39 protein-coding genes (1 of these 39 only partly in view) are annotated in these 57,671 nt (G+C 65.0%); 18 read left to right on the top strand and 21 right to left on the bottom strand.

From position 1 onward, the window contains the following. Both nhaC and pdxB read right to left on the bottom strand, forming a co-directional pair. Nucleotides 1-983, bottom strand: partial view of a Na+/H+ antiporter NhaC gene (gene nhaC, locus R2R70_RS15270; RefSeq protein ID WP_064503312.1) — the 5' portion only. 574 nt of this gene lie to the left of the window's left edge; only the first 983 of its 1,557 coding nucleotides appear in the window; the start codon lies at nucleotides 981-983; its stop codon lies beyond the left edge, outside the window. A 303-nt stretch (nucleotides 984-1,286) separates the two neighbouring features. Then, entirely contained in the window at nucleotides 1,287-2,465 is a 1,179-nt protein-coding gene (pdxB, locus tag R2R70_RS15265; protein ID WP_303570706.1) for a 4-phosphoerythronate dehydrogenase PdxB, read from the bottom strand. A 211-nt stretch (nucleotides 2,466-2,676) separates the two neighbouring features. On the opposite strand from pdxB, the gene R2R70_RS15260 reads away from it, so the two are divergent. Further along, nucleotides 2,677-2,955: a WGR domain-containing protein gene (locus tag R2R70_RS15260; protein WP_043334304.1), complete on the top strand. Its 279-nt coding sequence runs from the start codon at nucleotides 2,677-2,679 to the stop codon at nucleotides 2,953-2,955. 93 nt (nucleotides 2,956-3,048) lie between these two features. Here R2R70_RS15260 and R2R70_RS15255 read toward each other — a convergent pair whose 3' ends face one another. Further along, nucleotides 3,049-3,399 (bottom strand): glutaredoxin family protein, encoded by a 351-nt coding sequence (locus R2R70_RS15255; RefSeq protein WP_410978444.1) that lies wholly within the window; start codon nucleotides 3,397-3,399, stop codon nucleotides 3,049-3,051. 3 nt (nucleotides 3,400-3,402) lie between these two features. Continuing rightward, entirely contained in the window at nucleotides 3,403-5,619 is a 2,217-nt protein-coding gene (rlmKL, locus tag R2R70_RS15250) for a bifunctional 23S rRNA (guanine(2069)-N(7))-methyltransferase RlmK/23S rRNA (guanine(2445)-N(2))-methyltransferase RlmL (RefSeq protein ID WP_410978443.1), read from the bottom strand. A 487-nt stretch (nucleotides 5,620-6,106) separates the two neighbouring features. On the opposite strand from rlmKL, the gene rmf reads away from it, so the two are divergent. After that, the gene (rmf, locus tag R2R70_RS15245; RefSeq protein WP_043334308.1) at nucleotides 6,107-6,316 is read left to right on the top strand and encodes a ribosome modulation factor; all 210 of its coding nucleotides are present in this window, start codon (nucleotides 6,107-6,109) and stop codon (nucleotides 6,314-6,316) included. A gap of 833 nt (nucleotides 6,317-7,149) precedes the next feature. Here rmf and R2R70_RS15240 read toward each other — a convergent pair. The 9 genes from R2R70_RS15240 to doeA all read right to left on the bottom strand — a co-directional run bounded on the left by R2R70_RS15240 (nucleotide 7,150) and on the right by doeA (nucleotide 21,487). Continuing rightward, the gene (locus R2R70_RS15240; RefSeq protein ID WP_284727236.1) at nucleotides 7,150-8,193 is read right to left on the bottom strand and encodes a quinone-dependent dihydroorotate dehydrogenase; all 1,044 of its coding nucleotides are present in this window, start codon (nucleotides 8,191-8,193) and stop codon (nucleotides 7,150-7,152) included. A gap of 231 nt (nucleotides 8,194-8,424) precedes the next feature. Continuing rightward, nucleotides 8,425-9,570: a hypothetical protein gene (locus tag R2R70_RS15235; RefSeq protein ID WP_410978442.1), complete on the bottom strand. Its 1,146-nt coding sequence runs from the start codon at nucleotides 9,568-9,570 to the stop codon at nucleotides 8,425-8,427. 338 nt (nucleotides 9,571-9,908) lie between these two features. Then, entirely contained in the window at nucleotides 9,909-14,747 is a 4,839-nt protein-coding gene (locus R2R70_RS15230) for an NAD-glutamate dehydrogenase (protein WP_410978441.1), read from the bottom strand. A 357-nt stretch (nucleotides 14,748-15,104) separates the two neighbouring features. Next, the gene (gene trmA / locus R2R70_RS15225; RefSeq protein WP_248380820.1) at nucleotides 15,105-16,235 is read right to left on the bottom strand and encodes a tRNA (uridine(54)-C5)-methyltransferase TrmA; all 1,131 of its coding nucleotides are present in this window, start codon (nucleotides 16,233-16,235) and stop codon (nucleotides 15,105-15,107) included. 207 nt (nucleotides 16,236-16,442) lie between these two features. Next, on the bottom strand, nucleotides 16,443-17,351 hold the full coding sequence (gene murI, locus R2R70_RS15220; RefSeq protein WP_410978440.1) for a glutamate racemase: 909 nt from the start codon (nucleotides 17,349-17,351) through the stop codon (nucleotides 16,443-16,445). 73 nt (nucleotides 17,352-17,424) lie between these two features. After that, on the bottom strand, nucleotides 17,425-18,438 hold the full coding sequence (locus tag R2R70_RS15215; RefSeq protein ID WP_410978439.1) for a LysR family transcriptional regulator: 1,014 nt from the start codon (nucleotides 18,436-18,438) through the stop codon (nucleotides 17,425-17,427). 107 nt (nucleotides 18,439-18,545) lie between these two features. Then, on the bottom strand, nucleotides 18,546-19,049 hold the full coding sequence (locus tag R2R70_RS15210) for an Lrp/AsnC family transcriptional regulator (RefSeq protein ID WP_410978438.1): 504 nt from the start codon (nucleotides 19,047-19,049) through the stop codon (nucleotides 18,546-18,548). Then, entirely contained in the window at nucleotides 19,046-20,131 is a 1,086-nt protein-coding gene (doeB, locus tag R2R70_RS15205; protein WP_410978437.1) for a N(2)-acetyl-L-2,4-diaminobutanoate deacetylase DoeB, read from the bottom strand. The genes R2R70_RS15210 and doeB overlap by 4 nt, the downstream gene beginning before the upstream one ends. A 45-nt stretch (nucleotides 20,132-20,176) precedes the next feature. Next, complete coding sequence (gene doeA / locus R2R70_RS15200) at nucleotides 20,177-21,487, bottom strand: ectoine hydrolase DoeA (protein WP_279839616.1); 1,311 nt, start codon at nucleotides 21,485-21,487, stop codon at nucleotides 20,177-20,179. A gap of 457 nt (nucleotides 21,488-21,944) precedes the next feature. On the opposite strand from doeA, the gene R2R70_RS15195 reads away from it, so the two are divergent. Further along, complete coding sequence (locus R2R70_RS15195; RefSeq protein ID WP_410978436.1) at nucleotides 21,945-22,949, top strand: 2-hydroxyacid dehydrogenase; 1,005 nt, start codon at nucleotides 21,945-21,947, stop codon at nucleotides 22,947-22,949. A gap of 54 nt (nucleotides 22,950-23,003) precedes the next feature. Here the strand turns inward: R2R70_RS15195 and R2R70_RS15190 are convergent, their stop codons facing one another. Further along, entirely contained in the window at nucleotides 23,004-23,459 is a 456-nt protein-coding gene (locus R2R70_RS15190) for an Lrp/AsnC family transcriptional regulator (protein ID WP_043334316.1), read from the bottom strand. Between the two features lie 132 nt (nucleotides 23,460-23,591). On the opposite strand from R2R70_RS15190, the gene R2R70_RS15185 reads away from it, so the two are divergent. After that, a complete protein-coding gene (locus R2R70_RS15185) occupies nucleotides 23,592-24,755 on the top strand; it encodes a PLP-dependent cysteine synthase family protein (RefSeq protein WP_410978435.1) in 1,164 nt (387 codons plus the stop codon). 105 nt (nucleotides 24,756-24,860) lie between these two features. Here R2R70_RS15185 and R2R70_RS15180 read toward each other — a convergent pair whose 3' ends face one another. Further along, the gene (locus R2R70_RS15180) at nucleotides 24,861-25,421 is read right to left on the bottom strand and encodes a DJ-1/PfpI family protein (RefSeq protein ID WP_410978434.1); all 561 of its coding nucleotides are present in this window, start codon (nucleotides 25,419-25,421) and stop codon (nucleotides 24,861-24,863) included. Nucleotides 25,422-25,679: 258 nt separating this feature from the next. On the opposite strand from R2R70_RS15180, the gene R2R70_RS15175 reads away from it, so the two are divergent. The 3 genes from R2R70_RS15175 (at nucleotide 25,680) to R2R70_RS15165 (ending at nucleotide 28,779) form a co-directional block, all read left to right on the top strand. Then, the gene (locus tag R2R70_RS15175; RefSeq protein ID WP_410978433.1) at nucleotides 25,680-26,543 is read left to right on the top strand and encodes a hypothetical protein; all 864 of its coding nucleotides are present in this window, start codon (nucleotides 25,680-25,682) and stop codon (nucleotides 26,541-26,543) included. A gap of 195 nt (nucleotides 26,544-26,738) precedes the next feature. Further along, entirely contained in the window at nucleotides 26,739-27,665 is a 927-nt protein-coding gene (locus R2R70_RS15170; RefSeq protein WP_410978432.1) for a lysine exporter LysO family protein, read from the top strand. Nucleotides 27,666-27,741: 76 nt separating this feature from the next. Continuing rightward, nucleotides 27,742-28,779 carry a LacI family DNA-binding transcriptional regulator gene (locus tag R2R70_RS15165; RefSeq protein ID WP_107336079.1) on the top strand — a complete coding sequence of 346 codons (1,038 nt, stop codon included), beginning with the start codon at nucleotides 27,742-27,744 and terminating at the stop codon, nucleotides 28,777-28,779. A 42-nt stretch (nucleotides 28,780-28,821) separates the two neighbouring features. Here R2R70_RS15165 and R2R70_RS15160 read toward each other — a convergent pair whose 3' ends face one another. Continuing rightward, nucleotides 28,822-29,412: a gluconokinase gene (locus R2R70_RS15160; protein WP_410978431.1), complete on the bottom strand. Its 591-nt coding sequence runs from the start codon at nucleotides 29,410-29,412 to the stop codon at nucleotides 28,822-28,824. A gap of 293 nt (nucleotides 29,413-29,705) precedes the next feature. On the opposite strand from R2R70_RS15160, the gene R2R70_RS15155 reads away from it, so the two are divergent. The 8 genes from R2R70_RS15155 (at nucleotide 29,706) to betT (ending at nucleotide 43,120) form a co-directional block, all read left to right on the top strand. After that, nucleotides 29,706-31,064 (top strand): gluconate:H+ symporter, encoded by a 1,359-nt coding sequence (locus tag R2R70_RS15155; protein WP_043334321.1) that lies wholly within the window; start codon nucleotides 29,706-29,708, stop codon nucleotides 31,062-31,064. A 359-nt stretch (nucleotides 31,065-31,423) separates the two neighbouring features. Continuing rightward, the gene (locus R2R70_RS15150; protein ID WP_410978430.1) at nucleotides 31,424-32,806 is read left to right on the top strand and encodes an efflux RND transporter periplasmic adaptor subunit; all 1,383 of its coding nucleotides are present in this window, start codon (nucleotides 31,424-31,426) and stop codon (nucleotides 32,804-32,806) included. Next, nucleotides 32,803-35,928, top strand: coding sequence for an efflux RND transporter permease subunit (locus tag R2R70_RS15145; RefSeq protein WP_410978429.1), 3,126 nt, complete (start codon nucleotides 32,803-32,805; stop codon nucleotides 35,926-35,928). The genes R2R70_RS15150 and R2R70_RS15145 overlap by 4 nt, the downstream gene beginning before the upstream one ends. Then, on the top strand, nucleotides 35,925-37,343 hold the full coding sequence (locus tag R2R70_RS15140) for an ATP-binding protein (RefSeq protein ID WP_410978428.1): 1,419 nt from the start codon (nucleotides 35,925-35,927) through the stop codon (nucleotides 37,341-37,343). The genes R2R70_RS15145 and R2R70_RS15140 overlap by 4 nt, the downstream gene beginning before the upstream one ends. A 33-nt stretch (nucleotides 37,344-37,376) precedes the next feature. Then, the gene (locus R2R70_RS15135; protein ID WP_410978427.1) at nucleotides 37,377-38,120 is read left to right on the top strand and encodes a response regulator; all 744 of its coding nucleotides are present in this window, start codon (nucleotides 37,377-37,379) and stop codon (nucleotides 38,118-38,120) included. Nucleotides 38,121-38,319: 199 nt separating this feature from the next. Next, a complete protein-coding gene (locus R2R70_RS15130) occupies nucleotides 38,320-38,715 on the top strand; it encodes a hypothetical protein (RefSeq protein ID WP_410978426.1) in 396 nt (131 codons plus the stop codon). Between the two features lie 243 nt (nucleotides 38,716-38,958). Continuing rightward, nucleotides 38,959-40,104, top strand: a complete 1,146-nt coding sequence (locus tag R2R70_RS15125) for a Spy/CpxP family protein refolding chaperone (RefSeq protein WP_404325320.1) — start codon at nucleotides 38,959-38,961, stop codon at nucleotides 40,102-40,104. Between the two features lie 976 nt (nucleotides 40,105-41,080). Then, a complete protein-coding gene (gene betT, locus R2R70_RS15120; RefSeq protein WP_043334330.1) occupies nucleotides 41,081-43,120 on the top strand; it encodes a choline BCCT transporter BetT in 2,040 nt (679 codons plus the stop codon). A gap of 183 nt (nucleotides 43,121-43,303) precedes the next feature. Here betT and R2R70_RS15115 read toward each other — a convergent pair whose 3' ends face one another. Genes R2R70_RS15115 through ptsP form a run of 3 tightly spaced genes read right to left on the bottom strand, consistent with a single transcriptional unit; the run spans nucleotide 43,304 to nucleotide 49,211 of the window. Then, nucleotides 43,304-45,091 carry a PTS fructose-like transporter subunit IIB gene (locus R2R70_RS15115; protein WP_410978425.1) on the bottom strand — a complete coding sequence of 596 codons (1,788 nt, stop codon included), beginning with the start codon at nucleotides 45,089-45,091 and terminating at the stop codon, nucleotides 43,304-43,306. After that, nucleotides 45,088-46,131: a 1-phosphofructokinase family hexose kinase gene (locus R2R70_RS15110; RefSeq protein ID WP_410978424.1), complete on the bottom strand. Its 1,044-nt coding sequence runs from the start codon at nucleotides 46,129-46,131 to the stop codon at nucleotides 45,088-45,090. Before R2R70_RS15110 ends, R2R70_RS15115 begins: the two co-directional genes overlap by 4 nt. Continuing rightward, nucleotides 46,131-49,211 carry a phosphoenolpyruvate--protein phosphotransferase gene (ptsP, locus tag R2R70_RS15105; RefSeq protein WP_410978423.1) on the bottom strand — a complete coding sequence of 1,027 codons (3,081 nt, stop codon included), beginning with the start codon at nucleotides 49,209-49,211 and terminating at the stop codon, nucleotides 46,131-46,133. The genes R2R70_RS15110 and ptsP overlap by 1 nt, the downstream gene beginning before the upstream one ends. A gap of 387 nt (nucleotides 49,212-49,598) precedes the next feature. Here ptsP and cra point away from each other — a divergent pair, with 387 nt between their 5' ends. Continuing rightward, nucleotides 49,599-50,606 (top strand): catabolite repressor/activator, encoded by a 1,008-nt coding sequence (gene cra / locus R2R70_RS15100; protein ID WP_410978422.1) that lies wholly within the window; start codon nucleotides 49,599-49,601, stop codon nucleotides 50,604-50,606. Between the two features lie 73 nt (nucleotides 50,607-50,679). Here cra and R2R70_RS15095 read toward each other — a convergent pair whose 3' ends face one another. Beyond that, nucleotides 50,680-53,406: an ATP-binding protein gene (locus R2R70_RS15095; RefSeq protein WP_410978421.1), complete on the bottom strand. Its 2,727-nt coding sequence runs from the start codon at nucleotides 53,404-53,406 to the stop codon at nucleotides 50,680-50,682. Between the two features lie 51 nt (nucleotides 53,407-53,457). Next, complete coding sequence (locus R2R70_RS15090; protein WP_240548627.1) at nucleotides 53,458-54,138, bottom strand: oxidoreductase; 681 nt, start codon at nucleotides 54,136-54,138, stop codon at nucleotides 53,458-53,460. A 260-nt stretch (nucleotides 54,139-54,398) separates the two neighbouring features. Here R2R70_RS15090 and R2R70_RS15085 point away from each other — a divergent pair, with 260 nt between their 5' ends. Beyond that, the gene (locus tag R2R70_RS15085) at nucleotides 54,399-56,588 is read left to right on the top strand and encodes an alkaline phosphatase family protein (RefSeq protein ID WP_410978420.1); all 2,190 of its coding nucleotides are present in this window, start codon (nucleotides 54,399-54,401) and stop codon (nucleotides 56,586-56,588) included. Next, on the top strand, nucleotides 56,572-57,546 hold the full coding sequence (locus tag R2R70_RS15080; RefSeq protein WP_286173933.1) for a histone deacetylase: 975 nt from the start codon (nucleotides 56,572-56,574) through the stop codon (nucleotides 57,544-57,546). The genes R2R70_RS15085 and R2R70_RS15080 overlap by 17 nt, the downstream gene beginning before the upstream one ends. Nucleotides 57,547-57,671: the final 125 nt, after the last annotated feature.

Here is a 57,671-nt window from a genome sequence, read left to right as displayed (position 1 = left end):
TCACCGCTGTGGGAGACATAGCCATCGAACATCGACATCCACACGCCCTTGAGCAGCGCCATGGCGGTGGACATGTCCGTGACGCTTGCCAGCCCTACCACCGCCTGCGGCTGGAAGATGACCGCGAAGACGGCGCCCAACGCCGCGCCGATGAAGATCGCCGGGAAGGCGGGCATCTGACGCACGGCCATCACCAGCAGCACCAGGAGCGGAATCAGCAGGTGCAGGCCGATGTTGAACTGCTCGCCCAGCTGGGCACGCAGATTGGCGACCTGCTCCGGCGTCTGCAGGCTGGAGACGGAGTCGTGGCCGAGCCACAGAAAGCCTGCCAGCGCGAGCAGGATGCTGGGCACGGTTGTCCACAGCATGTGACGAATATGCGCGAACAGCGTGGTGCCGGCCGCTGCCGGCGCCAGATTGGTGGTATCGGACAGCGGCGAGAGCTTGTCACCGAAGTAGGCCCCGGAAATCACCGCGCCGGCGGTGATAGCCTCGGACAGCCCCAGGCCATCGGCGATGCCGATCAGGCCGATGCCGATGGTACCGGCGACCGTCCACGAGCTGCCCACCGACAGCGCCACCAGCGCGCACAGCAGACAGGCGGAGGCATAGAAGTACTGCGGTGCGATCACGTCCAGACCGTAGTAGATCATCGCCGGCACGGTGCCGCCGAGAATCCAGGTGCCGATCATCGCGCCGACCGCCAGCAGGATCAGGATCGCGCCCAGCGAGATCTGGATGCCCTTGTTGATCCCCTCTTCGATATCGCTCCAGCGATAGCCGTTCTTGAGACCGATCAGACCCGCGATCATCGCGCCGGACAGCAGCGCGACCTGATTGGGCCCCCAGGAGGCATCGGCACCGAACAGCACCACCGCCAGCACCAGCATGGCGATGACCAGCACGATGGGAATCAGGGCATCCAGCAGAGAAGGCGGACGATAGCCGCTGTCCTCAGCAGAGTTATCAGGGTGTTGTTGCATTCAAGACACCATCTTCAAGAAATGAGGACGCCGACACGCCGCGTGGTGACGGGCATGGCAGAAGACACGGAGAATGGGGAGCGGCGCCGCAGCGTCAGGCGGGGCATGCCGTCAAGGCCACCCCCTGCGCGTGTCGCCAGGCGATCTGGGGCGCATTATATCGACCAAGGTCGAAGACCGAAACGGTCAGGGTTTCAGGCATGCGGCAAGGTCCTCATCCATCAGGCGACCTCCACAACGCGAACGCCCCCGCCAGCAGGGCTGACAGGGGCGTTCCAGGGCGGCTTGCGAATCACGCCGTGATCATTTGCTGACCAGCTTGACGCGGGAGAAGCCGAAGCCCTCGAGTACCTCACGCAGTTCGCGGGCATTCTTCTTGAGCTCGACGCGCAGCGTGGAGAACTCGCGACGCAGCGGATATTCCCGTCGATAACGCACGAAGCCCTCGGCATTGCCGAACCGACGCTGATAGCGACGCAGGCCCAGCGCATCGCGACGCACGTCATAGCAGGCGCGTACGCAGAGCCCCAGCGCCTCTTCCGGCGGCGCCCACCCCGTCAGCACCAGCTTGCGCAGCCACGGGTCCGGCTTGAGCTGACCCAGCTTGCGGCGCGCCGGCAGCCCGAAGTGACGACAGGCCTGTTGATAGATGATCTCGGTGCCCTGCATCTTGCCATCCAGGCTATGCCCGGCGATGTGCGGCGTGGCGATGTCCACCAGCGCGGCCAGCTCGGCATCGATATCCGGCTCGTTTTCCCACACATCCAGCACGGTCAGCAGATCAGCCTGCTCCTTGAGGCGCTGCTTGAGCGCCGCGGTATCGACACAGCCTCCGCGGCCGGCACTCAGCAGCACGCTGCCGGGCTTCATGGCGCGGATACGCTCGGCATTGATCAGATGATGGGTCGGGTGCTCGCCACCGGTGACCATCGGGGTGTGCACGCAGATGACATCACACTCGGCGACCAGCTCGTCGAGGTCCACGAAGCGGGACTTCTCGGGGCGCTCATCGCTCTGGCCCTCAAGCGCGGCGCGCGGCGGGTCACAGACCAGCACCTCGGCACCCAGCGACTCGAGACGCTTGACCAGCCGTGACCCGACCTGACCGGCCCCGACCACGCCGAAGCGGCGGTCCAGCTGCAGGTCCAGCCCTTCCTGCTCGGCCAGATGCCACAGCGACGACAGCACGTAATCCACCACCGAGTCGGCATTGCAGCCCGGCGCGTTGGTGAAGTGGATATCGTTGGCCGCGAGCCATTCGAGATCGGCATGGTCGGTGCCGATGATCGGCGAGCCGACGAAGCGCACCCGCGTTCCTTCCAACAGCGCCTGATCCACGCGCAAGGTAGAGCGACAGATCAGCATGTCGACGTCCTTGAGGACGGCATTGTTGATCTCGCGAGTCGGCATGCAGGTCACCTCTCCCAGTTCGGAGAAGAATTCCTCTGCCAGAGGGACGTTATCGTCCACGATGATGTGCATCTGTTGCCTTTCCTTGCTGTGGCAATGAGTGTCGCTGCGGGTTCACGGGCCAGCATGAGCGCCTGAGTGACTTCACACCTTGCCGCAAGGCACGTGAAGATTACAATGGTATGCTTGCTTGCCCGCCGCCGTGCCATCTTAGGCGCACGCAACGGGCGTCACAAGCTCATGATTGAGTCCAGCCACCATCGTTTCGCCTCGGGAGTCACGCGTGATCATCCGCTGGGAAAGCCACCACGATTACGTTCTGGTCCATGTGCATCAGGACATGTTCGGCGACTGGATCGTCAGCCGCTCATGGGGCCAGATCGGCACCCAGTTCGGCGGATTGAAGCACGATCTCGCCGAAAGCCACGAGCAGGCCATGACCTGGGTCAGCGACCTCGCCCACATCCAGGCCTCACGCGGCTACACCAAGGTGCTGGAGGCCACGGCCGATAGCCCGGAAGCCGAAGACGCCATGCGCCAGATGTCGCTGCTGGAGAGCTAGTACGCAGCACGGTGCCGGACACGAAAAGACCGCCGCTACCCTGAGGTAGCGGCGGTCTTTTTGCACCAGCGTCAAGCGACACGTCTGCGCCTCTCAGCGCAGAAAGCGACGCCCGTTGCGCAGGGTGGGCCCCTGTGGCTCATTAACTGAGTCGTGCTCGGCTGGGGGCGTCATTTCGACACCCTGCTCGAGGCGCTGCTCGACGCCCTGCGCGCGCAACCACTCCGGCAACACCTCTTCGCCATCGGCCAGCGAATACTCCGCACCCGAGGCGCTCGCCAGTACAGGGATGCGCGTCGCGTAACGCTCGCTCAACTGCGTGTCGAAGGCGATCTCGACCCGAGTGAGCGTGACATCCGCCCCCAGCGCCTGCAGCGTGGTTTCCAGCCGAGCGCACAGATGACAGCCCGCCGTGGTGTAGAGCCACAACGGGACACTGGCCATCGCTCAGCCCTTCACATCGCTGGCGCGACGGATGCGGAAGACGTGGTGGATATCCGGACGACGCTTGAAGTCCGGGTCCAGCAGCTTGCGCGACAGGTCTTCCACCACATGATGCTGGCTGACGCTGTCATCCATCACGAAGCGACGATGGTTGTTGGAGAAGATCAGCGTGCCGCCCGGTGCCAGACTGGCCATCGCCAGGTCGATCAGGCGCGCGTGATCACGCTGGATATCCAGGGTGCCTTCCATCTTCTTGGAATTGGAGAAGGTCGGCGGGTCGAGGAAGATCAGGTCGAACTCCTCGCGGGAGCGCTCCAGCCACTTCAGGCAGTCGGCACGCACCAGCTGATGGCGTTTCTCGCTGATGCCGTTGAGCTTGAAGTTCTCGCGCCCCCAGTCCAGATAGGTATTGGACATGTCGACGCTGACGCTCTCGCTGGCACCGCCTAGCACCGCATGCACGGTGGCCGTCGCGGTGTAGCAGAACAGGTTGAGCACCCGCTTGCCGTCCGCTTCCTTGCCCAGCAGCTTGCGCACCGGACGGTGATCCAGGAACAGGCCGGTATCCAGGTAGTCCTTGAGATTCACCCACAGCCTGGCATCGCCTTCCTGCACCTCGATACGCTGACCGGAGCTGTCCTGGCGCGTGTACTGCGCCTTGCCCGCCTGACGCGTGCGTTGCTTGATATGGATATCGTTGGGCGAGCAGCCCAGTACCTGCGGAATCGCCGCCAGTGCATCCATCAGGCGGCGCTGCGCCTGACTGGCATCCACGGACTTGGGCGGCGTGTATTCCTGCACGTGCACGTGACGGCCATAGATATCGATGGCCAGCGCATACTCCGGCATGTCGGCATCGTAGAGGCGATAACAGGTGGTGCCGCTCTGCTTGAGCCAGCGCGCCAGGGACTTCTGGTTCTTCTTGAGGCGATTGGCGAACATCTGGCCGCCCTCGCTCAGCGCGGGCTGACTGCGGGCATCTTCGGCCACGCTGTCTTCATCGACCGCACGCTGACGCGCCGCCACATCGATCATCAACAGCTTGCAGTCGAGCTGACCGTTGCGGAAGGCGTACTGGCGATGTGCACGCAGGCCGAGGCGGTGGCCGAGATCCGGATTGCCGGTGAACATGCCCAGCGTCCAGCCGCCGAAGTGACGCTTCATGCGCTCACCGAGGCTTGCGTAGAGCGGCACCAGTGCCGGCAGCTCGCCCAGACGCTCACCGTAGGGCGGGTTGGTCATCACCAGGCCAGTGGTGGCGCCCTCGGGACAGGTCAGCTCGGCGACGGAGGCACCTTCCAGCTCGATCAGCGCCGGAATGCCGGCACGCATGGCGTTGGAGCGCGCGGCAGAAATCGCCTGCGGGCTGTGATCGCGACCGAACAGACGCGCGGTGACCTTGCGGCGTCCGGCAATGGCACGCTGCTCCATCTCTTCCCACAGGCCCTTCCAGATGCGCTCGTCATGGCGCCCCCAGTGGCGGCAGGCGAAGTCCTGGTTCAGCGATTGCGGCGCGATATCCGCCGCCATCAAGGCTGCTTCGATCAACAGCGTGCCGGAGCCACACATCGGGTCGACCAGGCTCTCGCCACGCGCCGCACGCGCCGGCCAGTCGGCCCGCATCAGCAGGGCCGCCGCCAGGTTTTCCTTCAGCGGCGCATGGGCGAGATCAGGACGGTAGCCACGCTGATGCAGACTGCGACCCACGAGGTCGATACCCAGGGTGATGTAGCCATTGTGCAGGTGCGCGTAGATGCGCAGATCTGCATTCTTGCCATCGACGGTCGGCTTGTTGCGGCCTTCCTCGAACATCGCCTCGACGATGCCGTCCTTGACGGTCTGGGCACCGAAGAAGGTGTGACGAATATCTTTCCATGTTCCGTGGAAATCGACGGCGATGGACGCACGATCCGGCAATTCCATCGCCCAATCGACACCCGCACTCGCCTTGCGCAGTTGCTCGCCGGTGTCGACGCCACCCACGCGAGTGAGCAGACGAATGATGCGGTTGGCCAGTCGCGACCACAGGATGGTGCGGTAGGCGGTTTCCTGGCTACCGTTGAAGTGTACGCCAGCGACGGTCGTGCCAGTCACCTCGGCACCCAGAGCCGTCAGCTCATCGGCCAGCAGCGTTTCGATGCCACGCGGGCAGGTCGCAAACCAGGTAGAGAGCGAGTTGCTGGGCGCGCGGGGTGTAGTCGCAGAGGTCGTATCAGTCATGAATCTCTCACCGGCAGGTGCCGGACTTATTCCTGTGAGTTGGCTTCTGGCACTAGCGATATTCCTATACGGCTGTCGACAAGCCAGAGGCAGTGTTCTAAAAACTATAGGTGTAGCTGCAATTCGGAAAGGTGACACGCCATGCGAAATCGAGGATCAAGGGACACGAGCCTCATTCGGGCAGCCTACCTGTGCCGCTCAGGAGATCGGACTTCCGGCACAGCAAGACAGTCGCTTTTTCACCATCACGCTCGAGCATATACAGGCAAGACCTTCCATCATCTCACACTCGTGACCTTTTCCGACAAGAATGGCCAACGACGCGAGGTGATGATGCACGAGGCCGGCAGTGCCCGACAGGGCATCGGCCAACTCTCTCACTCGGCATGTCCAATGGCAGGACAACCGCGGCCAGACAAGGTCTCGCCGGGTACGTCTCGCCATCACTGACACACAGTGCCGATGGGTTCTCACTTAGAGGTCATCCATGAAGAGACAGAAACGTGATCGCTTTCAGCGTGCCTATGTTCACGGCTACAAGGCTGGTGTCACCGGCCGTTCCCGTGATGATTGTCCCAGTATCGATGTCAATCTACGTGAATTCTGGATGAGCGGCTGGCGTGAAGGCCGCGGGGACCAATGGTCGGGAATGACCGGCGTCTCCGGCATCCACAAGAACCCCATGGTGCTCAGCTGAGCACCGCATGACGCCAAGGTTCATCATCCGCGACCAGGAGGTCATCCCATTTCAGGAAAGCGGCACGTCACGGAATGACACTGGCAATACGGCGCCTGGCGCCTTTCACCCCGCCGACGCAGCCTGATGCGCTGCCCAAGCGGATTCTCCGGCATCACGCCACCGGCTTCTGACATGTTACAGGGTCGGCTGGCACGTACAGAGAGGACTCGAGGTGTTCACGGTGAGTCGGTTTAGCGACATCACCCGGAAAATCCCACGGAAGTCGCCCAGCGACACGTCAAATCACCAGGGAGGTAACGCCTTATTTCTATCTTGATGACGCGCGGCACTGACAGGCAAGAGACGCAGTAGGCAATGGGGCCGACTCGCTTCACTTCCTGAAAGGCCGAGATGTTGGCGCTCGTGTCGTTTCAATCGTGGTATGGCTCCAGAAGAGGAGGCGCAGCAGGCGACGGCCTGCGAGGACGACGGTCCAGCGCGGAGCACGACACGGGCAAACGTTCACCTTGACTGCATCAGCAGGTTCTTTCCAGGCCTGCTTCAACCATCCACGCACCCGATGAGCTCAAGGGGCCAACCCCCAACCGCCGTTTCTGACGGCAAAAGCGCTTCGCATCGTGCACGCTGGCTGGACATGGCAGCCAACACGACAACGGCAGATCACGCATCACTTCCCTGCCGTTGTCATATCATCATTCACGCCGGTACCGAGGCCGCCTTCTGATGTCAGAAGGCGGCTTTTCTGTGTCTGCCCTTCCCCACTCGCCCCTCTCTTGAAGCGCCGTGAGTGGGAGATACCAGCATCACGCTGCGACGGAGCCCAGGCCGGATCACACCTTGATCAGGGTATCGGCCTTCTCCAGTGCACGCGCGCACTCACCGATCAATGCCGGGCCACGATAGATCAGCCCGGAATACAGCTGCACCAGATCCGCCCCCGCGGCGATCTTCTCACGCGCACTCTCGCCATCGGTGATACCGCCCACACCGATGATCGGCATGTTCGGCAGCGCTTCACGCAGGCCACGAATCACCCGCGTCGACGATTCACGCACCGGGGCGCCGGAAAGTCCGCCCGCCTCCTGCGCATGCGGACTACCCGCGACCGCCGTGCGCTCGATGGTGGTGTTGGTGGCGATGACGCCATCGATGCCGTTGTCCGCCAGCGCCCGCGCCACGAACAGGATTTCCTCGCTGTCCATGTCGGGCGCGATCTTGATCACCAGCGGCACCTTCCTGCCGCGCTCGGCATCGAGCTGATCGCAACGCTGGCGAAGCCCGGCCAGCAGCTGGCTGAGATGATCACCGAACTGAAGATTGCGCAGCCCCGGGGTATTGGGCGACGAGATATTGGCGGTGATGTAGTCGGCATGCGCATGCACGGCATCGAGGCAGACCAGATAGTCGCTCAGTGCATCATCCACCGCCGTGGTCAGGTTCTTGCCGATGTTGATCCCCAACACGACACCAAAGGCAGCACGCGCCTGACTGGCCTTGACCTTCGCGACCAGATGCTCGACCCCGGCATTGTTGAAGCCCATGCGGTTGATGATCGCCTGATGCTCCGGCAACCGGAACAGACGCGGCTTGGGATTGCCGTCCTGCCCTTTCGGCGTCACCGTGCCGACCTCCACGAAGCCGAAGCCCAGAGCGGCGAGCGCATCGAGGTGATCGGCATTCTTGTCGAGACCTGCCGCCAGGCCAACGCGATTGGGGAACTCGAGCCCCATCAGCGAGACCGGATCACGCGGCGCTTCACCGCCCAGACCGCGCGCCATGCCGAGGCGATGTGCCATGTCCAGCGCACTCAGCGTCACACCATGAGCTGTTTCCGGGTCGAGCTTGAAGAGAAGCGAGCGAGCAAACGAGTACATGATGATCTCCAGACAGCGGGCGGCAGGGTCGTGACGACAGCATAGCTGGGCGCGAAGTATACCCGAAGCCCGCGGGGACAGACACTGCGCGCCGGCACGCTCGCGCTGCTGTCGATAAAATCGCTCACGCCAAGGCCGGCACCATTGCTCATGCTCAGGGCAACAAAAAAGGGCGACCCGCTGGGCCGCCCTTGTGTCACACCCGACGGTGTCGGGGTCATGCCCTGCAGATCATTTCACGTCGAGTTGCTGCACGCGCACGGTGTAGTTGTTGACGCCCTGCATGGAAGAGCCGAACTTCTGACCGCTGACCCAGACGGTGTAACGACCCGGTTCCAGCACGGTCTTGAGGTGGAAGTCGCCCTGGAAGCCTTCGCCCTTGTCACTGGCGACGGTGTTGCCACTCTCGTCGAGCAGGCGCATCTGCAGCTTGTAGGTGCCTTCGCTGCCCGGGAAGGTTTCGCTGTCGATGGTCACGGTGCCGCGGTCCGCGACATCGAAGGTCATGACCTCGCCCTTCTCGAGAATGCGCACATCGGTGACGATCTCGTCGAAACGACGATCCGGCTCCGCTTCGGCCTCGGTTTCCGTCACGGCTGCACTGCCCGTGGCAGCAGCGGTCGTGGCAGCAGCGGCAGACGTCTCGGCTGCAGCAGACGCGGCTGCCGAAGTCGTAGCGGCGGCAGCGCCTGTGGCGGAAGCGCCTTCAGCTGCCGCATTGCCTGTCTCGGCAGCCTTCTTCTCGCGGGCAGCCTGTTCGGCGGCGGCAACGGTGGCCGGCTTGATGGTCGCGACTTCATCGTTGGCATCGACGAAGGCGGTACGACGGCCATCGCCATCGGTGTCGAGGAAGACCAGGCCGTTGCCGGTCTCAATGCCGCTTTCCTCGGCAGACAGCTTCTCGCCACTCTCGCTCAGGCCTGCGACGTTGATTTCATAGGTGTTGCCGCCCGACTTGCCAGCCCCCAGCTTGTCGGCGCGCACACGCAGCTTGTAGACGCCCGGCTCAAGCTCGGTATTCATGTTCAAGCCATCGGAAGCCCTGTCACCTTCTGCGGTGGCCACGACCTCACCCTGCTCACTCTCGAGCGTGGCTTTCATGGTGTAGGGGTCGGTCACATCGAAACTGGCGACGCCATCGATTTCGTAGCGTCCGGCTTCCTTGATGGTGAACTGGTGCACGCTGGTGCCGCCGAACAGGAAGTTCTGGCTGTGGGCATCACTGCGCGGCTTGAGGAACTTGGAGATGTCCAGCTTGCCTGCCGCTTCTTCTGCACGCTGCTGAGCGGGGCTGCCATCGGCCAGCACGGCCTGGGAGGCCAGAGTGGACAGGCCGAGCGCGAGGGCGCAGGCGAGGGGTAATGCACGATGTGACATGGTGTCTCTGCCTTGTTGTACTGATGCTTTGAAAACAGAAGCCTCCAGCGAGCGCCGCAGCGACTCCGAGACTTGAAATGAGGGACTGAAAATCAAGGACTGAAAACAGGGTCTGCAGAAAAGGATGCAACCATCAGGGCCTGTATCAGTCTCTGCACTGGTCGCCATTCAGCATACCAGACAGCTGACGACAGTTACCTTACCGCAGGCTTCAGCTATCACTTTTTTATTCATTCCTGACATGAAAAAGCCCTCACCAATGGTGAGGGCTTCTATCAGCGAGTCATCAGATGCTCGCCACTTGCGTCAGCCTCTTGCTGCCTCCGAGGCCGAAAGCATCAGGCTTCGCGCTTGGACTCGGCCAGATCGACCAGCTCGCGCAGGGCGACCGCGAACAGCGGGAAGCTCAGCTGAGCACCGCCTTTCATCTCGCCAAGCAGTGAGCACCAGCGGCTGACCAGATTCTCGTGGCTGGCCATCCAGCTGTCGACACGCTCATCGATCTCGCGCGGTGCATTGTCCTGCTTGAGCACGCTGACGGTCAGTGCCAGCTGCTGACGATCGAGATCGTCACGGAAGCTTTCACGTGCCTGCGCCTGCCAGCTGTCCTGCACCTCAAGGCCGTTGATCTTGTCACCGACCCACGGCAGCTCCAGACGATGGCCGATGCCGTAGAAGGCTTCTGCCACGCGATTGATCTTCTCGCCGGTCGCCTTGGCCGCCTCGATGATGCCAAGCCCTGCATAGAGGCTTGGGGTCGCGGCGATGGTGCTGGCCAGGGCCTCCGGCACGCCTGCCTCGACATAGCCGTCGCGACGCGCTTCCCAGTTCTCGCGGGCTTCGCCCTTGAGACGCTCACCGATGCTCTCGGAGAGCTGAGCCAGACGCGGTGCGAAGTGGCTGATGCATTCCTTGACGCCCATGGAGCTGCGCTGACGCAGGAACCAGCGAGTGGCGCGACGCATCAGGCGCATCAGGTCGCCCATCATGCGGTACTGCAGTTCTGCCGGCACCTGGTGATCGAGGGCCTCGATCTGGGTCCACAGCGCTTCCAGATTGAAGCTGTCACGCGCCACGATGTAGGCACGCGCGATTTCCGCCTTGTCGGCACCGGTGGTGTCTTCCAGGCGACGCACGAAGGCGATGCCCATGTGGTCGACCAGGTCATTGGCGATCTGGGTCGCGGCGATCTCACGCTTCAGACGGTGCTGGTACATCTCTTCCGGGAAGCGCTCCATCAGCACGCGCGGGAAGGCGCGCTCGAGGTGCTGCTGCACGTAGCTGTCATCCGGCACGTCAGAGGCGATCAAGCTGGTCTTGAGGTCACTCTTGGCGTAGGAGACCAGCACGGACAGTTCCGGCAGGGTCAGGGCTTCACCGGCGTTGGAACGCTCGATCAGCGCCTCATCGGACGGCAGGAACTCGAGTTCACGGTCCAGGGTACCGGCCGCTTCCAGCTCATTGATGAAGCGACGGAAGACGCCCATGCCTTCCTTGGACTGCTGCTCGGAGAGCGACAGTGCCTGAGTCTGGCGATAGTTGTCCTTGATCACCAGCTCGCCGACTTCGTCGGTCATCTCGGCCAGCTGCTGGTTGCGCTGCTTGTCGGTCAGGTCACCGCGGGCGACGATGTCGTCCAGCAGGATCTTGATGTTGACCTCGTGATCCGAGCAGTTCACGCCACCGGCATTGTCGATGAAGTCGGTGTTGACGCGCACGCCCTGCTGGGCCGCGGCTTCCATGCGGCCACGCTGGGTCAGACCCAGGTTGCCGCCTTCGCCCACCACCTTGCAGCGCAGCTCACGGCCGTCGATACGCAGGCCATCGTTGGCCTTGTCACCGACATCGGCGTGGGACTCGCTGGACGCCTTGACGTAGGTTCCGATACCGCCGTTCCAGATCAGGTCGACCTGCGCCTTGAGCATCGCGTTGATCAGCTCGTTGGGCGCCAGATGGTCGGCACTGATGTCGAAGACTTCCTTCATCTGCGGGCTGATGGCGATGGTCTTGGCATCACGCGAGAACAGACCGCCACCTTCACTGATCAGGCTCTTGTCATAATCATCCCAGCTGGAACGCGGCAGACGGAACAGACGCTCGCGCTCGGCGAAGCTCTTCGCGGTATCCGGGTTCGGATCGACGAAGATGTTGCGGTGGTTGAAGGCACCGACCAGGCGGATCTTCTCGGACAGCAGCATGCCGTTGCCGAAGACGTCACCGGCCATGTCACCGATACCCACCACGCTGAACTCGTCTTCCTGGATGTTGATGCCCATCTCGCGGAAGTGACGCTGCACGCTGACCCAGGCGCCCTTGGCGGTGATGCCCATGCCCTTGTGGTCGTAACCGTTGGCGCCACCGGAGGCGAAGGCATCGCCCAGCCAGAAGCCGTACTCGTTGGAGATGGCATTGGCGATGTCGGAGAAGGTCGCGGTGCCCTTGTCGGCCGCGACGACCATGTAGGGGTCGTCTTCGTCGTAACGCACGACGGCCGTCGGGGCCACCACGTCACCACCGGACAGGTTGTCGGTGATGTCGAGCAGTGCGCGGATGAAGATCTGGTAGCAGGCGATACCTTCCTTCTGGATCACGTCGCGGTCGGTGGTTTCCGGCATGCGCTTGCAGACGAAACCGCCCTTGGCGCCGACCGGCACGATGACCGCGTTCTTGACCTGCTGTGCCTTGACCAGACCCAACACCTCGGTGCGGAAATCTTCATGACGGTCGGACCAGCGCAGACCACCACGGGCGACCTTGCCGCCACGCAGGTGAACACCTTCGACGCGCGGCGAGTAGACGAAGATCTCGAACATCGGGCGCGGCTTCGGCACGTCAGGAATGCTGCGCGTGTCGAGCTTGAAGCTGATGTAGTCCTTGGCCTGGCCATCTTCTGCCGGCTGGAAGAAGTTGGTACGCAGCGTCGCCATCATCAGGTCGACGTAGCGACGCAGCAGGCGGTCGTCGTTCAGGCTGGAGACCTGGTCGAGCAGGCCATTGATGCGCTCGCGGCAGGCGTTGACGTCATCCTCGCCACCCTGACCCTGCGGGTCGAAGCGCAGGTTGAACAGCTGCACCAGCTCGCGGGTGATGTCCGGATGGCTGCCCAGCGCATTGGCGATGTAGGCCTGGGAGAGACCGAAGCGGATCTGCTTCAGGTAGCGCGCGTAGGCACGCAGCATCGCCACTTCACGCCAGTCCAGGCCAGAGCCGATGATCAGGCGGTTGAAGGCATCGGATTCGGCTTCGCCGGACCAGATCTTCTTGAAGGCTTCGATGAAGCTCTCGCGCACTTCGGAGAGCTCGACCGCACCCTTGCCGTGATGTTCGAGGTCGAAATCGTGCACCCAGCAGGAGGAATCGGTGCGGGTGATCTCGTAGGGACGCTCACCGATGACACGCAGACCGAGGTTTTCCAGCACCGGCAGCACGTCGGAAAGCGGAATCGGCTGATGCTTGTGGAACAGCTTCAGGTTGACGCCGGAGTTGTCGTCCTCGACCAGACGATAGGTGCTCAGGCCGACGGCCTGGCCTTCGTCCAGCGCACGCAGATGGCCCACGTCATAGACGGCGGTGCGCGGCGAGAAGTCGTCACGGTAGCTGCCCGGGAAGGCATCACGGTAGCGAGTCATCAGCTCGTTGGCCTGCTCTTCACCGAAGCCTTCGACCATGGCGGCGTGCAGCTCGTCACGCCAGCTGCGGGCCAGCTGAGCGATCTTGTTCTCCAGCGCGCGCATGTCGTACTGGCCCGGCTCATCGCCCTTGAAGCGCAGGATGAACTGGATACGCGTCAGCACGGACTCGGACAGATACGGCGTGAAGTCACCGAAGGTGGCGTTCAGCTCTTCACACAGCAGATTCTGGATGCGCACACGCAGGTCGGTGGAATAGACGTCGCGCGGCACGAACACCAGTACCGAGAAGAACTTGCCGAAGCGGTCTTCACGCACGATCAGACGCACGCGGCGACGCTCACGGATGTTGAGGATACTGGTGGCGGTACGGGTCAGCTCGTCCGTGGAGATCTGGAAGAGGTCATCGCGCGGATAGACTTCCAGAATCTGCAGCAGGTGCTTGCCGTTGTGGCCCTTCGGGTTGACGCCGGCGGCTTCCATGACGTCCTGCACCTTGCGACGCAGAATCGGCACGTTGCGCGGGCTCTGGTTGTACACCGTGGAGGTGTAGAGCCCCAGGAAGCGGCGCTCGCCGATCACGCGGCCTTCTTCATCGAAGCGCTCGACGGTGATGTAGTCCGGGTAGGCCGGACGGTGCACGCGGGCGTGGAAGGCGCTCTTGGCGAAGGACAGCAGCTCCGGAATCAGCACGTACTGATCGCTGTTGACGCTCTGCTGGTGACGGGACTGCTCGTGATAGCGCTCGAGGTCCAGCTTGAGCACGCCCAACTCGGAGCCTTCGACCTTGTTCAGCACGCGGGTGCCGTCTTCCTGCTCGTCGACGGTGTACTCGTCATAGCCCAGGAAGGTGAAGTGGTCGTTGCCCATCCACTGCATGAAGTCGCAGGCTTCCTGATGGTCAGCCTCGGAGACGGTCGGCGGACGGTTGTCACGCAGTTCCTGCAGCGCCTGGGCACCCTGGCTGCGCATGGCGTCGAAGTCGGCAACGGCAACGCGCACTTCGGCCAGCACTTCACGCAGGCTGGTCTCGAGGTCTTCCAGCGTCTCGGCGTCGTTGTGACGATCGACCTCGATGTAGATCAGCGACTCGCGGTGCTGCGGGGCGTTCTCGGCACGCGGTGCCGTCACGCGCTCCAGCTGGCCGGCATCATCACGTGCAACGGCCAGCACGGCGTTGTGGATGGCGTGAACGGTGATGCCACGACGGTTGAGCTCGATACGCACGGAATCGACCAGGAACGGCATGTCCGGGTGTAGCACTTCGATGATGGTGTGCGTCGACTGCCAACCATGCTTCTCGAAGTCCGGGTTGTAGGCACGCACCTTGGGAGCCTCGAGGCTCTGCAGGAAGTGCCATACGGCCAGGGTGGAACCGTAGAGGTCATCCAGCTTGCGCTCGGCCATGTCCTCGAAGGAGGCCGTTGCGTGATAGTCGCGCGCAAACGCCGCGATCACGTCCACCTTGTCCTTGGGAAGTCGCTTGTCCAGCTGCTCTTCGAGCTGCGCAAGAAATTCCTGCTTGCCGTCCGTCGCCACGTGTAGCATCAATCACCTCGACTGACCTGATGGATGTATCAGGGAAAATAGTCATAGAGAGTCTGCGCCGGCCAAAAAGGCGTTGCAGCACAGACTCATGCAGTGCATCACAGACTAGCGCAGTCTGCGCCTCTGCCCCATGCCTGTTCCATATTGGTCATGCAGCATTACATCTGTGCATCGGGTATTGACTTGGCGGTCCGCGCATGAAACGAAAGTCTAACTCGAGTGACTGTCATGTGCGCAAAAAAGCCCCGTCGTCCCCTACCTGACAGGTAGATGACGACGGGGCTCTGGTTTTTCAAACGATTGGCGCGATGCCTCGCTCATGCGGGCGCGACATCGGCTGTCGGTTTGAAGATGCGCTTATCTGCGAACCAGATAGACACCGCATTCGAGGTGGTCGGTATACGGGAACTGATCGAACAGCGCGAAGCGTTCGATACGGTGCGTGCGACACAGTACTTCAAGGTTGTCGATCAGCGTCTGCGGGTTGCAGGAGATATAGACGATGCGCTCGTAGCGCGCGGTCTGCTCGCAGCTGTCGGCATCGAGGCCGGCACGCGGCGGATCGACCAGCACGGTGCGGAAGTCGTGGTTGTCGAGGTCCATCTCCGCGACACGACGGCCCGCCTTCTCGCCCGCCAGCGCCAGCGAGAAGTCCTCGGCCGACATGCGCGCCACCTGGGCATTGTCGATGCTATTGGCCGCCAGGTTGACCTGCGCCGAGGCCACGGAAGTGCGCGAGATCTCGGTAGCCAGCACGCGGCGGAAGTTCTCGGCCAGCGCGATGGTGAAGTTGCCGTTGCCGCAGTAGAGTTCGACCAGATCGCCCTGCTCACGGCCTTCCGCCTGCGCCTTGTCAGGATGGGTCACGTCACGCGCCCAGCTGAGCATCGAGCGGCAGATCTCGGCATTGGGCTGGGTGAAGCTGTTCTCGACCTGCTGATAGACGTACTCGCGGCCATCGACCTCGAGACGCTCGAAGACGTGATCGCGCGTCAGCACGATATGCTGCTTGCGCGAACGCCCGATGATCATGATGTCGAGCTCTTCTTCCAGCGCGCGTGCCTCGGCTTCCCAGTCTTCGCCGAGCTTGCGATGGTAGATCAGCGTGACCAGTGCCTCGCCGCTCAGGGTAGTGAGGAACTCGCACTGGAACAGACGCTCGCGCAGCACCGGGCTTGCCTTGAGGCGCTCACGCAGCAGCGGCATCAACTCATTGATGCGCTGGCTGGCGACCGGGAAGTCGTCCATGCGCACGACCGTCTTCTTCTTGTTGCCCTCGTCGTCGAACTCGACCTCGAACATCGCGTAATAGAGGTCATCATCCTCGTGCCAGATACGGAACTCGCAACGCATGCGGTAATGGCTGGGCGGCGAGGGAAATACCTCGAGTTCCGGCGCATCGAAGGCAGCGAAACGTGCGCGGGTCTGCTCAGCCTTCTCGGCGAGCTGCTGTTCATACTGACTGGGATCGACGACGGCGATGGCCACACTGACTCCTGCCTGCGGGCATACCGCAGCACTGAAACGATGAGCAAAGGGACGCGGGGACGTCATGGTGAACCATGCCGATCACGTCCATTCAAAGGTTGGGCGCGCTAGCCTACCATCGGCAGCGCGAAGCTCAAGCGCCAAATGGCGGGCCAAGGCGGGAGCAGGCAGGTGCAAGGGGGCCGCGAGAGTCAACGCCCCTGCCCCTCAGTCGTCGAACGACAGCGCCTGCGGCGCGGCAAAACCCTGACTGGCCAGCGCCGTGGCCAGCCCCGGCTGCCGGGCATCCGTCGCCAGCGCCAGGTGCTCACGCGGTACTGGTTGAACCGCTTGAGCGGCTTGCTGTTCAGCCGCTTGCGCCGCAGTGCCAAGCGCCAGCACCTCCGCCACGCGGCGGGCGATTGCCGCGCCGGAATCCACCAACGCCACCCGAGACTCGCCCAGCACCTGCGAGATGTCGGCACCGAGCAGCGGGAAATGCGTGCAGCCGAGAATCACCACTTCCAGTGCTTCAACCGCCGCCAGATCAGCCAGACTGGCCGCCACCACCTCGGGGCGCGCCGGCTCACCGCGCAGACGCCGCTCGGCCTCCGCGACCAGCGGATCGGCCGCGACGCGAATCACGCGACAGTCGGCGGCGAAGTCACGGATCAGCTGCTCGGTGTAGGCGCGACGCACCGTGGCGGACGTCGCCAGCAACGCGAAGACCGGCGGCTCGCCCTCCTCACGACGTGCTGCGCTCTGGCGCGCATGTGCCAACGCCGCCGCCGGCTTGATGGCGGGCACGGTACCGATCACCGGAATCGACAGCGCTGCGCGCAGCGCCGTCAGCGCCAGAGTGCTGGCGGTATTGCAGGCGACCACCAACGCCCGTGCCCCGCTTGCCTCGACGGCCGCCACGCACACCTGAACGATGCGCGGTATCAACCAGTCATCCGGCTTGGTTCCATAAGGTAGCGCGGCGTTGTCACAGACATAGGCGAGCGACAGCTGCGGCCACTGGCGGCGAATCTCGGCGGCGACGGACAGCCCGCCGACGCCGGAATCGAAGACCAGTACCGGGGCGGAGGAACAGGAAGCGAAGGCAGGCGTGTCGCCTGGGCAGGCAGGGCTCATCGGCAGATACCGCTGGCGACAATCATCATGGAGACGGGTGACTCGAACAGACGGGACAAGGGCGCGGAGTCTATCACGGCCGCAGACCCGGCTTCACAGCCTCGAGCGGTGACAGATCACGCTGCCCGGCATCATTCACGGCCGTGGTGTCGCGGACGGCTGCCGATGACGTGGCGAGCACGTCGGGCATCATCGTATGGCCAATCCGGGCGAAGTGCTCACACAGCACCTCGATCAATGCCCGCAGGCGTGCCGGCTGCATGTCGCGCTCGGCATAGACCAGATGAATATCCACCGGCGCGCACCAGTAGTCGACAAGCAGCGGCACCAGGCGGCCATTGGTGACGTCATTGGCCACCAGGAAATCCGGCTTGCAGGTAATGCCGATGCCCTGGGCAGCGGCCTCGACCAGCCCGCGCCCGCTGTCGCAGCTGAAGGTCGGCGACAGGCGGATCTTGCGTGGCCGCCCGTCGACCATGAAGCTCCACACCGGCCCTTCGCGCTGCTGGGTGTAATTCAGGCAGCGGTGATGGGCGAGGTCTTCCGGCACCTCGGGCGTGCCATTCTCGGCCAGGTAACCGGGGCTGGCATAGACCCCGACCTGGGTACCCGCCAGCCGGCGCGCGATCAGACTGGAATCAGACAGCGCACCGGCGCGAATCACCAGTTCATAATCCTCGGCCATGAGATCGACATGGCGATCCTCCAGGCGCAGGTCGAGCTCGACATAGGGGTAGGTCTGGCGGAAATGCGCCAGGGCCGGCATCAGACACTGGATGCTGAAATCCATCGGCGCCGACATCTTCAAGCGCCCCCGAACCTCGCCCTGACGCTCGCCAAGACTGTCTTCCAGCGCCTGAAGGTCATTGAGCACACGACAGGCGCCCGCCAGGAAATGCTCGCCCTCGGCGGTCAGCTGCAGACTGCGCGTGGTGCGCATCAGCAGGCGAACGCCCAGCTCGGCTTCCAGGCGCGAGATCTGCTTGCTGACCATGCCGTTGGATAGCCCCAGCTGACGAGCACCGCCCGCGAAACTGCCCTCCTCTACCACGGCGCGAAACACCTGCATGGCAGTGAGTCTATCCATCGTGCGATCCCCTTTGCGATCAAGGAAAATGAGCCAGGAAAGTGAGACAAGAAAGTGAGCCTGAAAAGCGGGACGGCAAGATGACGACAAGTCCGCGCCCGGCGCGCCTATTTTACCTGCTTGGTGACGATGTAGGTGAAATAGCGATCGATGCCCAGCTCTGACACCAGCCAGTGATCGACCAGACGCTGATAGGCATCGATGCTGGCGGTCTCCAGCCGCAACAGGTAGTCCACCCCACCGCCGACGGCGACGCACTCGATCACCTCATCCGCCTCTCGCATGGCACGCTCGAAGCGCTGGAAGCTGCCGGCATCATGATGCTTGAGGTGGATCTCGACCCACACCGGCGTGCGCGGGGCAACCCCCTGGGAAGCGCCACCCTGCTGATCACTCAGGCGCTGCTGATTGATGATGGCGGCATAGCCCTCGATGATGCCTGCCTGCTCGAGGCGCTTGACGCGCTCCCAGCACGGGCTGACCGACAGGTTGATCTCCTCGGCCAGCCGCGACTTGGTGATGCGGCCATCGCGCTCGAGTATCGCCAGAATCTTGAGATCGAAGGCATCCAGTTTCGGCGCTGGCAGCGAGCGGGAGGGGCTCGCGCTCATGAGGCCTCTCGCGCCAGGTCGTCCACGACTTCCGCGATCACCGCCAGGGTGTCGCCCAGACTCACCTGGGCCGGGAAGCGCCGCGCCACCAGCACGCCATCACGGGCGGCGCGATATTCCACCGCCGCCTGACCGGCACGCCCCAGCGGATAGACCCGCGCCACGCACTGGCCCGCCGTGACCTGCTCGCCGAGTGCCACGCACAGCTCCAGCAGCCCTTCATGCTCACTCTGCACGTAACAGCTGGCATCCGGCATGTCGATCAGCAGCGGCGCGTTCGCCTGGCTGGCACGCTGGCGCTCGATGTCCTGCTCCAGATCCGCGCGACTGCGCTCGCGCAGCACACCACTGAAGGCGAGGAAGTTGTCGACGCCACGGTCGGCGATCGCCTGACGCTCCGGCGTGGTGGAACCGCCGCCGCCCAGCTCCGTGGTGACGAAGACCTTGCCCTGGCGCTCCACCGCGGTGTCGTAGAGTGCCTCGGCGTCCAGCTCGAACATCATCATCGCCGAGGGCGCCCCGAAGGCCAGCGCCCCGGCCAGGCTCTCGGCTTCCTGCAGGCGACACTGCTCGACGCCCAGCGACTCCTCGAGATAGTCGAGACGGTGCGAGGCCGCGAACGGCAGGATATCCAGGGTGCGGCCGCCGGAATGCAGGTCCAGCGCATAGTCGCACTGAGGCACCAGCACCCGGGTGAAGTAGTCGGCGATCTGCTCGGTCGGGCCGCCGGTGGGGCTGCCGGGGAAGCTGCGATTGAGGTTGCCGCCATCGAGAGGCGAACAACGCCGCCCGGCCTTGGCCGCCAACGCATTCATGGTCGGCACGATGATGACGCGGCCCTGCACATCCTCGGCAGTCAGACGTGCCGCCAGCTTGTAGAGCGCGGTGATGCCTTCGTACTCGTCGCCATGATTGCCGCCGGTCAGCAATACCGTCGGCCCCTCACCATTGGCGATCACGCTGATCGGGGTCATCACCGCGCCCCACGCCGACTCGTCAGTCGAGATCGGCAGCTTGAAGAAACCGTGCTGAACGCCATCAGCGAACAGATCGATGGTCAGACTGACGGGGGACTCTCGCATGACACCACTCCTTGTTATGGCGGGCTGCTGACACTTGTCGGCAGGCTATTTGACGAACAGCTGGCGCGGCACATCACACAGCGGCTCGGCACCGTTTTCCGTGATCAGGATCGACTCGGTGATCTCGAGCCCCCAGTCGTCCATCCACATGCCGGGCATGAAGTGGAAGGTCATGCCCGGTTCCAGCACGGTCTCGTCACTGGGGCGCAGACTCATGGTGCGCTCGCCCCAGTCCGGCGGATAGCTGATGCCGATGGGATAGCCGCAGCGTGCGCCGCCACGGTCGAAGCCGTACTTGTCCATCGCCGCGCCCAGCGCCAGCGCGATGTCACAGCAGCGATTGCCCGGCTTGGCGATGGCCAGACCACTCTCGATGCCTTCCAGCAAGGCGGACTCACCACGCACGAAATCGCGCGGCGGACGGCCGAGAAACACGGTACGCGACAGCGGCGCGTGATAGCGCTTGTAGCAGCCGGCCAGCTCGAAGAAGGTGCCCTCACCCTCACGAAACGGCGTGTCATCCCAGGTCAGGTGCGGCGCGGCGGCATCACTGCCGGTGGGCAGCAGCGGCACGATGGCCGGATAGTCGCCACCGAGAATCTCGCCCTCGGGGCCGATCACGCCCTCGACGCCGACCCGGTAAATCTCCGCGACCAGCGCACTCTTGGGCAGGCCCGGCTCGATCATCTCCAGAATGCGTGAATGCATGCGCTCGACGATGCGCCCGGCCACGCGCATGTAGGCGATTTCCTGCTCGGACTTGATCGCGCGACACCAGTTGACCAGCGAGTTGGCATCCACCAGCCGTGCGTGGGGCAGCTCCTTGACCAGCGACAGATGCGCCCGCGCCGAATAGTAATAGTTGTCGAGCTCGACCCCGACGACCCCATCGTGCCAGCCACGCTGCGGCAGGATGGACTGGGCGAGAAACTCCATCGGATGCATGTCCGGATTCTGTACGTAGTAATCCGGATACCACAGGATGTTGTCCTCACCCATCCAGCAGGTACGCAGCGCGCCGTTGCCGTCCTGACGACGCCCATACCAGACCGGCTCGCCGGAAAGCCCCAGCAGCACGCACTGGTGCACATAGAAGGACCAGCCGTCGTAGCCGGTCAGCCACGCCATGTTGGAGGGGTCGGAAATCACCATCACATCGATGCCGGCGCGCGCCATGGCCTCACGCACCCGCTGGATGCGCGCGCGATACTCGCCGATGGTGAAGGCCTGACGGCCAGCGGACAGCGCACGTGGCGTCCAGTCACTCTCGGTGGCCGGTGCCTCGCTGCTGGGCAAGGTGGCCAGGCCAGCGAAGGCTGGCTGGGGCGCACCAGTATGGGGCGGGAATTGACTCATGCAGCGCTCCTTTTCGATCAGGCCTTGAGGCAAGCAGCACGTTGGGGCGGAGCCAGTGGCCATACGCAGGGCCAGGCGGCGGGTGACCGACCTGCCAGCCACTCCGAGCTGACAATGCCTGCCTGCGCCGCGAGCGAACGATGCGCCCTGCGGGTCGGCAGGGTCGGCGTACATGCGTACATCCGAATTCCCCTCTGGATTCGAGTCTGTCACTCTGCCAACAACGGGTCAAAGGACGACTCTGGCACTGTCGCCCTTCGCTTGAGCCCTTGCAAGGCCTGCGCCATTGCCGCCCGCGAGCAGGCCATGCCCGCAAGACAATGGCGCAAGGCAATGGCGCATGGTGAGGCGACAACTCCAGGCCCTTTGCACAGAGCCACGAACAGAGCCTGCGAACAGGCCGGGACAGTGCAGCAATCCCGACCCGCCACCCAGCGTCCCTGAAGAGGAGAACAGCATGCGAATACTGGTACATCATGAACGCGCCGAACGTTGGTGCGATGCTCTGCGTCAGCGCTTGTGCGATACCGCCAGCACCAAGGGGTCGCGGCAAGGCGAGTCGTCGGAACCGTCATCCAAACAAGCGCCGCTGGAAATCGTTGCCGATGACGGCGAGATGCTGGGCGATGTGCTGGTGGTGTGGGCGCCGCCCGCGGCGCTGTTCGAGCGCCACCGTGATCATGACGTCAAGGCGATCCTCAATCTGGGCGCGGGCGTCGACAGCCTGCTCGCCAACCCGGCACTGCCTGACGATGTGCCGGTGCTCAAGCTGAGCGATGCTGGCATGGCCAGCCACATGCTGGATTACGTGCGCTACGGCCTGCTGCATTTTCGGCGTGACTTCGACCGCTACGCCAGACAGCAGGCGGACACCCAGTGGGCCCCGCACCGCGTGGTGCGCGCCCATCAATACCCGGTGGCGGTACTCGGGCTCGGCGCCATCGGCAGCCAGATCGCCGAATCACTGGCGGCAGACGGCTATCCGGTACATGGCTTCAGCCGCAGCGCCCACACGTTGCAGGGCGTGACCTGCCACCATGAGACCGGCGCAGGCGGCCGCTCGCTCAAGCAAGTGCTGGGTGACGACTCCCTCGGCCTCAAGGCGGTGATCAACCTGTTGCCCAATACGCCGGCGACGAGAGACGTGTTGAACGCCGAGGTCTTCCAGGCCCTGCCCGACGACGCCGTGCTGATCAATCCGGGGCGTGGCAGCAGCGTGGTCGAGGAGGATCTGGTCGCGGCGCTCGAGGAAGGCAAGCTCAGGGGCGCCCTGCTCGATGTCTTCCAGCACGAGCCACTGGCCGAGGACAGCCCGCTGTGGCACCAGCCGCGCGTGATCATCACGCCGCATGCCGCCGCGCCGACCCCGGTGGCCGAGGCAGCCGACCAGCTGGCAGACAACATTCGCCGCATTCAGCGGGGTGAGGTGCTGACCGGCATCAGCCGCGAGCACGGTTATTGAGCGCGCTGGCGCGCGGTGCTCAACCGGCGATCAGGCGTCACCGCCTGGCAGCCATCACAGCGGCAGCGCGGTGGTCGTCTTGATGCGCTCCATCGCGAAGCGGGCCGACACGTCGCTCAGCTCGTCGATGGTGTTGACCAGCCGCTTGTAGACGCGGTCGTAGGCATTCATGTCCTCGACCTGCACCTTGAGGAGATAGTCGTAGTCACCGGCCATGCGATAGAACTCGGTGACTTCCTCGATCTCCTCGACAATGGCCACGAAACGCTCGAACCATGCCCGCGAGTGATCGCGGGTCTTGAGCTGCACGAAGGCCGTCAGCCCCATGCCGATCAGCTCGGCATTCAGCAATGCCACCCGTGCGGTGATCACGCCACACTCTTCCAGGCGCTTGAGGCGCTTCCAGCAGGGAGACGTGGTCAGATGCACGGCTTCCGCCAGCGCCGCCAACGACAGGCTGGCATCGCGCTGCAGCAGCCGCAGCAGGGCGCGGTCCGTGGCATCGAGCACTATTTTCTCCATTACCCTCACCTCGCAATGAATTCTTGCCATGAAACATGGCTCACGCCATGACAACTGGCAAGTTTTGCTTGGCGGCTAGTCATACCATGAAAGCTCCTTCCTGCGACCGGAAATGCCGCCATGCCGACCACTGCCTTGCCCTCGACTGCGCCTTTCAGCACGCCCGCAGCACATCACGCCCCGCACGCGACTCAGCGCGAGCCATGGCGCCAACGCAGCCTCATGAAGCTTGCGGCCTTGAAGGCCGCCACCCCGGTAACCCCGCTGCTGGAACTCAGCCTGCGCGGACTGGGCGAGGCGCGCATCCTGATCAAGGACGAGCGAGCGCATGCCAGCGGCTCGCTCAAGCATCGCCTGGCGATGTCGCTGTTCGAGCAGGCCCTGCAAAAGGATTGGCTCACGCCCGGCGGCCCGGTGATCGAAGCCTCCTCGGGCTCCACGGCAGTCTCTGAAGCGTGGCTGGCACGCCGGCTGGGGCTAGAATTCATTGCCGTGGTGCCCAGGGGCACCGCCTTTTACAAGCAGCAAGCGATTCGTGGCGAGGGTGGGCGCGTGGTGGAAATCGAGGACTCCGCTCGGCTCTGTCAGCATGCGCAGGCGCTTGCCGACGACAGCGGCGGCCACTTCATCAACCAATTCCGCCATGCCGCCACGGCCGGCGACTGGGCAAGCGATACGAGCCTGCCTGGGGAGTGCCTGGCACAGATCGCCGCACGTGAGCTGCCCGAGCTGCAGGCGGTATTTCTCGGCGCCGGCACCGGCGGCAGCGCCGCCAGCTTCGCGCGTCATCTGCGTCACAAGCGCCATCTGCATCAGGAGGGGCATCGCGCCCGCGTGATCGGCGTGGACCCCGAGCACTCCGTCTATCACGCCTGCTGGCAGCACCATCGTGCCCACGGCACCCGTACGACCCGCCTGCCCGCCCCGCAGGCGTCCAATCCCATCGAAGGCATCGGGCGCCCCTGCGTACTGGAGGCATTCAACCCCGCCCATTTCGATGACTACCGACGCATTGCGGATGCGCGCAGTCAGGCGGCCGCGCTGTGGCTGGCCGAGAATGCCGGGCTTGAGGTCGGCCCCTCCACCGGCACCGCCTTCGCGGGGCTGCTCGAGAGTCTGGCGCTCAGGCGCGCTCGCGGTGAGTCGCTGGCCGGCAGCTGGTTGCTGCTGGCCTGTGATCACGCCGAGCGTTATGCCACCACGCTGGGCGATCCCGCATGGCGAGCCGCACAGCAATCGCGACTCGCCCCGCAGCGGGCCTGGATCGAAGCGCTGACCGCCTGAAACGACGCCTGTTTTACGTCCCCCCGCCTGAAACGACGACACCCCGCCGAGTGGCAGGGTGTCGTAAGGCAGATCCGATGCGATGGCGTGGCTAGCGGGGGTGCATCACACCAGCAGCGCCTGGAACTGACGCAGCCATTCCGGATGCGCCGGCCAGGCCGGTGCGGTCACCAGCTTGCCGGAGGTCACGGCGTCGGTCACTTCCAGCGACACGAACTCACCGCCCGCCAGCTTCACCTCAGGCGCACACGCCGGATAGGCGCTGACGCGATGGCCTTCCAGCGACATGGCGGCCGCCAGCAGCTGCGGGCCATGACAGACGGCGGCGATGGGCTTGTCGGCCTCGACGAAGTGACGCACCATCGCCAGCACACGCTCATCCAGACGCAGATACTCGGGGGCGCGGCCACCGGGGATCAGCAGCGCGTCGTAACTCTCGACGGCGATCTCGGCGAAGCTGGCGTTGAGCGCGAAGTTGTGGCCCGGCTTCTCGGTGTAGGTCTGATCACCCTCGAAGTCATGGATGGCGGTCTTGACGATATCGCCTTCCGACTTGTCCGGGCAGACGACATCCACGCGATGCCCCATCGCCTGCAGCGCCTGGAACGGCACCATCAGCTCATAATCTTCTACAAAATCCCCGGCAATGATGACAATGCTGGCCATGATGATCTCCTGATTGGACCCAACGTCTAGGTACGCGCCGCGCGCGGCGGGAAGGACAAGGCAGTTACAGAGTACCTATCCATTGCACATGAGCAAGCGCTGAAATATCGTCGTGGCCGCCTGACGGGCGTTGGCTTGATTGTGGATCACCTCAACATCATTACATCATCACGTGCAGTCGCCCTGCCCCGTCGCTGCCTGACCGCTCGACACCCCCATTCACAGGCCACGGCTCCAGTGCCGGTCTCGGGAGTCATCATGACCCTGCCATCTTCCGCCTTGTATCACTTCTCTCAAGCCCCCACGCAGCGCGGCGCTTGCACCGCCACACGCGCTGATCGGCCATCGGTATGGCAGCGCCTGTGCCGCGCAGGCCTGGGGGCGCTCCTGCTGTTGGCGGGCAGTGCCCAGGCGGCCAGCGATGAGGCCGCTGTCAGCCCTGACGCGCCCCTGGCGCCTGTCGCCAGCATCGCGCCGGTGCCCTTCACCGCCCACTACACCCTGGTGCTGGATGGCTGGCCGGACGTGCCCATCACCCAACGCGTCAGCCAGAGTGGCGAGCTGTATATCGCCAGCATGGAGGCCTCCATCAAGGTCGCCAGTGGCTATGAGCAGGGCCGATTCACGCTTGCGGAGGGTCGTCTGCTGCCCGAGGGCTATCGCTCCGGCTATCGGCTGGCCGGCATCGGCAAGGACTACAACCGGGAAGCGCCGGAGGCAGGCGACACCCGTCTGCCTGACCGTCAGAGCCTGCTGGTGTTGCTGAGCCAGCAGGTCGACAGCCAATGGAGCGAGCAGGCCTGTCTGGCCGCGACGCCCTGCTCACTGGATTATCTCGACCACAAGGGCCGCCAGCGCACCTTGATGTACAAGATCCAGGGCCAGGAAACGCGCCAGGCGGCACAGCGTACCTTCCGCACCTTGCGCATCGAGGCGTGGCGCAAGCATCGCGAGCACAAGCACTACCGTATCTGGCTGGCGCCGCGCTGGCCGGGCCTGATGGTCGGCCTCGATTACCTCGACTACGAGGACGTCATGGACAAGGATGGCAACCGCAACGGCGAGGTGCCGCCGCGCTCGGCCCACCTGACCCTGAACCAGCTGAGCAGCGCCCGCCAGTGATGACAGCTCCCGCCTCTAGCGCGGCTGATCATAAGCCCCGCTGATACGCCATCAGCAAGTCTCTCGCGCAATGATGATGGCGGGGTTATCCAGACTCCACGCCAACCGATATAGTAAGGCCCTTCGGCGGTATTCACCGCCAATCAATCACTTGCGCCGCCCCTGCTGTCCGGGTGGCAACGCCAAGGAAGGGTCATGCTGTCGGGTCTCATCTTCATTCTGCTGCCGCTGATACTCGGCTATCTGGTACGTCTCACCGATCCTGGCCGCCTGGCGGTGGTCAATCGGCTGGTCAATGCCTCCATCTATCTCATCCTGTTCCTGATGGGCATGGGGCTGGCGGCGCTGGAGCAGTTGAGTGTCGGCATGGCCGCCATGAGCGGTCAGGCGTTGACGCTGTTCGCCATCATCACGCCGCTGAATCTGCTGGCGCTGTGGTGGCTGTCGCGCCGCAGCCCGCTACGCGCCAATCCCACCCAGGCGGTGGATGGCGCGCCGATGACCCGCTGGCAGGCGCTGTCCGGCTCGCTGACCCTTGCCGCCGTGGTCGCGCTTGGCGTCGGCGCCGGCGTGCTGCTCAAGACCTTCGGCACCCAGCTTGATACCGACACCCTCGCCGAATGGGCGCTCTATGTGCTGCTGGCGCTGATCGGCTGCCAGCTCAGAAGCTCCGGCATGAGCCTGCGCCAGATCCTGCTCAATCGGCATGGCCTGGTCATCGCGCTGACGGTGATGGCCAGTTCGCTGCTCGGCGGGCTGCTGGCGGCACCTCTGCTGGCGCTGGAGTGGAATCAGGGCATGGCGATCTCGGCCGGCTTCGGCTGGTACTCGCTGTCGGGGATCCTGATCGGTGATCAGCTCGGGCCGATTCTCGGCGGCGCCGCGTTCTTCAATGACCTGGCGCGCGAGCTGCTGGCCTTCGTGCTGATCCCCCTGACCATCCAGCGCTACACGCCGCTGGCCATCGGCATCGGCGGGGCCACTTCGATGGACTTCACGCTACCGGTGATCCAGCAGACCGGCGGCGTGGCCTGCGTCCCGGTCGCCGTCGTCTCGGGCTTCCTGCTGTCGCTGGCAGCGCCGCCGATGATCCTGTTCCTGCTCTCGCTGAGTCACGTCTGATCCACCGGGCAAGGCTTGCTCCCGGGCTGCCTTAACAGGGACACTCTTGTCCTCCTTCGCAGCCGCTTGAATGTCCATGCCCTCTCAGCCACACAAAGCTTCCCGCCTCAAGCGCGTCACCCTGGCCGATATCGCCGCCCGACTGGGCGTCACCAAGGTCACGGTGTCGCGCGCGCTCAATCAGCCCGAGAAGGTCTCCGCCGCGATGCGCGAGCGGGTAACCGAATGCGCCCGCGAGCTGGGCTACATGCCCAATCGCCAGGCCGGCAGCCTCGCCAGCGGTCACTCGCGGCTGATCGCGCTGCTGATTCCTTCGCTCTCCAACGCCGTGTTCTCGGAGCTGCATCGTGGCCTGGAAGCCCCACTGGCCGCCGCGGGCTATCAGCTGCTGATCGGCCATACCGGCTATTCGATGCAGGAAGAGGAGCGCCTGATCGAGACCTGGCTCTCCTTCGGCATCGACGGGCTGGTGCTGTGCGGCAGTCGCCATAGCCCTCGTACCCGCGAGATGATCGCGCGTTCGGGCTGTGCGGTGGTGGAGTGCATGGAGAAGCGCGAGACGCCGCTCGACATGGCGGTAGGACTGGACCAGCACGCCGCTGGCCGCGCGATGACCGAGGCCATGATCGCGCTGGGGCATCGCCATATCGGTTTTCTCGGTGCGCGCATGGACCGCCGCGTCGAACAGCGCCTGGGTGGCTGGCGTGCGGCGATGGAGGCCGCCGGCCTGTCGCAGCAGGCGCTGTTGACCACCGATGCCCCCTCCAGCGTGCGCATGGGCGGCGAGCTGCTCGACGAGATGCTGACCCGCTGGCCCGAGACCCAGGCCGTGTTCTGCTGCAATGACGACCTGGCGGCCGGCGGGCTGTTCGAGTGTCAGCGCCGCGGCCTGTCGGTGCCCGACCAGCTGGCGCTGGCCGGCTTCAACGGCCTGGAGATGACCCGCGGCACCTGGCCGCCGCTGGCCAGCGTGGTCACGCCACGCCGCGAGATCGGCGAGCGCGCCGCCGCCCTGCTGCTGGCGCGCTTGAGCGGCGATCTCGACGCCACGCCCCACGGCCTGTGGGAAGACCTGGGCTTCAGCCTGCAGACTGGCGGTAGCCTGTCCTCGTAATAAGTGGCGGCAGCCTGGCGCCGTGAGACGTCTGGCGAGCGACTAGCGCTCTGGCGCGTCGAGGATCTGCTGACAGACACTCTCGACCAGCGCCTGCGGTGTGGCGCTGATGTCGAGGGTGTGGATGCGCCCTTCATCGTCGCCGGGCACCTCGAGCGTCGCCAGCTGGTTGTCGAGCATGTCAGCGCCCTTGAAGAAATGATCGGTTCGCGCCTCGAGGCGCTCCAGCAGCAGCTCGCGCGAGCCTTCGAGGAACACGAAGCCCAGCGCGGGGTCCCCGCCACGCAGTTGATCCCGATAACGTCGCTTCAAGGACGAACAGGCCAGTACCAGACTGCGCCCGTCGCGACGCGCCGCCTCGATCAGCTCGGCCAGACGGGCCAGCCAGCCGTGGCGATCATCGTCATCCAGCGGGATGCCGCGCGCCATCTTGGCCACGTTGGCCTCACCGTGATAATCGTCGCCATCGATGAACTGCGCGCCCAGGCACGCCGCCAGCTGCTGCCCGACGTGCGACTTGCCACAGCCCGACACCCCCATGGCCACCAGACGCACGCCACCCTGAGCGGCCAGAGCCTCTGACCTGGTCGGCATCGACGCGACCGCTGATGCTCCTTCTGCCTGCTGCTGCATGAAAACCCTCTCCCCCTGAATGAAAACGATGGCCCACCAGCGTACCCGATGTTGCCGATCAATCCCTTGTCCGGCGCCTCGGGACGGCAGTCGCGCACTGAGCGACTGCCAATTGACGGGCAGTCAGCTGCCAGACGCGACAGACTTTTGTCCCTCATGCACCTTTCGGATCATTGCGTAAGCGTTAATGTTACCGGTAACTTTCATCCTGCACGACCCACGACGCCTCACACAATACGCCTTTGGGCAATGGCCGATGATCACGCCGTTGCCAGCCGCAAGAGTTCGCCATCATGTCCCCAGATAGCACCCTCGTCCTTGCCGCCCTCGGTGGCATTCTGCTGCTGCTTTACCTCGTCATGCGCCTGCGCCTGCATGCCTTCGTTGCCCTGCTGGTGGTGAGTCTGGGGGTCGGACTGGCCACCGGCATGCAGCCCGACGCCATCATCGACTCCGTCACCAACGGCATGGGCAACACCCTGGGCTTCGTTGCCACCGTGGTCGGTCTCGGCGCGATGTTCGGCAAGATGCTGGAAGTGTCCGGCGGTGTCGATCGCATGGCCAACACCCTGCTGGGGCGCTTCGGCACCTCACGCTCGCAATGGGCGCTGGCGCTGACCGGCTTTCTGGTCGCGATTCCGGTGTTCCTGGATGTCGCCTTCATCATCCTGGTGCCGCTGGTCTATGCGCTGGCACGCCGCAGCGGCCGCTCGCTGCTCTATTACGGCATCCCGCTGCTCGCCGGTCTTGCCGTGACCCACTCCTTCATTCCGCCGACCCCGGGGCCGATCGCGGTCGCCAAGCTGATCGGTGCCGATCTCGGCTACGTCATCCTGTTCGGCGCGCTGTGCGGCCTGCCGGCGATGATCGTCGCGGGGCCGATCTTCGGTCGCTTCATCGCGGCGCGCATCGACGCCAGGATCCCGGATTACATGGAAAATACCGGCAGCGTGATGAGCGATGAAGAGGTCAATCAGCGCGCCCCGGGCTTCGGTCTGATCCTGTCCATCGTGCTGCTGCCGCTGGCGCTGATCGTGCTCAACACCGTCTCGGGCTTCCTGTTCGGTGACGACAGCCCGCTGGTCGGCTGGCTGGGCTTCCTCGGCCACCCGTTCGTGGCGCTGAGTCTGGCCACCCTGATGGCCTTCACCCTGCTGGGTACACGCCGTGGCATGACACGCGAACAGGTGATGGAAGTCGCCACCAAGGCACTCGAACCCGCCGGCATCATCATCCTGGTCACCGGCGCGGGTGGCGTCTTCAAGCAGATGCTGATCGATTCCGGGGTCGGTGACGTGCTCGGCAACCTGATGGCCGACAGCAACCTGCCGCCGATCCTGCTTGCCTTCCTGATCGCCACCGCCGTGCGTGTCATCCAGGGCTCGGCCACTGTCGCGATGATCACCGCCGCCGGCCTGATGGCCCCGGTGATCGATACGCTGGCGCTGTCAGGCCCGGTGCTGGGGCTGGTGGTGATCGCCATCGCCAGTGGCGCCACCGTACTGAGTCACGTCAATGACTCCGGCTTCTGGCTGGTCAGCCGCTACTTCGGCCTCACCGAGAAGGAAACACTGAAGAGCTGGACGGTGATGGAGACCCTGATCGGCGTGATCGGCGTCTGCATGGCGCTGCTGATCGGCCTGTTCATCTAGTTTATCCCGTTCATCCAGTTCAACTATTTCAACTACTGAAATCTGGCCTGCCCGCGCGGTTCAGCCAGGCTGATAGAGCGGTTCATCCCGTCAGCAGGCGCCGCCCGCCAGGCGCACTCGTGAAAAGCTGCCACTTCGTGTGGCAGCTTTTTTCGTGGGGCGCCAATCACGCAATGGCAGATTGCGTCTGTTGCACGCTATTTCCCATTTTGGCATTGCGCCTGAATGGCATCATGCGATCATCCACCCATTCGTCTGCCTTTCATGGCCATGATCCACCGCCCGCTCTGACCGACGCCAAAGCGACTGGCCAGAAGACGGCTGCGCATCAGGCCAGTCACTTTTCGTTCGGAGTCCGCATGGACCATAGCCCTGAGACGCCAGCGTCGTCTTCCGCGTCGCCCGCCCCTGCCGGCCGCCCCGCACCCTCCTCGCGGCGCCTGATCTGGATGCGCCTGCTGGCGCTGATCATTCTCGCGCTGGCGATCGCGCTGGCCGCCTGGTGGATGAATCATCGCCCCGGGGCGCCGAAGCGTGCCCCCAGCGAGGCGCCTGCGCCCACGGTCGAGGTGGTGACGGTCAACCATGCCGCCAACGCCCCGACGCTTGAGGGCTTCGGCCGCGTGATCGCCGATCGTCAGACCACGGTCTCCACGCGCGTCAGCGGTCAGCTGGCGCCCTTCCCCGAAGGCATCGAGGCCGGCCGCGAAGTCCGCGAGAACCAGCTGCTGGCCAGCCTCGACCAACTGGATTATCAGCTGGCACTGCGGCAGGCCGAGGCGGATCTCGCCACGGCAGAGGCCAGCCTCGCCTCTGAAAAGGGCGAGCAGATCCGCGCCGCTTCGGAATACAAGACCTTCGGTCGCAACCTGCCGGCGGCCCAGAAAGCGCTGGTCCTGCGCGAGCCTCAGCTCAAGTCGGCCCAGGCCGCCGTGGAAAGCGCCCGCGCCAGCCGCGATCAGGCCAAGCTCAATCTGGCACGCACCGAGATTCGCGCCCCCTACGACGGTCTGATCAGCGAGCGGCTGGTCGGCGAAGGCAGTGATCTCAATGCCTTCACCGACCTGTTGACGCTGGTGGCCACCGACCGCTTCTGGGTGCGCCTCAATCTGCCGCAGGCAGACATGGAGTGGCTCTCGACCCACGCCCGTGATGGCCAGGGCACGCCGGTTCTGCTCTCGAGCAAGGCCTGGCCGGATGGCCAGCACCGCCGTGGCGAAGTGTGGAGCGTGCTGCCGTCGCTGGAAGACAACGGCCTGCTGACCCAGGTGATGGTGGCGTTGGAAGACCCGCTGGCGCTCAATGTCTCCGAGGAGGCGCGCGCCAGCACCCCGGCACTGCGCATCGGCGATGTGGTCGAGGCGACCCTGACACCCCAGCGCACCGCCTCGCTGATCGAACTGCCGATCAGTGCGCTGCGCAGCGGCCAGCAGGTCTGGGTGCTGACGGAGGACGGGCATCTCGAGAAGCGCTCGGTAGGCGTGCGCCATCTGGGCAATGACACCCTGCTGGTCGCCGACGGTCTGGTGGACGGCGAGCGCGTCATCACAAGCTCCCTGAGCAGCGTCGAAGCCGGCATGGCCCTGCGCGCGCGCGGCGATGCGGTGACGCCGACCGCCAAGACAACTGATACCGAGGCGGCTGACGACAAGACGACGGCTGGCGACAAGAGCACCGCCGCTGGCGACAAGAACACCACGGTTGCCGACAAGAGCGCCACGACCACCGGAAGTGACTCATGACGGCACAGTCGCGCCTCAAGGGCCCCATCCGCTGGATGCACGATCACGGCGTCGCCGCCAACCTGCTGATGCTGTGTCTGATTCTCGGCGGCCTGCTGATGTCCAGTCAGATCAAGAAGGAGGTCTTCCCCTCCTTCGAGCTCGAGATCATCAACGTCAGCGTCAGCTATTCCGGTGCCACGCCGGATGAGGTCTCCGAGAGCCTGTTGCAGGCGATGGAGTCCGCGGTACAGGACGTGGAGGGCATCGAGGAGATCACCGCCACCGCCGAGGAAGGCCTCGGCTCGCTGTCCATCGAGCTGCAGGACGGCGTCGAGACCATGCGCGCCTATCAGGACATCCAGCAGGCCATCGACAGCATCACCACGCTGCCCGATGAATCCGACCCGCCCGTCTACTCGCTGGCGGGCCGCTCGCGCAGCGTGATGGAGCTCAAGCTGCATGGCCAGACCGATGACCAGACCCTGCGCAATGTCGCCGAGCGTCTGCGCCTGAGCCTGCTCGACAGCGACGACATCACCAAGGTGGAGCTGACCGGCATCCGTGACCGCGAGGTGCATGTCGCGCTGGATGAAGGCGCGCTGCGTCGCTATGGCCTCTCACATCAGGATATCGCCGGTCTGATCGGCAATCAGGCGCTCAACCTGGCCGGGGGCAGCCTCGATACCCAGCAGGGCGAATACCTGGTGCGCTATGAGGCGCGTCGCGACGGCGCCGCCGAGTTCGCGCAGCTGCCGGTGATCTCCAGCCAGGAAGGCAATGTCGTGCGTCTGGGCGATATCGCCACCGTCACCGACGGCTTCGCTGACAGTGACAAGGAAGTGCTCTACGACGGCGAACCGGCAATTGGTCTCGACATCTATCAGGTTGGCTCCCAGACGCCCAACGAGCTGTCCGCCGCGACCATGGCGATGCTGCCGCAATTGACCGCCAGCCTGCCGCGCGGACTGACGCTGAGCGTCGAGGACGATGACTCGCTGGTCTACCAGGACCGCCTGGAACTGCTGCTCAAGAATGCCTGGATGGGGCTGGTGCTTGTGCTGGTGCTGCTGGGGCTGTTCCTCGAGGCGCGTCTCGCCTTCTGGGTCACGCTGGGCATTCCCACCGCCTTCCTCGGCGCGATGCTGTTCCTGCCGCTGGTCGGCGTGTCCATCAATATGATCTCGATGTTCGCCTTCATCATCGCGCTGGGCATCGTGGTCGATGACGCCATCATCGTCGGCGAGAACATCCACTCGCACCGCGAGCGCGGCGCCAGCATGCGCGAAGCCGCCATTCTCGGCGCGCGCGAGATCGCGGTGCCGCTGGCGTTCTCGATCCTGTCCAATATCGTGGCCTTCATTCCGCTGCTGTTCCTGCCCGGCTTCCTCGGGCTGGTATTCGGCATAATCCCGCTGGTGGTGATCAGCATCTTCGCGCTGAGCTGGATCGAGGCGATCTTCATTCTGCCCGCGCACCTGGGTCACACCAGCGAGAAGCCGATCCGCTGGCTGGCACCGCTGGACCGCGTGCGCCATGGCGTCCAGCACGGGCTCGAGCGCTTCACGCGTCGCCGCTTCCAGCCCTTCCTCGAAGGGTGCCTGAACTATCGTGGCCTGACAGCCATCTGCGGCCTGGCGCTGCTGGTGCTGGCAATGGCCTGGATGGCCAGCGGCCGCCTCGGCTTCTCGCTGATGCCGCGTGTCGAGTCCAACCGTGCCGGTGTCACCGCCAACCTGCCGGTTGGCAGCCCGATCAGCCAGGACCGCGAAGTGCGCACCCTGCTGCTGGACGCGCTGGAGCGGGTCCGCGAGCGCGACGACGCCCCCGCGATCTATTCCACCAGCGCCGAGATCGAAGGCAACTCGCTGAGCATCATCGCCAATCTGGACACCACGGTGGAGGACAACTGGTCGCCCTCGCAGCTGATCAGGGCCTGGCGTGAGGAAGCCGGCACCATCGCCAATACCGAGTCGCTGCTGTTCGAATCCGATATCGGCGGGCCGGGGCGCGGCGCGGGCCTCACCATCCGCCTCTCCTCGTCTGACAGCGGTGCGCTGATGGCCGCCGCCGAGTCGCTGGCGACGTCGCTTGAGGATTACAGCTCGCTGTCCGACATCGACAGCGGCCTGGATGACGGCAAGCGCGAGCTCTATCTGCAGCTCAATGCCTACGGCCGCTCGCTGGGACTGGATGGCGCCACCCTGGCCAACCAGCTGCGTGGCCCGCTGTCCGGCGCGACCGCCCTCAAGCAGCAGCAGGGTCGCAATGAGGTCGAGGTCAAGGTGCTGCTGCCCGAAGACCAGCGCGCAAGCCTCGCCCAGTTGGAGAACTTCGGCGTGCAGACCGGCAACGGCGTCAGCGTGCCTCTGGGGCTGGTGGCCGACATCGAGCAGGGACGCGCCGCGTCCAGCATCCTGCGCATCGACGGGCGCCGCGTGATCGAGGTCACCGCCAACGTCACCCCGTCCGACGCGGTCAGTCAGGTGATCACCAGCCTGGAAAGCGACGTCTACCCTCAGCTGAAGAGCCAGTATCCGAGCCTGAGCATCGGCTATGGCGGGCGTCAGGAAGAGACCGCCGACAACCTGGGGTCACTGCAGGTGTCGTTGCTGCTGACACTGGCGGCACTCTATCTGCTGCTGGCGTTGCCGTTCAGAAGCTACCTGCAGCCGCTGCTGGTGATGACGGCGATCCCCTTCGGCCTGATCGGCGCGGTCATCGGCCATCAGCTGATGGGCTATGGCCTGTCGGTGATCAGTCTGATGGGCATGCTGGCGCTGTCGGGCATCGTCATCAACGACGCCCTGGTGCTGATCGACTACGCCAACCGCCAGCGTCTGGCCGGCGCCACCGCGCGTGAGGCGATCATCATGGCGGCCACGCGGCGTCTGCGTCCCATCCTGCTGACGACGCTGACCACCTTCTTCGGCCTGGCGCCGATGATCTTCGAGACCTCGCGCCAGGCGCGCTTCATGATCCCGATGGCGGTCTCCATCGGCTTCGGCATCCTGTTCGCGACGGTGATCCTGCTGATCCTGGTGCCCTCGCTCTACCTGTTGCTGGAAGACCTGCAGCACAACCTGCGCCGCCTGCTGGGGCTGCCGCCCCGCACCCCGCGTCATGAGGAGCAGCCATCATGATGCCCGCCGTCACCGCCTGGCGCTCACGGCTGTCCGTGCGGCTGTTCGTGATCCTGCTGCTGACCAATGTCGTGATCGGCGGCAGCATCTACATGTTCATCTCCCACAGCATGGACAGAGGGTTCGCGGAGTATCTGGAGCAGACCCAGCAGGAGCGCATCGAGCTGATCTCGTCCGATCTGGTCAGCGCCTACGCCGCGGAAGGCAACTGGGACTGGATGAAGAGCCGGCGCAACTGGGGGCGCATCGTGCATTCCCAGGCGCCGCCGGACAGGTTCGAGATGCCGCCGGGCGCCAACATAAATCGCCCCCAGGACTACATGCTGCGCGATACCCGCGGCCAGCGCCTCAATGGGCCGCCGCGCCCCATCCCCGGCATGCAGTTCAAGGACCTGATACTGAACGGCGAGAAGATCGGCGAGCTGGGCTACCTGCCGGTGAGTGAATTCCTGCGCCGCGGCAAGGACCAGTATCTGGAGCGTCAATCGCGCAATCTGGCGACCATCATCCTGTCCTCCACCTTCGCCTCGCTGCTGGCGGCGGCCGGTATCGCCTGGTGGCTGGGCCATCGGGTGCGTGACCTCGCCAGTGGCGCCAGCCGTCTGTCGAGTGGCGACTATGCCACCCGCCTGCCTGTGCGCGGGCGGGATGAGCTGTCGCGACTGGCCGGCGACTTCAATGCGCTGGCGCAGACGCTGGAGACCAACCGCGATTCGCGCCAGCGCTGGGTGAGTGATATCTCCCATGAGCTGCGCACGCCGCTGGCGGTGCTCAAGGGCGAGATCGAGGCCATGCAGGACGGCATCCGCCCGATGAGCCAGGACAGCCTCGGCTCGCTGGAGCAGGAAGTGGACGCCCTCAACCGCCTGGTGTCGGATCTGCGCCTGCTGGCCCAGAGCGATGCAGGCACCCTGGAAGCCTGGCGCGAGCCGCTGGAGCTGGATGCCCAGCTCAGCGATAGCCTGGACGACCTGCGCGGCTGGTTGGAAGACAGCGGCATCCAGCTGGAGACCGACATCCAGCTGCCACTGCGCGTGCAGGGCGACATGCAGCGCCTGCATCAGCTGTGGAGCAACCTGGCCAGCAACACCCGTGCCTACACCGACTCGCCCGGCAAGTTGAGGGTCAGCCTGCTGCACGAGGCCGCCTCACCCGGGGATGGCGCTGGCCACCCAGGCTGGGCGGTCGTGCGTTGGGAAGACTCGAGCCCCGGCGTGCCAGAGGCCGAGCTTGCCCACCTCACCGAGCGCCTCTACCGGGTCGAGAACTCGCGCAATCGCTCCAGCGGGGGTTCAGGGCTGGGCCTGTCGATCGCCAGCGCGCTGGTCAGTGCGCATGATGGCCAGCTGGTGCCGGGACAGTCATCGCTGGGCGGACTGCGATGGGACATTCGCCTGCCGCTGTTGTCTACTTGAAACAGTCATTTTCATCTGCAAGGACTCTTGACCATGAGCGACGTTCACGCCGACACCACTGACGCCCGGGCCGAGACCCAGAAACCGCTGATTCTGGTGGTGGAAGACGAGCCCAAGATCGCAAGCCTGCTGTGCGATTATCTGGACGGCAGCGGGTATCGCACCTGGCATGTCGACGACGGCAACGCCGTCATCGCGGCGGTCAATGACGAGACACCCGCCCTGGTATTGCTGGACCTCATGCTGCCGGGCACCGACGGCCTGACCCTATGCCGTCAGCTGCGGGCCGAGGACAACCTGCTGCCCATCGTGATGCTGACCGCGCGGGTCGAGGAAGTGGACCGCCTGCTGGGGCTGGAGCTGGGCGCCGATGACTACATCTGCAAACCCTTCAGTCCGCGTGAGGTGGTGGCGCGCATCAAGGCCGTGCTGCGTCGCAGCCAGGCGCTTGATCAGACCCTCTCGCAGACCTCCGACAAGGGCCAGCTGGTGCTCAATGAGGAAGGTTGGCAGGCACTGGCCGATGGCAGCGACCTGGGCCTGACCGCGGTCGAGTTCCAGCTGCTCAAGGTGATGATGCAGTCGCCGGGGCGCATCTTCTCCCGCGACCAGCTGATGGACCACATGTACCGCGACCACCGCATCGTCTCCGAGCGCACAGTGGATTCCCACGTCAAGAAGCTGCGCCGCAAGATCGCCAATGTCTGGCCGGAGCGCGACGTGATTCGCTCCATCTATGGGGTCGGCTACAAGTTCGAGCCTGACGTGCTGGACTGATATCTCGCCTCACGCAGGCATCGAAACCTTTCAGAAACATGACAACCGCCGTCTGTGGTCACAGACGGCGGTTGCGTTTTTGTTGCACCCACGGTGCGAACTTGCTGTCCAACTGCGACGGATACTGTCATCACTGCCTAAGCGAGAGCCATTTACTGCTGCTCAAGCGCGGGTCTACGCCACAAGTGAGGTATTCGTCATGTCCCACAGTCCTGCCAGTCGTGCTCTCTCCCGCACTCGCCTGATCGGTGCCGGCGTACTGAGCGTCATGCTGATGGCATCACCGCTGAGCGTGACCAGTGCCAGCGCCGCCGATGTCTCGCTGAACGTGCTGCTGGATGGCATCAGCCTGAACGTCAGCCAGCGTGCCACCCTCGACAAGCAATATCGCTACTATCGCCAGCAACGTCAGGCCGCAGAGAGCCATCACGACGCCAAGGCGCTTGCCAAGGCGCGCAAGGCCTACCTGGCCGATGTCGATCGCGTCCTGAACCGCCATCAGACCCAGCGCTTCCACCAGCAGTTCGACCGCCACTATCCGGCGAATGCCCAGGCGAACGCCAAGGCGGCGAAGAAGAGCCACCACGGTGGCTGATGGCAACCGCGTCTGAGTGCCCCGGGTTGAAACCTGGCGTCATCACCTTGATCAAGGACTCAGTCCCTACTGGATTCAGACCACAAGATCACGCTGCAGAAAAGACACAGCAAGCCGTTGCATGTTCCGCCAAGGCGCGTTGCACGCAACCCCATGAAACGTTGCACAATGCCGGCACATTCACTGCTGATAATGCTCTTATCGCTTGATTCCGGCCCTTTATCTAGACACTCGGAGTACGCCATGAACCGCATTTCTCGCAAGCTCATCGTTTCCGGTCTGCTGACCGCCCTGGCACTGCCGATGACCGCTGTGGCCTCAAGCAACGACAAGCACCATGATGGCGCCGACCGCAAGGAAGGCCTCGACAAGATTCTCGCCAGCTGGCATCTCAGCGATGAACAGCAGCAACAGCTCGACGCACTCAAGCAACAGCAGATGGAAAGCCGCAAGCAGCTCAAGGAGCAGAAGTTCGACTCCCGCGAAGCGCGCCGCGACGCCATCCAGGCACAACGTGAAGAACACAAGGCCGCCCTGGCAGAGATTCTCGACGAGAATCAGGTCAAGGTGCTCGAAGCCTACTGGGCTGCCGGCAAGCCAATGCACGGCAAGCACATGGGCAAGCATGACGGCAAACGTCACGGCGAAGGCAAGCATGCTGACGAGCGTGGCGGCGAGCGCGGCGGCAAGCACATGGCCGAGAACGGCAAGCAGCGCATGCAGCTGATGGGCGCCCTGTTCGACAGCTGGGACCTGGATGACGATCAGCGCAGCGCCCTCAAGGACTCCTTCAAGTCCATGCGTGACGATATGGAGTCACTCAAGAAGACCGACTTCGACTCGCGTGAAGCACGCAAGGCCGCCTTCGAGGAACTGCGCAAGACCCAGCACGATCGTCTGGCCAAGGTGCTGGATGACGACCAGATCAAGGTGCTGGACCTGATGCACCAGCGTGACAAGCGCGGTCCGAAGATGGCCGACCGTCAGCAGCAGGAAGGCATGAAGGCGCTGCTGGCCAGCTGGAACCTGAGCGATGACCAGATGCAGGCGCTCAAGGAAGTCCGCAAGGAAATGCGTGACGAGATGCATGACAGCATGAAAGAGATGCACGACGACATGCGCGATGCCATGCAGGACGCCGACACCAAACAGGAGCGTGTCGCCGCCCGCCAGGAAATGCGCAAGGAAATGAAGGAGCAGCGCCTGGAGCTGCGTGAGGAAGGCCGCGAGAAACTCGCCGATGTGCTGTCCGCCGAGCAGCTCGATGCACTGGAAGCCTTCATGGCCAACGGCATGCGCCATCACGCTGGCAAGCATCATGGCGGCATGAAGGGCGGCGACATGAAGCGCGGCCCGATGCATGACGCCGACCAGTCTGAAGATGCCTGAGTCGGGCCATCACCCGGGCAGCTGAAAGCCGGCTGATCGTGGGTCCGGCGAGGTAAGAACCGGACGGTCGCGCCCCGGACGATCCACGCCCCAGACACAGCCATTCAGCTGCCCTGCTGACGTCACTTTCGCCGCCCCGGCCACGATTCTGTGGTCGGGGCGGCGTCGTTCTGTCCTTTTACCGACAGCGATTTTTCCAAGCACGACACCGCGCCTGCGAGGCTCTGCCATCGGGCCTCGCGACGACGTGATCGCGACACGAGGATAAGCGGAAGCGACAGTTGCACTGCCTTTTTCCCCAAAGGGGGTTATATTTTTATTGAACAATCAATTAAAATAATTCTGCAAGGCTTTGAGCATTACACGGCGTGATGATGTGAGTCGCGTTTTCCTGACTGCTGAGCTCCCCTCCGCTGCCGATCTCGACCGGCGGCAGCAAGACGGGATGCCTGCAACCGTCACAGGAAAGCGGACCCGGCAGATGCCGACGAGACTGACGCCTGCCATCCCGGCAACTTCAAGGGAGCAAGCGATGGCGACCGCCACGGACTCGCGAGCAGACACCGGAGTGACCCGCCCCTTCGCGAGAAGGCGGGTGACGTCCAGGGACGCCGAGTAGACGTTCGAAGTGATGAGAGCAGCACGATGAAGGCACAGCGTTCCCCAGCGCTCGGCCTGCCATCGTTCTTCTGCGGCCAATCTGGCCTGCAGAAAAGGGGCCGCACCACGGTGCGCGCCCGGCGTCTCTCATGAATTGCCCATCGGCATTTCTTGCTTGCTGCCCAGCGATGCCCCTGCAATCGCGTCGTCACGGCAGTCGACACTGCCGCTGCTGCAAGTTCCGCCCCGCGCGTGAGCTGAGCACGGCCCGTGCCGTTCGTGTCCGTCTTTTCCTGCACGCCACCCGCACTTTCTGCGGCTGACGGGCAGCTAAGCACCACGCACGAGTGAAACTTCCCCTGATAAGGAGTTGCTCATGCAGAAACCTGCTTCCGCCGAGAACGCCACGCCGTCCTCGAGTCGTATCAACCCGACGGTCTTCTACGGATCGATCATCGGTATCCTCGCCTTCCTGGCCTTCGCGATGCTGTTCACCGAACAGGCCGACGCCTGGATCGGCAGCGCCCTGGGCTGGACCATCGATACCTTCGGCTGGTTCTACATGCTGGCCATCGTCGCCTATCTGGTCTTCGGCGTGCTGATCGCCTGCTCGCGCTTCGGGCGCATTCGCCTCGGGCCGGACGATTCACGCCCGGAATTCTCGCTGCTGTCCTGGTCGGCGATGCTGTTCGCGGCCGGCATCGGCATCGACATCCTGTTCTACTGCATCGCCGAACCGCTGTCCCACTACGTGGCGCCGGTGACCGGTGACCCGCAGACCCAGGCGGCAATCCGCAATGCCATGGTGGAAACCTTCTTCCACTGGGGCCTCTCCGGCTGGGGCATCTATGTGCTCGCCGGCATGTCGCTGGCCTACTTCAGCTACCGCCACCGCCTGCCGCTGGCGATCCGCTCGGCCTTCTACCCGCTGCTCGGCAACCGCATCAATGGCCCGATCGGCAACGCCGTGGACATCTTCGCGATCATCTCCACCGTGTTCGGCATCGCCACCTCGCTGGGCATCGGCGTCATCCAGCTGAATTACGGCCTCAAGTTCATGCTCGGCGTGCCCGAGAACCTCGCCGTCCAGGCCGCGCTGATCATCGGCGTGATGGTACTGGCGACCATTTCCGTGATCACCGGTGTCGAGAAAGGCATCCGCATGCTGTCCGAATTCAACATGCTGCTGGCTACCGCGCTGCTGATCTTCGTGCTCGCCGTCAGCGACACCTCGCAGCTGCTCAACGCCCTGGTGCTCAACGTCGGTGACTACATCACCCAGTTCACCGCCAAGAGCTTCGATACCTACGCCTACACGCCGGGTACCGATGAGTGGATGAGCGGCTGGACGCTGTTCTTCTGGGGCTGGTGGATCGCCTGGACCCCGTTCGTCGGCCTGTTCCTGGCACGTATCTCGCGTGGCCGTACCATCCGTCAGTTCGTGTTCGGCGCGCTGCTGATCCCGCTGAGCTTCATGATGGTGTGGATGAGCGTGTTCGGTAATTCCGCCATCGACATGGTCGCCAATCAGGACGTCGCGGCACTGGCCACCGAAGCCCTGAACGCACCGCAGAACACCATCTACACCTTCCTGGAGCAGCTGCCCTATTCCACCATCACCACCGCCGTGGTGGCGATTCTGGGTATCGTATTCTTCGTGACCTCCGCCGACTCCGGCGCCCTGGTACTGGCCAACTTCACCTCCATCCTCAAGGACGTGAACCACGATGCGCCGATCTGGCTGCGCATCTTCTGGTCCGCCATCATCGGCCTGCTGACGCTGGCACTGTTGATGGTCGGGGGGCTGAGCGCGCTGCAGAGCGCCGTGGTGATCACCGCCGTGCCCTTCTCCATAGTGCTGATCTTCATGATGATCGGCATGTACAAGGCGCTGATGATCGAGGACCGCAAGGAGAACGTGCGTCAGGACAACAGCTGCGTCTACGAAGGCGTCGACTGGCATGAGCGTCTGGACCACGTGCTCGACTTCGCCCAGAGCGGCAGTTCCGAGGCGACTCTCAAGCGCTCCATCCGCCCGGCCCTCAACCAGTTGGCCGAGGAGCTCAATCGTCGCGGACAGGTCTCGAGCGTCACCGAAGAGACGCTGGAAGATGAGCCGCTGCCCCGCGTGACGCTGGAAGTCGAGTTCGAGGACGCCTCCAACTTCGTCTACCAGGTGCGTGCGGTGCGCCAGCAGACGCCGAGCTTCATCGACGCCAATGACGACTTCTACCTGCGTCTGGAAGTGCACCTCTCCGAAGGTGGCAGCGGCCAGGAGCTCAACGGCCTGTCGCGTGCCCAGGTGCTCGACGAAGTCGTCACCGCCTACCAGCAGCATCTGGCCTTCGTGCGCCACGATACGGTCAATGAAGCGCCGGCGATGCCAGGCGTGATCGGCAAGTCCGAACTGGACTGATCGGTGTTGGACTGATCAAAGCTGGACTGATCAGAACTGAACTGACCGAAGCTGGACTGAGCCGTCGCTGAGCGCCTGCGCTCGGCCTGCAATGCAAAAAGCCCCCGCCGGGAGACCGGCGGGGGCTTTTTGCGTCTTGCCTTGTGCGTTTGCGGCTTGTGTCCTTACCTGCTTGCCAGCGGCTCAGGTCGCGGCAGCGGTCTCGACCTGCTGGGCGCCCTTCTTGATCAGCGCATAGCCGATGCCCGTCACCAGGGTGCCGGCGACGATGGCGCCCAGGTACATCAGCGGCACGTTGATGGCGTTGGGAATCAGCAGCACGAACAGCCCGCCGTGCGGTGCCAGCAGCTTGGCGCCTATCAGCATCGACAGTGCGCCGGTAACGGCACCACCGACCATGCAGGCCGGAATCACGCGCAGCGGGTCCTTGGCGGCGAACGGAATCGCACCCTCGGAGATGAAGCACAGGCCGAGAATGAAGCTGGCCTTGCCCGCCTCACGCTCCGGCTCGGCGAACTTGGCACGCGCGATGAAGCTGGCCAGCCCCATGCCCAGCGCCGGCACCATGCCAGCCGCCATGATGGCCGCCATCGGCGCATAGGTCTCGCTGGCCAGCAGGCCGACACCGAAGGCATAGGCGGCCTTGTTGACCGGGCCACCGAGGTCGAAGCACATCATCGCGCCGAGCAGAATGCCCAGCAGCACGGCATTGGCCGAGCCCATCGATTCGAGGAATTCGGTCAGCGTCGCCATCAGCCCCGCCACCGGCGTGCCGACCACGTAGATCATCACCAGACCGGTGACCATGCTCGCCACCAGCGGGATGATCAGGATCGGCTTGAGCGATTCGATCGACTGCGGCAGCTTGACGAAACGGCTCAGCCCCAGCGCGCTGTAGCCCGCCAGGAAGCCGGCGATGATGCCGCCGAGGAAGCCGGCGTCTAAGGTAGAGGCTAATAGCCCCCCGATCATCCCGGGTGTAATCCCCGGTCGATCGGCGATGGAATAGGCGATATAGCCTGCCAGCATAGGAATCATTAATTCAAAAGCAGACTTTGCGCCGATCTGCATCAAAGCAGCGGCCAGTGAATTCTTTTCCTCAGATGCATTAATGCCGAACATGAAGGACAGCGCGATCATCAGGCCGCCCGCCACCACCATCGGCAGCATGAAGGACACGCCGGTCAGCAGGTGCTTGTAGGGCCCGCGCTTCTCGCCCTTCTGCTGGCTGCCCTGACCGCCCGCGGCGGTGGCGGATTCCACCTCGGCGCCTTCCAGTGCCTGCTCGATGGTATCGCGCGGCTTCTTGAGCGCGGTGCCGGTGGAGGTGCGCCAGACCCGCTTGCCGGCGAAGCGTGTCGGGTCGACCTCGATATCACAGGCCAGAATCACCACCTCGGCCGCGGCGATCTCCTGCTCGGTCAGCGCATCCTGCGCGCCCACCGAGCCCTGGGTCTCGACCCGCGTCGGGTAACCCAGCGCGCGCCCTGCCTCGCTCAGGGCCTCGGCGGCCATGAAGGTATGCGCCACCCCGGTCGGGCAGGCGGTGACCGCAACGATGGACGGCTTGTGCGCCACGTCTCCACCAGCTGCGCTTGCTGCGCCGCCGGCCGTCGTGCTGACAGTCGCAGCCACGTCGGCGATGTCCTTGGCTTCCAGCACGCGGGCACGGGCCTCGGCATTGGCCAGGAAGGCGGCGGGGTCCGGCAGCGCCTCTTCGATGGGCGCGACATGCACGCGCTTGCCGACGAAACGCTCGAGGCCGGCGCTGGTCATCGGCGACGCCGCGACGATCACCAGCTCGGCGGCGGCGAGCTGGGCATCACTCAACACGAGTTCACGCTCGAACTGCGAGCGCATGTCGATGAGGGGTTCCCAGTCGCGACGACGGGCGGCCTGCTCCAGACGGCGCGCCGCCAGGAAGCTGGTCGCCATGCCGCTCGGGCAGGCGGTAACGATGATGACATTCATGGGCGTGGCTCTCCGGCTGTCGCGACCTCGGCACTGGCCAATGTCTCGATGCTGGTGTGTTGTTGGAGGGTTTCAAGCTCCGGGGCGGCGGGATTGCCCGGCCCCGGGTGAGTCACGGCCTCGGCGGAAAGCGCCGCGGCATGACGCAGAATTTGTTCACGCATGGCCGCCGTGGGTGTCGGATGGCAGAGCACCCCATGCAGCATGGCGGCCAGCAGGGTATCACCGGCACACACGGTACTGACCACTCGCATGCGCGGCGGGCGTGCCCGCAGTGTCTCGGCGCCGGGGCTTGCCCACAGCACGCCTTCCGGACCGGCAGAGATCAGCGCCTGCTCGATGCCGTGCTCGACCAGACTCGCCAGCGCGCGCTGACGGGCGGCGTCGCTCTCCAGCGGCTCGCCCGCCCACAGCGCCAGTTCCTGCTCGTTGGGCTTCACGCCGCTGGGCGGCACCGCCAGACCGGCTTCGAGTGCCGTGCCGCTGGTATCCAGCCAGCAGGCAATGTGGCGGGCACGCACCCGCTGCACCAGGCTCGCCAGCTGCTCGCTGCTGACGCCCGGCGGCAGGCTGCCGGCGATGACGACGGCACAGCGCTCCGGGCTACCCTCGGCCTGCTGGCGATCGATCCAGCCATCGATGCGCGCCTCAAGCCGCGTGAAGGCAGCCTCATCGACCTGCATGCCCGCGCCGTTGATATCGGTGACACGGCCACTGGCCTCCCCGAGCTTGACGTTGATGCGGGTCGCGCCCGCGACGCGTTCGAAGGCATCACTCAGCCCCCACTCGGCGAAGGCGGCCTCGAAATCGGCCTGGTTGTCGGCGCCCAGAAAGCCGCTCAGCGTCACCGGATGGCCCAGTGTCGCCAGTACCCGGGCGACGTTGATGCCCTTGCCCGCCGCCTCGAGATGGTGGCTGCGCGCCCGGTTGACCTTGCCCGGCACCAGGCTGTCGAGGCCGATGGTCATGTCCAGCGCCGGGTTGAGCGTCACGCACAATACCGGGCAGTCGGCGGCCTGACGCGTCGTGTTGTCACTCATCACACTGACTCCCGCGGGCTGTGTCCATTACTGGCCGCACTACTGTCCGGATTACTGGCCGCACTACTGTCCGCATCAGCGTCCGCATGACTGGCCGCAGCGCCTGAGGTGACCTCGGCAACGGAAGGCTCGCCCTGCTCGAGCAGCGCTTCCAGAGCACTGCGCACATCTTCCGAGGTCGGCTGGGCCAACGCGACCCGCGCCTGCTCACGCGCCGTGGCCAGGTCCAGCTCGCGCACCCGCGCCTTGACCAGCGGAATCTGGCGGCTGGACACCGACAGCTCATCCACGCCCAGCCCGACCAGCACGCCGACGGCCTGGTCATCACTGGCCAGCTCACCGCAGACGCCGACCCAGGCACCGTGGGCGTGGGCGGCACTGACGGTCATCTCGATCAGGCGCAACACCGCCGGATGCAGGCCATCGGCCTGCGCCGAGAGCGTCGCATGGCCACGGTCGATCGCCAGGGTGTACTGGGTCAGGTCATTGGTGCCCACCGAGAAGAAGTCGACTTCCGGCGCGATGCTGGCCGCCGTCAGCGCCGCCGAGGGGATCTCGATCATCACGCCGACCTGCACGTCGCGCACCGGCGGCTGGCCATGTTCGGCCGCGTAGGCGGCGTCCAGCTCGGCACGCACGCGATCGACGATGGCACGCGCGCCACGCAGCTCGGCCAGGTCCTTGACCATCGGGAACATCAGGCGAATCGGCCGCGCCCCGGCGGCCGTCAGCAGCGCCCGCACCTGGGTCTCGAGCACTTCCGGGCGGGTCAGGGCGAGGCGAATGCCGCGCAGGCCGAGGAAGGGGTTGTCCTCACGCGGCAGCGGCCAGTACGGCAGCGGCTTGTCGCCGCCGACATCCAGCGTGCGCGCCACCAGCGGCCGTCCCTCGAGCGCATCCAGCGCCTCGCCGTACTGGGCGGTCTGGGTGGCCAGATCCGGCGCCTGCGGGTGCGCCATGAACACGAATTCGGTACGCAGCAGGCCGACACCCTCGGCACCACGCTCAACGGCGTCGCCGGCATGGGCGGTGTTGCCCAGATTGGCGACCACCTCGACATGATGGCCATCCAGCGTCGTGGCGGGTGCCATGCGCGACTCCCAGGCGGCGGCCTGGCGCTGCTCATGCCCGGCGATCGCCTCTTCGGCGCGCGCACGGCGACTGGCCGAGGGCATCACGCTGACGCGGCCTCGTTCACCATCGACGATCAGCTCGCTGCCATCGGCGATCGCCAGCACGCTCGGGCCAGCCCCGACCACCGCCGGAATGCCCAGCGAGCGCGCCAGAATCGCGCTGTGCGAGGTCGCCCCGCCCAGCGCCGTGACCAGACCCCGCACGCGAGTGGTATCCAGGCGCGCCACATCCGACGGGCCGATGTCCTCGGTCACCAGCACATGCGGTGTCTCGGGGGCGCTGGGCAGCGGCGTATCGGTCAGCACGCCGAGCACTCGCCGCCCGACATCGCGCAGATCGGCGGCGCGTTCGGCCAGCAGGCGATCGGCGAGGTTCTCCTGGGCGCTGGCGGCGCTGTCGATGGCCGACCACCACGCCGCTTCGGCGCTGTGGCCTTCATCGAGGCTCTCGCGCGCCGCGGCAAACAGCTCCGGATCGCCAAGCATCTCCTCATGCATCGAGAGAATCTCGGCCATCTCGGCGCCTTCGGCGCGATTGACCAGCGCCAGCAACTGCTCGCGCGCGGTCTGGATACTGGCCACCAGGCGCTCGGCCTCACGATCGGCGCCGGCATCGCTGCGCGTCTCGTAGACGAAGCGCGGCAGGCGCATCACCCAGCACGGCGCGATGGCCATGCCCGGCGAGGCGGCCACCGCGGGCACCACGCTGTCGGCGGCGGGAGCAGCCTGCTGGGTGTCGCGGGTGGCTTGCTGCTCGCTGGCCTCCAGCGGCGTGGCGGCGTCGGCGCGCCAATCGGCCAGCGGCTCTACCGCCTCCCCGAGACCGGCCTGCACCGCGCTCACCATCATGCTCAGCGCCGCCTGATTGGCCGCCGAGTCATCGCCGGAGGCGCTGAAGATCAGCGTCTGGCCGCGGCGTGCGCCCAGCCCCAATACCTTGGTCAGACTGGCGGCACTGACCACACCGCTGTCATCGCCTTCCAGTCGCAACGCCGGAATGACGCCATGCTGCTCACCGGCTTCGCGCGCCGCCTGTACCAGCTGCTTGGCCGGACGCGCATGCAGGCCGTGGGCATTGAGCAACACGACCTGAGCCAGCTGCGCCGTGGCGGACTCCCCCGACAGCCGCGCCAGCAGGGCGCTGGCCGACAGGCCCGGCAGGCTTTCGCCCGCGCCCTCTTCCAACAGCGTCAGCAGGCGCTCCAGCAACGGCTGATGCTGGCCCTGCTGAGCATCGACTGCCAGACAGGCCAGCGCAGTGATGCGCCCGTGGCGCGTCTCCAGTGCCTTCTCCGGCGTGACGATGGCCAGCGCCGAGCGGGTGACATCCTGCTGCGACTGCGCCAGCCACACGCCCTGCCCCAGCGCCACCGGTTGGGCGGCGAGCATGGCCGAGATGAAACCATCACTGACACAGCCGGCCTGGCGCAGGCGCGCGGCCCCCGCCAGCACCAGCTCGTCACGATCGCGCGCGGGGAAGCCGCACAGCAGCGTCTCGGCATCCAGGCGCGGCGGCACCACCTCGCGGCCCAGCTCGCTCAGCACTTCCTCGGCGGTGGTCGCCGAGGCCAGGCGCTCACTGACGCCATCGCGATCGAGCACACGCGTCAGCGCGCGCAGGATGTCGAGATGCTCATCGGACTGTGCCGCGATGGTCACCAGCAGGAAGACGCGATTGCCGTCGTGCCACTCCACGCCCTGCGGGAACTGCAGGACACGCACCCCGGTGGCCAGCACGGCCTCGCGGCTGTCCGGCGTGCCGTGGGGAATCGCGATTCCCTGCCCCAGGTAGGTGGAAGACTGGGCTTCACGCGCCAGCAGGCCCTCACGGTAGTCGGGCGTGGCGCGCCCACCGGCGACCAGGGCATCGGCGGCCTGTTGCAAGGCATCGCGCCAGTCGCTGGCATGGGCGGCGAGAAGGATGTCCTCGCGATCAAGACTGAGCATGGCTGGCTCCTTGAGGCTCCCTTCTGATGAGGAGCCTGGATGTTGGCGGTGCGCTGCAAGCGTGTCTTTCAGCTGCCGCGACACGTCACTTGGCGAGTTCCGACAGGGTAGCGGCGTCATGACGTGATGACGAGCGTGCTGAATCGTGTCACCTCAATAGAGCTCATGCTGGCCGTTTTCTTGCGCCCGATCAAGCGAACACAAACCGAAAACGTGCTTCTGGTGACTAGACATTGGGTGTAGAGCCGCCTGTGGCGCGGGCTCGAGAGGTGTCGAGCGAGGCGTGCCCGGCGCAGAGAGGATTTGCACCCGAGCCCACAAGTGCGCATCATTCCTCGCACATGGAGCACGCAGATCCCGTTCCCCCTTTCCAGCAAGGACAGTGGCATGACCCTGGCAGAAATCGCGCGTCTTGCAGGCGTTTCACGCACCACCGCCAGTTATGTGGTCAATGGGCAGGCACAGGCACGACGTATCAGCCCCCAGACGGTCGAGCGCGTCATGGCGGTGGTACAACGTCATCACTATCGGATCGATGCCCAGGCAGCCGCGCTGCGGCGTGGCGAAAGCCGCACGCTGGGCTTCATGCTGCCGGACCTGGAGAACGCCAGTTATGCCCGCCTGGCCAAGTTGCTGGAGCGCGGGGCGCGTGAGCGCGACTATCAGCTGTTCATCGTCTGCTCCGACGATGAGCCGGAAACCGAGCGCGAGCTGGCGCGCATGCTCAAGGCGCGGCGGGTCGATGCGCTGATCACCGCCAGCTGTCTATCACCCGATGACCCCTTCTACCGCGAACTGGCGCTGGATGGCTTCCCGGTCATCGGTGTAGATCGCGCGCTGGATACGCGCCACTTCGCCAGCGTGGTCAGCAACAATGAAGATGCCGCTCGCCAGCTGACCGAAGCCGTGCTGGAACACGCGCCGCAGCGACTGCTGTGGCTGGATGCCTTGCCGGAGATCGATATCACGCGGGCGCGCGCCAGCGGCATGCAGGCGGCGCTGGCGCACTATCAGCAGCGCTCCGGCAGCAGCGAGCTTGAGGCCACCACCCTGCATGCCGCGCGTTACGAGCGCGAGGCCGGCGCGGCGGCGCTGACCGAGCATCTCCGCCATTCACCGCTGCCGGACGCCATCGTCACCGCCTCCTACACCCTGATGGATGGCGTGCTCGATGTGCTGTTCGCCGAGGGGCCGCCGGCCAATCCGCCCAAGGCGATGGCCAGCTTCGGCGACGACCGCCTGCTCGACTTCCTGCCGCTGCCGATCCATTCACTGCCCCAGCGTCACCAGCAGATCGCCGATGCGACGCTGACGCTGGCACTGCAGGGCATTCAGGGCAAGACCACGCCCGGCGTGACGCTGGTGGAACGCGAACTGCGCCGCCGCCAGCACTGAGCTGATGTCTTAGGTGATGTGCCTGGCCGAAGGCGGCTTTGCTGGCGCCAAGCTGTGCTGGCGCCAGGCTTTGCTAGCGCCAGGCCTGACCGGCATCGTGGGCGATGCGGTGATCACTAATCTCGGCCAGCAGCGCCGCCACCGCGGCCTCGATGCGGGTGCGCGGCGTGTCGGATGCCAGCAGCAGCTCCAGCTGCAGGGCGGCATCACGCAGCAGGTCGTGATCCAGGGTGGCGGCGCTGCCCTTGAGCAGATGGGCTTCATGCTGCAACTGCTTCAGGTCCATATGATCCACCGCCCGTGACAGGCGCTGGGACTGCTGCTCTAGCTGCTCCTCGAAGGCCGCCTCGAGGGCCGCGATGCTGTCGGCATCCAGCTCATCCTGCAGCGCAGGCGTCGCAGCCTGTGCAAGCTCCGCCGCTGAGCCGCCAGATGTCCACGACTCCTCTGTGTTCATGCGCGTGTACCCCCCATCTGCCCCTTCCCGTTCGCCTTCGCCCTCAGGCTCACGCCGCTCGACGCGATCAGCCGCCGCCGGCTCACTGACCTTGTCTGCTTCAGCTTCAGTCTCAGCTTCAGCCTCGGCCTCTGTGGCACGCGCCTGGACCTCATGGATCATGCGACGCCGCGCAGCGGGAGAATCGAGTGATGCCACCAGTGACGCCGCACGCGCGAGTGCCTCACCGGTTTCCGGCGGTGCCTCGAAGTGAGGCGGCCGCTCAGTGGTAGGGGAATAGTTGATCGGGTCGAAGGGCTGGGTGCTGGCGAGGGCATTGACGCGCCATTCGCCGAGGTCCTGGCTGCCCGACTGCCAACGCGCCAGCATGCTGGCGAGCTGCTGGCGCCGGATCGGCTTGGACAGGAAGTCGTTCATGCCCGCCGAGAGGCAGCGCGCACGCTCCCCCGCCGCCACATTGGCCGTCATCGCGACGATAAGGCTCGGCGCACGCCTGTCACTGTGCTCCATGGCACGCCAACGCCGCGCCACCGCAAATCCATCCAGTCCCGGCATGCGCAGGTCGAGCAGCACCAGCACCGTATCGCGCTGGCGCGCATACCACGCCAGCGCCGCCTCGCCACTGTCGACCGTCGTCACCGTGTAGCCCAGGCCACTGAGCATGGAGTGGGCCACTTCGCGATTGATGTGATTGTCGTCGACCACCAGAACATGCTCGCCCCGGCTGAGCGGCAGGGGCGCGGAGGTGAAGGCCGGTCGCTTGAGCGCCGCGGCGCGTGGCAGCGGCAGCTCGAACCAGAAGCAGGCGCCCTTGCCCGGGCGTTGCTTGAGGCCCAGTCGCCCGCCCATCAACTCGACCAGCCGCCGCGAGATCGAAAGCCCGAGTCCGGTACCGCCGAAGCGACGCGCAGTGGAGGCATCGCCCTGGGTAAAGGGCTCGAACAGCTGGGCGGCCTGTTCTTCACTGACCCCGATGCCGGTGTCATCGACCTCGAAGCGCACGCGCCCCGCCGGCAATGCCTCGACCAGCAGACAGACACGCCCCTGCTCGGTGAATTTGAAGGCATTGGAGAGCAGATTGAGCAGCACCTGACGCAGACGCACCGAATCGCCCATGACCTGCTCGGGTAGCTGGGCGGAGCGGCGGTCATCGAAGACGATGCGCGTGCTGTCCATCTGCGGCAGCAGCAGGTCGATCACGCCATCGATGGCCGTGTGCAGTTCGAAGGGGCGTCGTTCGACGCTGAGCTTGCCGGCCTCGATCTTGGAGAAGTCGAGGACATCATCCACCAGCCCCATCAGCACTTCGCCGCTATCGCGCAGGCTGCTGGCATAGCGATGCGCACTGCTCTGCAGCGGTTCGGCCAGCAACAGCTCACTCATGCCGATCACACCATTGAGCGGGGTGCGAATCTCGTGGCTCATGGTGGCCAGAAACTCGGACTTGGCGCGACTGGCCTGTTCGGCCCGCGCCGCCTCGTGCTTGAGGGCCGACGACATCGCCAGCATCTGCAGACGGGCCTGTTCACGTCCGCGGGCCTGCAGCCAGACCTGACGGCAGACCATCAAGGTGGCCAGCAGCATCAGCGCCAGCAGCAGCAACATCAGCTGCACCAGGCTGTCGCGGCTCTGACGCTCGTGGGCCAGCTCCTCGGCCAGACGTGCACGTACCCGCAACAACAGCGTCTGGGTGGTATCGGCCAGCGCATCGCTCAGCTTCTGGAACTCCGCCGCCTCGCGACCCTCGGGCCCCAGCACCTGGGAGCGCTGTGCAGCGTCAATGTCTGCGGAAGCGTCGTCAGCCTGGGCGCCCTGCACCGGGCCCGTGCCCTCGAACACCGGGCCATGCCGCCACTTTTCCAGCCGCAGATCGAGATACTCGATCTGGCTCATCAACTCATCGGCCAGCAGCGGCACGGCCGGCAGGGTCATCAGGTGGCGCTGGAAATCCCCCCGCCGGAAGATATAAGTGCGGCTGTAGAGCAGCTCGTAATTCTGCAGCACCTCATTCCAGATGCTGGCACGATCGGCTGGCCCGGCGACGCGATAGCGCGCTATCGAGGAGGAAAGGCTGACCGCCTCGCGATCCAGCTTGTAGATCGACCAGACGGCGTCGTCGCGGGTGCGGTCTTCCAGACTGACCTGGTTGTGCAGGATGGTGCCACCGATGCCGATGGAGGCCAGCAGACACAGGATGCTGATTGCCATGCCCAGCCACAGCGGCCAGCGCGCGGGGGAATTGCCGCTTCCGCCCACACCCGACGCGGCAATGCCCTGATCAGCAAGGGACTGATCAGCAGCGGTGCCTGAAAGCGGGGATCTTTCATCCGGCGACTGATTCACTGCATGACTCCATGTCATCTTGCGCCTGAGGGGTCAGGCGCCAGCCCTCGCTCACTCCAGCGTCAGCCCGGTGACCTGCCAGACACTGCGAAAGCGTACCTGCTCATTGAGCAATTCCGGATGAGCATCGAAGGGATACAGCACGAACAAGGGCCCGAGGTCACGCACCGGCATGCGCTCGCCGTCGCGCCGCGTGGCCAGCAGGACATCGAAGTCCTCGATGTCGCTGAGGGGAATCTCGGCCACGAAGTCATTCAGTGCCCGCACCTTGAGCCCCCTGGCATCTTCAGACACCCGCGCCACCAGCTCGCGCAGCAGCGGGCCGGAGAAACTGACACGTCCCTGGGTCCAGGGGGTATGGGTAGCCACCACGCGCGACGGCATGGCTTCGAGCATCGCCAGATCGAAACGCGCCCGCGGTGCCTGCAGGGAACCGGCATTGCCACAGCTGACAGCGCCCTCGACCGTCAACACCACCGGCCCGCTGGGTGCAGGCAGGCAGTCATTGGCCGCCAGCACGTGGCGCTCGCCTGTCGCCAGCGGCGCCTCGGCGGCCAGGGCCGCAGGGCTGAAGAGGCTCGCTGACAGGCTTGTTGCCAAGGTCGCGGCCAGGCTCGCTGTCACACTTGCGGCCAGGGCGATCTTGCGCCAGATGGAGCTGCGCGAGCCGTGCCCGCGATTGACTGGCCTGGACAGCGGACTCACGAGGCGCTTCGCCGATGGATCATTCATGCCGGTTTCCCATGCTATTGTGCGAACGCCATGTGCATTCAAGGGCCCAACTTTACGCTAGCTCGCGCATGCTTTGCGAGCCTGCGAACCTCGCGCCACGACGAGTTGTCACACTCAACGCACGGAGCCACTCATACGCCCAGGCCCACGCCTGCGCCCATGGCTGGCGTTCGTCGCCTGTTCCGCTATCGCTTGATAAGCGTCAGCTGATAATAGTCAGCTGACCGCTATCCGTCTCCACCTGCCATCGAGCCTGCTTCATGTCTGTCACTTCGTCCGCTTCGCTGCCTGCCAACGGCTCTCCCACACCGACTGCTGCCCTGCCCCGCGTGCTGGCAGGCCCGATATTGCGCCGTGTCACCGCCGAGGGCGTGATGCTGTGGCTGGTGACCTCTCGCCCACAGCAGGCGCGGGTGTGGCTGCTGCCGGAGCAGGACGCGACGCCTCCCACGCGAGGTGAGGATGGCCTGCCGACGACATCAAGCTGTCGGCTGACGGAGCATCTGGCGATGCCGCTGGGGGAGCACGCCTGGTTGCTGTTGATCGAAGCGCATCCCGACACGCCCTTGCCCGCCGACTGCGCCATCGCCTACGAGCTGGGCCTGGCGGAGCCGTCAGCGACAACGGCAGCGTCAACGGCAACGGAAGTGTCAGCATCATCGACAGACACGCCCGAATGGCAGGGCATCGCCGACTGGGCGCCACAGATCTGCTACCCCGGTGAAAGCCTGCCGCGCTTTCGACTGCCGTCGCGCCTGACGCGTGTCGCGCATGGCAGTTGCCGCAAGCCGCATCACGGCTTGAGTGACGACGAGCAGCAGGCGCAGCAGAGTGCGGAAGACGCTGCGTCGACCGATCGTCTTGAGACGCCGCCACCCAAGGGCCCGGGTGGCGACGGACTGGTGGCGCTGGATCGCTGGTTGAGCGAGCGTCGTCACAGCGTCGCCGAGTGGCCGGAGGTGATGCTGTTCACCGGCGATCAGATCTACGCCGACGATGTCGCGGGGCCGATGCTGGGCGCGATCGATCAGCTGATCGCGGGGCTGGGGCTGCCGGAGGAGACGCTGATGGAGGCCGAAGTCTCCGACACTCGCGAGCTGCGCCAGCATCCGTCCCATCTCTACCATCGCCCGCAGCTGCTGCCGGACATGCCGGCCAACGAAGGCGTGGCCGCCAGCTTCTTCGGTGCCAAGCGCAAGCCCATCTTCACCTCCACCGGTGCCGACAACCATCTGATCGGCCTGTCGGAAGTCATCGCCATGTACCTGCTGGTGTGGTCTGACGTGCCGTGGGAGGCGCTGGGCATCACGCTGGAAGATCCCTCGGCGCTCGAGGGCCATGACGACGCCACCCGCGAGCGCCATGCCACCGAGGCCCGCCATCTGCGGCGCTTCTGTGGCGGACTCGGTCAGGTGCGTCGCCTGCTAGCCAATGTGCCCAGCCTGATGATCTTCGATGATCACGATGTCACCGATGACTGGAACCTCAGCGCCGCCTGGGAGGAAGCCGCCTATGGCCACCCCTTCTCGCGCCGCATCATCGGCAATGCGCTGACCGGCTATCTACTGTGTCAGGCCGCCGGCAACGGGCCGGAGCCACTGGCAGAGCTGCTGGAGGAGACCCGGGCGCTGTTCACTCATGCCCTGACTGGCACTGACACGGCGCAATCTGATCACACTGACAAGGCCGCAGACGGCCATTTCGATGTCGAGCGTCAGGAGGCATTGATCGCCCACCTGCATCGCTGTGAAAGCTGGGATTATCAGCTCGACACCACGCCGCCGCTGATCGTGGCCGATACGCGCACCCGCCGCTGGCGCAGCGAGCGCAAGCTCTCGCATCCCTCGGGGCTGATGGACTGGGAGGCGCTGAGCGAGCTTCAGCAACGGCTGGTCGGCCATCCGGCTGTGGTGCTGGTGTCCCCGGCGCCGATGTTCGGCGTCAAGCTGATCGAGAGCATCCAGAAGCTGTTCACGCTGGCGGGCAAGCCGTTGATGGTCGATGCCGAGAACTGGATGGCGCATCGCGGCGCGGCCAGCGTGATGCTCAACATCTTCCGCCACTCGCGTACGCCGCAGAACTTCGTGATCCTGTCCGGCGATGTGCACTACTCCTTCGCCTACGATGTGCGCCTCAAGCATCGCCGTTCGAGCCCGAGCATCTGGCAGATCACCAGCAGCGGCATCCGCAATCGCTTCCCGGTCGGCCTGCTGGATGTGCTCGACCGTCTCAATCGCTGGCTGTACGCCCCGCGCTCGCCGCTCAATCTGCTGACGCGCCGGCGCAACATGCGCGTCACGCCGCGCCGTCACGACGCGGCCAGCCAGGGCGAACGCCTGCTGAACGCCTGCGGCATCGGGCTGGTCGATCTGGACAGCGACGGCCGTCCCACCGCCATCCGCCAGCTGACCACCGACGGGCAGGAGGTGCACTTTGTGCCCCGTCGCTGATGCCCACTGCCCGCCGCTGGCGCTGATTCACCATCCCGGCTATCGGATCGCGCTGCCCGAGAAGCATCCCTTCCCGATGGACAAGTTCAGCGTGCTCAAGCGTCTGCTCGACCACCAACTGGCCGACTGCGCCTCGGCCGTCGACTGGGTGACGCCCGAGCCCGCCGAGGAGGACGACCTGCTCAGCGTGCATACCCGCCGCTATGTGCATGAGTTCCTCACTGGCACCCTGAGCGCGCAGGCCCAGCGGCGCAGCGGTTTCGTGTGGAGCGAGGCACTGCGCGAGCGCAGCGTGCTGGCCGTGGGCGGCACCATGACCACCGTACGCGAAGCGCTCAAGCGCGGACTGGCCTGCAATACCGCGGGCGGCACCCATCACGCCCACCCGGAGGCCGCCAGCGGCTATTGTCTGCTCAACGACATCGGCGTGGCGGCGCATCAGGCGCTGGAGGACGGCGTGAAGCGCGTGCTGATCGTCGATCTCGATGTGCATCAGGGCGATGGTACGGCGTTGATCTTCGCCGACGAGCCGCGGGTCTTCACACTGTCACTGCATGCCGAGAGCAACTTCCCGGCGCGCAAGCAGCAAAGTGATATGGACGTGCCCTTGCCCAGGGGCATGGGCGATGCGGACTATCTGGCGGTGCTGGAGCGTACGCTTGAGGAGGTGCTGGCGCGGGTACGCCCGCAGCTGGTGATCTTCGATGCCGGTGTTGACCCGCATGCCGCGGACAGGCTCGGCCATCTCGAGTTGAGCGACAGCGGCCTCTACCGCCGCGAGCGGCATGTCATCCAGCGCTGTCGCGCGGCGGCCGCCGCCGTGGCCTGCGTGATCGGCGGCGGCTATGACCGCGATATCGAGGCGCTGGCATGGCGTCACAGCCAGCTGCACCGTGCGGCGCTGGATGTCTGGCGCGAGGCGCATGGCCAGCCTGCCCTGTTCGGGCCCCCGGGCTGAACTTGCATACCGTCGTGCCTATCGTATTGCCAAGCGCCTTGCCTACTGTCTTGCCAGGCTCCTTGCCAAGCGTCCCCTGAACGAAAACGCCCGCCATCGATGATGGCGGGCGTTTTCGTTCAGGC

This window comes from Cobetia sp. SIMBA_158 (genome assembly GCF_046566945.1).
Classification (GTDB): Bacteria; Pseudomonadota; Gammaproteobacteria; order Pseudomonadales; family Halomonadaceae; genus Cobetia; species Cobetia amphilecti.
The sequence above is the reverse complement of the archived record's forward strand: the minus strand, read 5'-3'. Positions and strand labels throughout refer to the sequence as shown.

Bases quoted from the DNA above. Each gene is read 5' to 3' on its own strand.
- pdxB (WP_303570706.1), bottom strand. From the start codon at position 2,465: ATGCACATCATCGTGGACGATAACGTCCCTCTGGCAGAGGAATTCTTC.
- R2R70_RS15255 (WP_410978444.1), bottom strand. From the start codon at position 3,399: ATGGCCAGTGTCCCGTTGTGGCTCTACACCACGGCGGGCTGTCATCTG.
- rlmKL (WP_410978443.1), bottom strand. From the start codon at position 5,619: ATGACTGATACGACCTCTGCGACTACACCCCGCGCGCCCAGCAACTCG.
- rmf (WP_043334308.1), top strand. From the start codon at position 6,107: ATGAAGAGACAGAAACGTGATCGCTTTCAGCGTGCCTATGTTCACGGC.
- R2R70_RS15240 (WP_284727236.1), bottom strand. From the start codon at position 8,193: ATGTACTCGTTTGCTCGCTCGCTTCTCTTCAAGCTCGACCCGGAAACA.
- R2R70_RS15235 (WP_410978442.1), bottom strand. From the start codon at position 9,570: ATGTCACATCGTGCATTACCCCTCGCCTGCGCCCTCGCGCTCGGCCTG.
- R2R70_RS15230 (WP_410978441.1), bottom strand. From the start codon at position 14,747: ATGCTACACGTGGCGACGGACGGCAAGCAGGAATTTCTTGCGCAGCTC.
- murI (WP_410978440.1), bottom strand. From the start codon at position 17,351: ATGAGCCCTGCCTGCCCAGGCGACACGCCTGCCTTCGCTTCCTGTTCC.
- R2R70_RS15215 (WP_410978439.1), bottom strand. From the start codon at position 18,438: ATGGATAGACTCACTGCCATGCAGGTGTTTCGCGCCGTGGTAGAGGAG.
- R2R70_RS15210 (WP_410978438.1), bottom strand. From the start codon at position 19,049: ATGAGCGCGAGCCCCTCCCGCTCGCTGCCAGCGCCGAAACTGGATGCC.
- doeB (WP_410978437.1), bottom strand. From the start codon at position 20,131: ATGCGAGAGTCCCCCGTCAGTCTGACCATCGATCTGTTCGCTGATGGC.
- doeA (WP_279839616.1), bottom strand. From the start codon at position 21,487: ATGAGTCAATTCCCGCCCCATACTGGTGCGCCCCAGCCAGCCTTCGCT.
- R2R70_RS15195 (WP_410978436.1), top strand. From the start codon at position 21,945: ATGCGAATACTGGTACATCATGAACGCGCCGAACGTTGGTGCGATGCT.
- R2R70_RS15185 (WP_410978435.1), top strand. From the start codon at position 23,592: ATGCCGACCACTGCCTTGCCCTCGACTGCGCCTTTCAGCACGCCCGCA.
- R2R70_RS15180 (WP_410978434.1), bottom strand. From the start codon at position 25,421: ATGGCCAGCATTGTCATCATTGCCGGGGATTTTGTAGAAGATTATGAG.
- R2R70_RS15175 (WP_410978433.1), top strand. From the start codon at position 25,680: ATGACCCTGCCATCTTCCGCCTTGTATCACTTCTCTCAAGCCCCCACG.
- R2R70_RS15170 (WP_410978432.1), top strand. From the start codon at position 26,739: ATGCTGTCGGGTCTCATCTTCATTCTGCTGCCGCTGATACTCGGCTAT.
- R2R70_RS15165 (WP_107336079.1), top strand. From the start codon at position 27,742: ATGCCCTCTCAGCCACACAAAGCTTCCCGCCTCAAGCGCGTCACCCTG.
- R2R70_RS15160 (WP_410978431.1), bottom strand. From the start codon at position 29,412: ATGCAGCAGCAGGCAGAAGGAGCATCAGCGGTCGCGTCGATGCCGACC.
- R2R70_RS15155 (WP_043334321.1), top strand. From the start codon at position 29,706: ATGTCCCCAGATAGCACCCTCGTCCTTGCCGCCCTCGGTGGCATTCTG.
- R2R70_RS15150 (WP_410978430.1), top strand. From the start codon at position 31,424: ATGGACCATAGCCCTGAGACGCCAGCGTCGTCTTCCGCGTCGCCCGCC.
- R2R70_RS15145 (WP_410978429.1), top strand. From the start codon at position 32,803: ATGACGGCACAGTCGCGCCTCAAGGGCCCCATCCGCTGGATGCACGAT.
- R2R70_RS15140 (WP_410978428.1), top strand. From the start codon at position 35,925: ATGATGCCCGCCGTCACCGCCTGGCGCTCACGGCTGTCCGTGCGGCTG.
- R2R70_RS15135 (WP_410978427.1), top strand. From the start codon at position 37,377: ATGAGCGACGTTCACGCCGACACCACTGACGCCCGGGCCGAGACCCAG.
- R2R70_RS15130 (WP_410978426.1), top strand. From the start codon at position 38,320: ATGTCCCACAGTCCTGCCAGTCGTGCTCTCTCCCGCACTCGCCTGATC.
- R2R70_RS15125 (WP_404325320.1), top strand. From the start codon at position 38,959: ATGAACCGCATTTCTCGCAAGCTCATCGTTTCCGGTCTGCTGACCGCC.
- betT (WP_043334330.1), top strand. From the start codon at position 41,081: ATGCAGAAACCTGCTTCCGCCGAGAACGCCACGCCGTCCTCGAGTCGT.
- R2R70_RS15115 (WP_410978425.1), bottom strand. From the start codon at position 45,091: ATGAATGTCATCATCGTTACCGCCTGCCCGAGCGGCATGGCGACCAGC.
- R2R70_RS15110 (WP_410978424.1), bottom strand. From the start codon at position 46,131: ATGAGTGACAACACGACGCGTCAGGCCGCCGACTGCCCGGTATTGTGC.
- ptsP (WP_410978423.1), bottom strand. From the start codon at position 49,211: ATGCTCAGTCTTGATCGCGAGGACATCCTTCTCGCCGCCCATGCCAGC.
- cra (WP_410978422.1), top strand. From the start codon at position 49,599: ATGACCCTGGCAGAAATCGCGCGTCTTGCAGGCGTTTCACGCACCACC.
- R2R70_RS15090 (WP_240548627.1), bottom strand. From the start codon at position 54,138: ATGAATGATCCATCGGCGAAGCGCCTCGTGAGTCCGCTGTCCAGGCCA.
- R2R70_RS15085 (WP_410978420.1), top strand. From the start codon at position 54,399: ATGTCTGTCACTTCGTCCGCTTCGCTGCCTGCCAACGGCTCTCCCACA.